Source organism: Flavimaricola marinus, assembly GCF_900184895.1.
GTDB classification, from domain to species: Bacteria; Pseudomonadota; Alphaproteobacteria; order Rhodobacterales; family Rhodobacteraceae; genus Flavimaricola; species Flavimaricola marinus.
In genome coordinates, this window is sequence record NZ_FXZK01000005.1 from 167,982 (window position 1) to 222,681 (window position 54,700).

The window sequence follows — 54,700 nt, forward strand, 5'->3', positions numbered from 1 at the left end:
TCGCTCGGGCTGGCCGACGGCCCGTCAACGGCGTCGAGCACGATCTTGGACGGGGCCCAGACGCTGATCTGACCATGTCGCATCGCCCAATCAAGCTCGGTCCGGGTGCCGACGACGATGCAACGCTTGTCGCGCCCCGCCAAGACCCACGCATTTTGTTCGATGGCAAGCAGGTCGATACGGCGCTGCGCCATGGCGATGCTGGTCTGGGGGGCCGGGCAATCGGCGGCACCGACGCACAGCACCAGAGGCACGCCATCGGCGGCAAGCTGGTCGAGACGTGTGGAAAGGTCCGGTGCCGCGATCGCGTCGTTTGAAAGATACACCACCAGTGGGTGCGGCACGCTCGCCTGAGCCGGGTTCGGCTCTGCGGCATCCCGGCTGCGGACAATCTCGACGCCCAAAGCCCCCGGACCGCGGTCCAGTTTCTCGATGCGCACAAAGGTTCGCATGGCCTGCGGGGCGGCCAGAATCCCGAGTGCGACACGTTCCGCCAGCGTTTCCAGCAGGTTCAGACGATCTTCGGCCAAGGCCGCTTCGATGGCCTCGGTCACCCTGTCATAGCTCAGGATCCGGTCCACGTCGTCGTCGACCGGAGCGGTCAGCAGCGCCACCTCGACCACCACGTTAAAGCGCAATCGTTGGATCAGACCGCGCTCTTGCTGGAATGCCCCGATGTCGGCTTCGACGATATGATCACGAAGCGATATTCGGTCGAGAGGCGTCCCCTCGCGCGAGGTGGCCGCTGCCCGTTCGCCCGGATGGGCAAAGGCGAGATGGATGTCGTCAGTCATGGCAGCCGTCCGAAATGGTCAGGGCAAAGTATCGCGCCCGCCCTATACCGCTTTGACAAAGACGGCAATCAACCGGCAGCCAGCGACCTAGTTCGACGCAGTGCGCGACCCCTGACGGTAGAACAGGTGCGACCCGATCTGAGCGGTCATCGGGAACCGACGCGCCCAGGATGGGCTCACAGCGCGTGTGTGATAGTGGGTCGCGCCATCGGTCAGGCCGCGGTCCGCGCCATCGATCAGCAAACGCGCCACTTTGCCCACACGGTTGTAGGCGGCCCGCTCGTGGATGACGTCCGAATTGCCGTCGCAGGTATAGGTGAACTGGCAAGCATAGCGACGACCGGTGCCCTGATGGACAACGCCGCAAACGCTTCCGGGATACATCCCGCTGTCCACGCGGTTCAGGATCACTTCACCAACGGCAAACAAGCCGCGAACGGATTCGCCCCGGGCTTCGAAATAGAGTGCCTCGGCGAGGCATTCCCATTCGGCGCCACCGCCAGCGACTGGCAATGAGGCGAGGAATTGGTCATCGTACTGGATTGTTCCCGGCGCAGTCGGCACATTGCGAAGCGCAGCAGGAGGAGGAGAGGTCAGTGCTGCCATCCGAGCGGATGGAACAATATTCAGAGCTTGGCGTTCTTGACCAAGAAGAGCACCCAAACGGCTTGCCAAAACTTCGTCGGCATGCGCAACATTCGTAGCGGCAGTCAGCGCAATCGCAGCTGCAGCGACAGATTTCATTAACCGGATCATTTCATCGTCCCGACGTTCCACGCAGTAAAGCCCTGCGCAGGCTCGTGGTGCCTAGGAGATTTTGTCCGATGAGTCTACCGCAGCGCCCGGACGCTAGGGCAGCCTGTGGATAAACTGCCGCAAAACGCGAAATGTCAAATCAACACATAGTATTAGCCCCCAAAGCCAATACCAAATCTACGCTTTGGAAGCGTCTCCGATCGCCAATTGGGCGGCGGAAAGCCGCGCAGCCGGAACACGGAATGGAGAGCAGGACACATAATCGAAGCCCTGTTCCCGGCAAAATTCGATCGCCGCGCGGCTCCCACCATGCTCTCCGCAGATCGACAAGGTCACATCCGGCCGCCCTGCACGCCCCCTTTGAGCGCCCATCTTGAGCAGTTCGCCTACGCCTTCGACGTCAAGCGTGTGAAACGGATCCTCGGGATACACGCCTTGTTGCACGTAGGCAGACATGAAACGTCCGGCATCGTCACGGGACAGGCCATAGGTCATCTGGGTCAGGTCGTTCGTGCCGAACGACAGGAATGATGCGTGCTGCGCAATATCCTCGGCCCGCAATGCCGCACGGGGCGTCTCGACCATCACACCCAAACGGTATTCGAAATCGACGCCGGTCTCGCCGCGCACTGCCGCCGCGACGGCATCGACCCGGACCTTCACGAGTTCGACTTCGCGCATCGCGCTGACCAGCGGGATCATGATCTCGGGAACGACGGGATCGCCCCGCCGGCTTACCGCGACGGCCGCCTGAAAGATCGCGCGAGCCTGCATCTCGTAGATTTCCGGCACGGTGATGCCAAGCCGGACACCGCGCAGCCCCAGCATGGGATTGTATTCGGCCAGGGCCTCGACCCGCGCCGTCACGTCGGAGAGCGGCAGTGCCAGCCCCTCGGCCAGATCGCGCATCCCTGCTTTGTCATGGGGCAGGAATTCGTGGAGCGGCGGATCAAAGAGCCGAATGCAAACAGGCTTCCCCGCCATGATCTCGAACAGGGCGGTGAAATCGCCGCGCTGCATCGGCATCAGACGATCGAGCACTGTGCGCCGTTCCTTGGCGCTGTCGGCAAAGATCATCTCACGCATCAGCCCGATGCGATCGCCCTCGAAGAACATGTGCTCGGTGCGGCACAATCCGATACCTTCGGCGGCAAAGGTGCGGGCGGATCGGGCGTCGGCGGGTGTATCGGCATTGGCCCGCACACCGATGTCGCGAAATTCGTCAGCCCAGCCGAGAAGGGTCTGAAACCCGACGTCGAGAGCGGCTTCGAGCATGGCCGGCTCGCCGGCAAGCACGTCGCCACTGGACCCATCGACGGTGATCACGTCGCCTTCGGCCAGCGTCCGGCCACCGGGGATCTTGATCTGCTTGCGCTTGCGGTCAATCACAAGATCATTCGCGCCCACCACGCACGGCAGACCCAAGCCCCGCCCGATCACAGCCGCATGGCTGGTGATACCGCCGCGCATGGTGACGACACCCTCGGCGGCATGCATCCCGCGGATATCTTCGGGCGTGGTCTCGCGGCGGACGAGAATACACGCCTCACCGCGCGCCGCACTCGATTGGGCGGCCTCGGCCGTCAACACGATGCGGCCCGTGGCCGCCCCCGGACTGGCCGCAATCCCTTTGACCAACCGGTCGCGGGGTGCGCCCGGGTCCACTTGCCGGTGTAGTAACTCCGACAGGGCCGAGGGCGCGACACGCATCAACGCCTCTTCGCGCGGGATGATGCCATCCTCGGCAAGCGCCACGGCAATGCGCACCGTGGCCCGCGAGGACCGCTGCACACAAACGGCATCCAGTATGCTGAGCTTGCCTTCATGCAGCGTAAATTCGATCTGCATTTCTTCACGGAGCCTGCGGCGGGACATCTCGCCGAACCGGATCAGATCGGCCCAGGCTTCGGGGCAGGATTCCTCCAGCGACGGTCCGCGCGGATCGCGTTTGAGATACATCGCCCGTTCGCCGGCGGTCAAAGCGTCGCGGCCCTGGCTCTGGCTGAGATAACGCCCCGTCACCTGCGGCTGACCGGTGAGCGCGTTCACATACTGGATCACGCCCGAGCCGCAATCGCCCGGGCCAACGCCAAGCGCCATCGCCTGTACCACGAGACCGAGCCCCGCATCGGCCGGCGCGCCCTTCGCCTCGCGCAACAGGCGGGCCGTCGTGCCGGTCCAAGCCCGCGCCATAGAGCGCAGCACTTCGGACAATTGCACCGAGACATCCTGTGGAAAGGGCTCGTCCGTCTCTGCCTCGTAGGCCTCCAACGCGGCTCTGAGCGCCGCCTTCAGCTCTGTGGCATCCGCCGTATCGGGCAAATCGAAAGCATCCGGATCGAGCCGGGCCACGTGAACGGCGTAGGACTGGACAAATCGCAAATACAGCGCCGTTGCGGGGCCTTCGCCGATCCGCTCGCACAAATCGGCGTGGCAGAGATCCGACATGCCGATATTGAGGATCGCCCCCGGCCCGCCCCAATCGGGATCTTGGCTCGACGGCCGCACCGACAAGAGCGGCATCGGGCCGAAATGACCCAGAATTTCCGCCATATCCGGCATCCGACCGCAGCCGACATTGTGGACCGCATCGAAAGACAGCGCCACAGTCACGGGAACCGGCATTTCCAGCCGGATCAGCCGTTGCAGGCATTTCGCCCGCCCGCCGTGGACACCCGCAGACATGGATGCTGTGGGTGTGATCAGAGTGACGGGTTGGATTCTGGCGTGTTGCTGCACTGCGGCACCTTTGTATTCAAGCGCAGCATACGCATAGACCCTCAATGGGTAAAGCAAAGTTGACAGGCGCTCTAGCCATCCAACTTCGTCAGGTCCGCCACGCTGAGACAGATAGTGCGAATCCGGCTGAGCAGATTGAGCCTGTTCCGACGCAGGACCGAATTCTCGGCATTGACCTGCACCGCGGTAAAGAAGGCATCAATCGGCGCCCGCAGCGCCGCCATAGCGGTCATTGCCGCGGCGAAGTCCTCTTGCTCCATCGCGGGCTTGATCGCCGCCTCGGCCGCATCGAGCGCGGTGAACAGCGCCTTTTCCTCGTCCATCTCGGCCCATTTCGGATCGGCTCCGTAAGAATATTCTACCCCGTCCTTCTCTTCGGCTTGGCTGAGGATGTTGTTGGCCCGCTTGAACCCTTGCAGCAGGTTTTCCCCGTCGTCGGTTTTCAGGAACGCCGCCAACGCCTCGGCCCGCTTCACGAGCAGCGTCAGGTCGTCATTGCCGGGCATGGCAAGGCAGGCGTCGATGACATCATGCGGGATGCCTTGGTCTTTGAGGAAGACCTTGAGGCGGTCGTGGAGGAAGGTGAGGAGATCGGGAACAAACCCAACTATGCTCGCAGCCGGTATGTCAAATAGCTCCGCTAATCGCTGAGATTGCTCCTTTTCGTCGTATCGAGATCGCATCTCACTTCGAATCGTCGAAAAGTCTGCATGGGGTACCCCGAGGATTTTCGCAGCTCTTTCTTCATCTGCTTCTATTTCGTGGCCGGCTCGACCTGCCAAGTCCCAATAATGACCAGCCTCTCCTGAGTCCAATTGCTTGAGCAAATTGAAACGCACTCTGTTGTCCAGCACCAGCCTGATCACCCCCAAACCTGCCCGCCGCAGCGCAAACGGATCCTTCGACCCCGTCGGCTTCTCGTTGATGACCCAGAACCCGGTCAGCGTGTCGATCTTGTCGGCCAGCGCCACGGCAACCGACACCGGGGCGGCGGGCACGTCGTCGGATGGGCCGAGCGGCGAGTAGTGCTCTTGGCAGGCGGCGGCGACTGCGTCGGACAGACCTGCGGCTTTGGCATAATAGCGGCCCATAAGCCCCTGAAGATCGGGGAATTCGCCGACCATCTCGGATTGCAGATCGGCCTTGGCCACCTCTGCCGCCTTCCGCGCCTCGTCCGGGTCGGCCCCGACCCGCTGGGCGATCTCGGCAGCCAGTGCCGCAATCCGGGCGATCCGGTCGGCTTGGCTTCCCAGCTTGTTGTGGAAGGTCACGTTGGCCAGCCCTTCGGCCATGCCGGTCAAGCCCTCATCAGCCACGGTGCGCAAGTCGTTCTCCCAAAAGAACTTTGCATCCGACAGACGGGCCGACAAAACCTTGCCGTTGCCCGCCAAAATGGTGGCGCCGTTGTCCGCCGTCTCGATGTTGGCCACGGTGACAAACCGCTCGATCCGGCCGGTTTTGGGGTTGCGCACCGAGAAGAATTTCTGGTGCTCTTTCATCGAGGTCTGCAAGACCTCGGGCGGGAGATCCAGAAACGCTTCGCCGATCGGCCCCATCAGCACGACGGGCCATTCGACCAACCCGGCGACCTCGGCCAGAAGCCCGCGATCCTCGACGACCTCCAGCCCTTGGGCAAAGGCTTGATTGGTGGCGTCGTGCCAGATCAACTCGGCCCGCTCCTCGGCGCGGAGCACCACAAACGCACGCTTGAGCTTGGCCTCGTAGTCCTCGAAGCCGCTTACTGCGATTTGGGCAGGCGCCATGAAGCGGTGGCCCTGCGTGGTCTTGCCTGCGGTGATGCCGTCGATCTCGAGCGGAACGACCTCGGCCCCTGCCTCGTCGGACAGGATGCACAGAATGGAATGCAGCGGACGCACCCAGCGGAGCGACCCGGCGCCCCAGCGCATGGATTTCGGCCACGGGAAGGTGCGGATCGCCTTTTCCAGCACTTCGGCGACGATCTCGGCGGCCGTGCGGCCCGGTTTCTCGATCACGGCAAAGAGGATCGTGCCCTTCTTGTCCTCGCGTTCAACCAGTTGGTCACGCGTCAAACCCGTGGAGCGCAGAAATCCTTCGATGGCCTTTTCCGGCGCGTCGGCCTTGGGGCCTTTGCGTTCCTCGCGCACGGGTTTGCTCTCGGCCAGAAGGCCGTTGACGGACAACACCAGTCGACGCGGGGTCGAAAACGCAGCCGCGCCGGCATAGGTCAGCCCGGCTTCGACCAGACCGTCAGTGACTAGACGGCGCAAATCCTCAGCCGCCTTGACCTGCATCCGGGCGGGAATTTCCTCTGAAAACAGCTCGATAAGAAGATCGGGCATTACTGGAGCCTTTCAGGTGCGGGCGGGCAGCCCTCTGGGGCCGGGTTGCCGTCAAAGACGACCTCGCCACATGAATTGATCTGGTGCCAGGCATATGCCCGACCGTTGGGCATGACGGCGACGACGCGGTCGATCCCATAAGTGATGTTCTCGGTGCCCAGAAACGCGATAGCTTCGCCGGTCTCCAGCGCCTCGCCGATCTGCTGGGCATCGAAGCAGTCGAACCAACCGGGAGCGACGAGCGGTTCGGCGGCGTCGTAGGTGACGAAAGTCTCGGTGAGCATGGCCTGGCTCAACGGCGTGTCAAAGCAGGCCCGGAACCGGACGGGCGAGCTGTCGCTATCGATTGCCTCGAAGTTTTCGAACAGGATCGGCTCAGGCGCCCTAGTAACCACGTTGACCAATTGCACATTTCCAACATCGTCAGAGGTCACCTCGGTGTAGAAGGCGTAGATCTGGAAATAGTAGAGGGCGGCGCCCGCGATCAATGCACTCATGATCATTCCCACGATGATGATGCGGCCCGTCACGCGGCCCACCCGCCGGCTTCGGTCTGCACGAAGGCATCCGCACAGGCCTTGGCCAGCGCCCGAACCCGCCCGATATAGGCCTGCCGCTCGGTCACGGAGATAACACCCCGCGCGTCGAGCAGGTTGAACAGGTGGCTGGCCTTGATGCACTGGTCATAGGCCGGGTGGGCCATGATGATGCGCTTGCCGGTCTTTGGGTCTTCTGCCGGCGCGTCGAGAAGCCGGGCGCATTCCGCCTCGGCATCCTCAAAATGCCGCAAAAGCGCCTCGGTGCTGGCCGCATCGAAGTTGTGGCGCGAGTATTCTTCCTCGGTCTGCCGGAACACGTCGCCGTATTTCAGCGGGATCGGAGATTGCGGATCGTTGAACGGCATCTCCATGACGTGATCGACGCCCAGCACATACATCGCCAGACGCTCCAACCCGTAGGTCAGCTCGCCCGAGACCGGGTGGCAGTCGTGCCCGCCGACCTGCTGGAAATAGGTGAACTGGCTCACCTCCATGCCGTCACACCAGACCTCCCAGCCAAGGCCCCAAGCGCCGAGCGTCGGGCTTTCCCAATCGTCCTCGACAAAGCGGATGTCGTGCATCGCGGCATCGATCCCGATGGCCTTGAGCGATCCGAGGTAGAGGTCTTGCAGGTCCGGCGGCGACGGTTTGATGATCACCTGATATTGGTAATAGTGCTGCAAACGGTTCGGGTTTTCACCGTAGCGCCCATCCGTCGGTCGACGCGAAGGCTGCACATAGGCCGCGGCCCAGGCCTTTGTGCCCAAGGCACGAAGCGTCGTCGCCGGGTGGAACGTCCCCGCGCCGACCTCCATGTCGTAAGGCTGAAGGACAGCGCAACCGCGAGCCGCCCAGTAGGACTGAAGCCTGAGGATGATCTCTTGAAAGCTGCGCGGCGCGTCGGACATGCGGATACCTTGGTTTGATTGCCAACGCTCCATATTGCGGGGGGCGGTCCGGGTCAATTGCGCCACGGCAAGAGGATTCCCGTCGAGCACGGAATTTTTACTGCTGCGCCAAGGTGAAATCCTGCTAAGTTCGCCGCTGATATTGATTTCTTGCGGGATGACAGCGTGGTGAGACAGGGATTGCGGCGGGCGCTTGGAGGGTTGATGCTCTCGGCGTTCTTTACGGGTGCAGGTTGGGCACAGGAAAATGGCGTTTGGGTGCAGGTCGAGGCCCAGCCCACTCTGTCTCGTGCAACGGACCGTGCGCGGGCCTATGCGAGTGAGCTGGAGAATGTGAACGGCTATGCGTTGGGCTCTGGCTGGTATGCCGTCGCGCTGGGGCCATACAGTTCCGCCGATGCCCAGACCCTGCTGACCCAGCTTCGCCGGAACCGGACGATCCCGTCTGACAGCTATATCGTGGACGGCGGTCAATTCCGCACACAGTTCTGGCCTATCGGAGTGGGCGCGGCCACCACGCCGCAGCCCCTGCCCGGCACCGCAGAGACGCCGGACGTCGACGTTTCGACCCTTGCCTCGGCAGACGAAGTTAGCACGCCGGAACAAGAGGTTGTCGTGATCGCGCAGCCGGACGAGACGGTGCGCGAGGCCCGTCAGAGCGAGGCCGAGCTCGATCGTTCTGAGAAAGAGCTCTTGCAGATCGCGCTGCAATGGGCCGGGTTCTATACCGCTGCGATTGACGGCTCCTTCGGGCGCGGGACGCGGGGGGCGATGTCGGATTGGCAAGCCGCCAACAACTTCGAGCCCACCGGCGTGCTGACGACGCTCCAGCGTCGGGTTCTCATCGACGCCTACAACGCGGTGCTGGACGGAATGGACCTTCAACTGGTGCGCGATGAGGCTACCGGCATCGAGATGCAGATCCCCACAGGCGTGGTCGCCTTTGCCGCCTATGCCCCGCCTTTCGCACGGTTCGAAGCCACCGGAGACATCGACGCCACTGTCCTTTTGATCAGCCAACCGGGCGATCAGGACAGGCTCTTTGGTCTGTATGAAATCCTGCAAACACTTGAGGTTATCCCCCCTGAAGGTCCGCGCGAGCGGCGCAATTCCAGCTTTACGCTGGAGGGGATCGACGGCGAGCGGCACAGCTTTATCACTGCCAGCCTCGAGAACGGTGAGATCAAGGGTTATGCCCTGATCTGGCCCGCCGGAGACAGCGAACGCAGGGGCCGTGTTCTGGCCGAGATGCAGGCTTCGTTCACGCGGATCGACGGGGTTCTCGACCCCGGTCTCGCCACCCCCGGTGAGGAGCAGGCGGTGGATCTGGTGTCGGGCCTTGCTGTCCGTAAGCCATTGTTATCACGGTCCGGTTTCTACATCGACGATCGTGGGACGGTGCTGACCACGCTAGAGGCCGTGTCGGGTTGCGGCGAGGTGATCATCGACGGGGCGCATGTGGCCGATGTGGTCCATACCGACGCCGATCTCGGGCTGGCGGTGCTGCGCTCTCAGGACCGCATCGCACCATTGGATGTCGCAGCCTTCCAGACCGGCGTTCCGCGTTTGCAGGCGGCTGTCGCGGTCGCGGGTTATCCCTACGGCGGGCTTCTGGCCTCGCCTGCGGTGACCTTCGGCACGTTGGCCGACATTCGTGGGCTGAACGGCGAAGAAGAGGTCAAACGCCTTGAAATCATGGCCCAAGAGGGCGATGCGGGCGGTCCGGTGCTCGACAATGGCGGCGCTGTTTTGGGGATGTTGATGCCCAAGGAGGCCCGCAGTGGGCAGGTCTTGCCGCCCGAGGTCAGCTATTCTGTCGATGCCGATGAGATCATGGCGTCGCTGGATGCGGCGGGCATCGGGTATCGCACGACCGCCTCGGTGCAGGCAACGACTCCGGAAATGCTGACCCGCGAGGCGGGTGACATCACCGTGCTGGTCAGCTGCTGGGAATAGCGTCGGTATAGCCGCAACCGCCCCAACCACGGCGAATCATAGGTTAACGCCTGCAAGAGCAGGCGAAACCGCACTCGGTCTGCCGTCGGTATCCCGTCGGTATTGCGGAGGTGTCATTTTCGCGCGCCCCCGCTTTAAGCGACCGCGCGCATCGTAAGGCCGGCGGGAACCGACCTTACCAATCCCCTACCCGATATCGGGCGTGACCCGGATCAGGGTCGGCACCTCGGCGGTGAAGGCCCGCTGCACCGCATCGGCCAGGGCGGCGAGGTCGGCGGGCTGTTCGGCGCGCGCGCCATAGGCCTCGGCCAGTTTGCAGAAATCGGGGTTGCGCTGCACCACGGCGTTGGGCGCGATCTGGGCGCGGATCATCCCGGCCTCGATCTCTCCGAGTTTGCCGTTGTCCCACAGGATGATCGGCAGCGGCAGGCCAAGCTCGACGGCGGTGCCCAATTCCTGGATCGTGTATTGAAATCCGTAGTCGCCTGCGATGGCCATCGTGGGCTGCCCCGGCCGCGCCACCGCCCCGCCGATGGCCGCAGGCAGCGCGTAGCCCAGCGTGCCGAAGCCGTAAGGGTGGTGCCAATGGCCGGGACGGTCCATCGGCCAGATCTCTTTCGCCGCGTAGGCAAACTGGGTCATGTCGGAATAGATCATCGTGTCCGCCGGGATCGCCGCACGGAGCGCGTCGGCGACCCGCCCGATCCCGGGCCGCTCGGCGTCGATCTGCGCCCGCATTCGGGCGGTGAACTGGCTGACCTCGGCGGCGGTCCAATCGGTGTTTCCCTCTGCCACGAAGGGGGCGAGGCTGGCAAAGAACAATCCGGCATCACAGGCGATGGAGACATCCTCGCCCGAGCGCCGCGCGAGAATTTCGCCGTCGATGTTGATCCGGATGTGGCGGCAGGTGGCCCCTGTCTTTGTCCGCCAGAGGTCGACTTCGGACAGGTCGGTGCCGACGGAGATCAGCAGATCGGCGGAGGCCAGAACCTCGGCGCTGTCGCCCCGTGCCAGCAGAGCGCCGAAGTGCAGCGGATCGTCATTGACGATGCCGCGTCCGGCGTAGGTCACGAAGGACGCGGCCTGCGCCTTTTTCAGCACCGGGCGGATTGCCTCGGCCGCGGCGGCGGCTCCGCCCCCAAGGATGAACACGGGCCGTCGCGCGGCACCCAGCGCCTCGGCAAAGAGCCTGAGCGCCCCCTCGACGGGGGTGTTCAGGTTGGCGGGCAGAGTCCGGTCCGCGGACCACCCCTGCGGGGCTTGGCCTTCCAGCGCCTTGATCGGCACGGTGAGGTGCTTGGGCCGCGCGCGCCCGGTCTCAAATTCGCCCAAGGCCCGGTCGATCAGGTGATAGGCCGCATCCGCCGTTCGCGCGGTCTCGGACCAGTCGCAGACGGTTCTTGCCGCCCCCTCCTGATCGCGCATCTGGTGAAGTTGCCCGCGCGTCGCGGAGGTTTCGTCGAGGCAGGACGAGATCACCAGCATCGACACGGAATCCGAATAGGCCTGCCCCATCGGGGTCATGATGTTACATAGGCCCGGCCCTGAAATCACATAGCACACCCCGGTTTTCCCGGTGGCCCGGGCATAGCCATCGGCCATGAACCCGGCCCCTTGCTCGTGCCGCGACAGGACGTGGCGCAGCCCTGCTTCTTCGATGCCGCGATACATCTCTTGGTTATGCACGCCGGGCACCCCAAAGATCACCTCGACGCCTCGGTCCTTGAGCATATGGCTGATTTGAGCGCCCAAGGGGCGGGTCTCTCGGGTCATCACGACCTCCAGAATCTTGCGGTGATCAGGACGAGGACGACCATCATTTCCAAGCGGCCCACGAACATCGAGATGCTGAGGATCCATTTGGCCGTGTCGTTCAGCCCGGCGAAATTGCCTGCCGGTCCGATTTCGGTGCCGAGGCCCGGCCCGACGTTGGCCAGAGCCGTCGCCGCCCCGGACACGCTGGTGATGAAATCGAGTCCGGTGAGGCTGAGCAGCACCGACACGATCCCCACCGAGACGATGAACACCACGAAGAAGGCCATCACGGAATTCATGACGTCGCCGCTGACCACCCGGCCCTCATATCGCGGCTGAAAGATCCCCGACGGCGAGTGCAACTGCCGCACCTGCGCCCCAATGGAGGCGAAGAGGATCTGGTAGCGGAACACCTTGACCGAGCAGGCGGTAGAGCCCGCACAGCCCCCGATCAGCCCGATGAAGAAGAACATCGCCACGCAGAACGGCCCCCAGAGCATGTAGTCGGCGCTGGCATAGCCCGTCCCCGACATGATCGAGACGACGTTGAACAGCGCCTCGCGGAAGGCGATTTCGGAGAAGCCGTGGATCGTGTTGGCCAGCGAGAACGAGATCGCCAGCACGCAGACCACGATGGTCATGGCAAAGGCCCGCACCTGCGCGTCCCGCAGCAGCGGCATGTGGCTCCCCCCCAGCATCTGCACGTAGCGCACGAAGGGAAGCGCCGCGAGGAACATGAACAGTGTTCCCACATAGTGCGCCCCGGCCCCGTAGGCCCCGAAGGAGGCGTCGGAGTTGGCGAACCCGCCCGTCGAGATCGTCGTCATCGCGTGGACCGATGCGTCGAAGGGCGTCATCCCGGTGGCCGTGTAGGCCAGTGCGCAGCAGACCGTCAGCGTCACGTAGATCACCGAGATCCGCGAGGCGATCTCGGCCGCCCGTGGCAGGATCTTTCCCATCGTCTCAAAGGCTTCGGATCGGAATACCTGCATCCCGCCGACCTTGAGTTCGGGCAGGAACACCATCGCCATGACGATGATGCCGATCCCGCCCAGCCATTGCAGGATCCCCCGCCAGAGCAGCATGCCCTGCGGCAGGTCGTCCAGCCCCGTCAGCACCGTCGCCCCGGTGGTGGTGATCCCCGACATCGCCTCGAAGAAGGCGTCGGTCAGGTTGGAGTCGGTCGCCCCGAGGATAAACGGCAGCGCCCCGAAGGCCGGCAGCGCGATCCAGACCGAGGAGGTGAGCAGGAAGGTCTGCTTGAGCGTCAGCCCCGATTGCACGCCGTTGGCACAAGCCATCGCGATCAGCGTGCCGGTCATGATGGTGATTGCGGCGCTTTCCAGAAACGCGGGCCAATGCCCGTTGCCGGCGGCCAGATCGGCCACAAGTGGCCCCAGCATGGTCAGACCGAGGGTCGCCACCAAGAGGCCGATCACATATCCCACGGGTCGCACGTCCAGCATGGGCCGAGCGTTGGCTTGCCCCGCAGCCCAAGTCAAGGCCCGTTATGGCCCTCTTGGCGCATCTTTGCGCTTCGGGCACGCCAAGACACGAAAGCTCCGTCTTCGCGCCACAATCGGGGCAGATTGTGTCACTATCAGAAACAGCAACCTGACGTGGGACCTATCGTTTCGAGGGGCGCAAGATGAGCCATCCCTATGTGGGAATGCCGCCTGAGGCATTCTGGAAAACCGCTGTCGCAGAGACCGACAGAGAGGCCTTTCCCGGCCTCTATCGCCCTGCGTTTGCCATTACCCATGACACCACCGTCGCCACCGCGGGCAGCTGCTTTGCCCAGCATATCGGCCGCTACCTGCGGATCGCCGGATGCACCGTTCTGGATGCGGAGCCGCCGCCGCGCTCGATGCCCGAGCCTGTGGCGCAACGCTATGGATATTCTCTGTTCTCAGGCCGTTACGGTAATGTCTATACCGCCCGCCAGATGCGCCAGCTGCTTGAAGAGGTCGCGGACGGCAGCGCCGAGCACCGATTTGTGTGGGAAAACGACGGCCGCTATCGCGACGCCTTTCGCCCGACCGTCGAACCCGAGGGCCTCGACAGTGCGGAGGAGGTGATCCTGCACCGCAACTACCATCTCGAGCGCACCAGCCGGATGCTGCAACAGGCGGATGTGTTCGTCTTTACCCTCGGCCTGACCGAAGCCTGGGAAGACCGCGAGACCGGCCGCGTCTTTCCGATCTGCCCCGGAGTGGCCGGCGGCACCTTCGACCCTGATCAGCATGTGTTCCGCAATTTCACCCATGCCGAAATTCTGGCCGATCTCTATGCGATTCAAGCGCAGTTGCGCCGCTTCAACCCCGAGATGAAGCTGCTTGTGACCGTCTCTCCGGTGCCCCTGACGGCGACGGCGACCGGTCAGCATGTGCTGGAGGCGACGAGCTGGTCGAAGGCGACGCTTCGTGCCGCAGCCGGCGAATTCGTGGCCCAAAGCAAGGATGCCGCCTATTTTCCGTCCTACGAGATCGTCACCCATCCGGCCTCTGGCGGACCGTGGTTCGAGCCCAATCTGCGCAGCGTCAAGATCGAGGCCGTGGAAAAGGTCATGGCGATCTTCCTCGAGGCGCATGGCCTGCTGGACGGCGCCCCGGCCGAACCCAGCCAGAGCACCGAGCAGAACGAGGACGACAGCGACAGCGAGGACGATCTGATCTGTGACGATTTGCTGTTGCAGGCCTTTGCCGGATGACCACGCGCCTTTGCCTGATCGGGAATTCGCATCTGGTCGCATTGCAGGAGGCATTGGCGGCAAGGCCGGACCATTGGCCGCTTGATTGCACCTTCGTGCCGTTTCGCGGCACCGCGGCCCGCGACACCGAAATCGTGAACGGCATTCTGCGCCCCACCAGCGACGAAGCCCGCGCCCAGATGCGCCAGCGCACTGGAGCCGAGGAGGTCGATCTGACCGTCTATGACGCGATTGCCGTGGTCGGGTTCGGCCTCAAGCAGCAACACGCCCAAACGGTCTGGAAAGACGCCCGCTGGCCCGGACTGCCGTCGTTGGAGCGCCAGGACGATCTTGCCTCCATGCGCCCGACGATGATCTCGCGCCGCGCCGCCGAGGCGGGGTTGAGCGGCTATTTGCAGAGCCTCACCGGATTTGACGTGGCTGCCCGGGTCGCCGCCGCGATGGACTGCCCCGTCTATGTCATCGGCCAGCCCCGGCTGCACGCCCGCGCCTGCCATCATCCGATGGGCCAGTTCTTTGGCCTGTCGCGCGCGATCAAGATGGGCGACGCCGCCGAGATCTCGGACCTGTACGAGACCGCGAGTGCCGCGGCCGCCGGGTCCACGGGGGTCAGCGTGCTGCCGCAACCGCGCGAAACCATCGTCGATCATATCCTGACCGATCCGCCCTATATGGCGGGCTCTGCCCGGATCCGTGGCGAGCACGGCGAGACCGAGCGCGACGACTTCAAGCATCCCAATGCAGCCTATGGCGCGTTGATGCTGGATCAACTGGCCAGCGTGGTGGCCCGATGAGCCTGCGCGTCTGCTTTTTCGGCAATTCCCATATCGCCGCCCTGCGCGAAGCATGGCGCGACGATGCCGCCCGCTGGCCCGGTCTGGAGCCGAGCTTTGTCGGGGCGCACAAGGACCTGCTTCTGAAGACCGTGCATCGCAATGGCCGCCTCGTGCCGTCGGGCAATGCGACGGCGGATGCGTTTCGCCGCCTCGGCGGGGTAGAGGACGTGGATCTGGGCGCGTTCGACGCCTTTGTCGTGACCGGCTGCCTGATCTCCGTGGCGACCGCCGCCAATACCTACCGCGATTGCCGCTGGGTCGGATTGCCGTCGCTGGAGGCCAAACACGATCTGGCCGCTGGCCCGGAGCGTTTGCTGTCCTATGCCGCCGCCCGTGCCTCGATGCAGGCGGCGATGGCCACCCGGCTGGGCCCGAAGTTCGTCACCCATCTGCGTGCCATGACCGACAAGCCGATCCTGCTGACCAGCCAACCCCGTGTGAGCGCCGCGATCAAGGCCAAGCGCCGGTCCGTGACCCGTGCCCACCATACCGCCCTGTCCAATGGCGATGCCGAAGGGTTGAGCGCGATTTTCGAGGATGCCGCCGCCCGCGTGATCGCGGAGTGCGGCGCCCGCTTCGTGCCCCAGCCCGCGCCCACGATCGAGGATCACATTCTGACCGCCCTGCCCTATATGAATGGCGCCAAACGCCTTACCGCGCGGGGCAATCTGCCGCAGCCCAAGGACGACATCATGCATGCCAACGCCGCCTATGGGGCGCTGGTCATCGATCAGGTGGTCTCCACCCTGGGCGATAAGGGCAGCGCCTAGTGGGCGCGTCTTGGGGCTCTGCCCCAAACCCCGGGATATTTTTGACCCAAAGAAGGTGCCGGGGTGCGCGGTTTAGCCGACGTGGTAGAGCGAGTTGAACAGCCGGGGATCGAGGCTTTCTGCGGCGAAGGTCGGCCCTTCGGTCAGCAGGCTGACCGCGTCGTGGCTGTGCAGGCTTTCCTGATGGCTGGCCAGCACCCGGAAATCGCCGATCCGGGGGTCTTTTTGCAATTGCTCGCAGAAAAGTCGCGCCGCGTCTTCGACGAAGATCGGGTTGGCGGCGTTGAGTTCGGCAAAGGCTTGTTCGTCCTCGCGCTTGACCATCACCTGCGTTTCCGTCGGCACGGCCGCACGCGCCATGTCGATCACGTCTTCGAACCAGAGGCAGGGCGCGGTGTCGTCGAGCACCATGGAGAGCCGCGCCACCGACCGCTGCGAGTGCGGCGTGGCCAGTTGCCCCCGGAATTGCCGGGCGTGTTCGCTGAGTTCCAGCGAGCAGGGGCAGGTCGAGGAATAGACGTAGTCGAGATGCACGATCTTTTTGCGCACGCCGTCCCGTTCGATCAGCTCCAGCGCGATATCGTAATATTGGAAGCCTGACAGGCCGGAGCGCAGAGACGCGACCTTCATCGGGAAGGAGAACCGCATTTGAATCCGCGCATCGAAGCTTTCCAGATCGGCCTTGTAGGCGTCGAGCGCCCGTTCGATCACCGCGAAGCTGAAAGTCTCTTCGGCGTGTTTGTAGAAGGACCGCATGATCCGGGACATGTTGATGCCCTTCTTTTCCGCCTCGAGGCTGACCGTTCCGGTCACCGAGGTTTCGAGAGTCAGATCGCCGTTGTCGCGGGTATGGAACCTTATCGGCAGTCGGAAGTTACTTATACCTACGTGCTGGATTTGTTGACGGGCGCCTTTGATCAAGCTGGACGGCCCGTTCTGCAAATCGGGCATGGAGGCTTTGTAGGCCTCGTCGACGGTGAAGTCTTCGGGGTAGGCGCGGGCCATGGCAGGGTAGTTGGACACGTCCTGACCGGGGATCAGCCGCGAGACGACGGGGTCGAGCGTCGCTACCTCTTCCGGTGTGACGTCGATGGCCCAGCGCCGCAGAAGCGCGAGTGCCGCTTCGGCCTCGGCCCGTGTCGGGTCGCGGTCCATGTCGGGTGAATGGATGTTCATCAATCGGCCCCCTCCGGTCGGTCGTGTGATCCGATATATGGGCCGATGTTACACCATTTCCAATCGCGGCGCGATTTTAGTTGGTTTTGCGGCCTGGTATCACGGCGCCGTGACTGGTGGAGCCGTGACCGTCAGACCTCGACGTCCCTGGTCACCGGCAACACCCTTGGGCGCTGCCGGCAGTTCGCTCGTCCGGCCTCAGAGTGTGCCGATGGCCGAGGTGAGGTCGCCTATCAGGTCTTCGGTGCCTTCGAGACCGACCGACAGCCGGATCAGCCCGGGCGTGATCCCAAGCGCCGCCTTCTGCTCGTCGGGCAGCCGTTGGTGCGTGGTGGTCGCAGGGTGCGTCGCGATGGATTTTGCGTCGCCCAGGTTGTTGGAAATGATGATGATTTCCAGCGCGTTGAGCAGCTTGAAGGCGCGCTCCTGCGAGCCTGCGTCAAAGGCCAGAACGGTGCCGCCCTGCCCGTTCATCTGTGCCATTGCCAGCGCGTGCTGCTTGTGACCGGCCAATCCGGGGTAGATCACGTTGCTGAGGGCGGATTGCGTGCTGAGCGCCTCGGCGATGAGCTTGGCGGAGGTGGTTTGCGCCCGCACCCGAAGCTCCATCGTCTCCAACCCTTTGAGCATCAGCCACGCGTTGAAGGGAGAAAGTGCGGCGCCGGTGTGCTTGAGGTAGGGCTCCACCGTTTTGCGAATGAACTCTTGCGTGCCGAGAATCACGCCGCCCAGCGCCCGGCCCTGACCGTCGATATGCTTGGTGGCGGAGTAGACCACCACGTCGGCCCCTTGCGCTATGGCGTCGGACCAGACCGGCGTGGCAAAGACGTTGTCGACGATCACCGTGGCACCGACCGCGTGGGCCAGGGCGGAGACGGCGCGGATGTCGATGATTTCGAGCGTCGGGTTCGACATGCTTTCGAAGAACACCGCCTTGGTGTCGGGCCGGATCGCGGCCTCCCACTGGCCAAGATCGGTGCCGTCGACGAAGGTCACCTCGACGCCGAAGCGGGTCAGCACCTCTTCGAGGATATAGAGACACGATCCGAACAGCGCCCGCGACGAGACGACGTGATCGCCCGCCTTGAGCATCGAGGTCAGCGCCCCGTTGACCGCCGCCATGCCGGAGGCGGTGGCGAAGGCGTCTTCGGCCCCTTCGAGGGCGGCGATCCGTTCTTCGAACATGGCCACGGTCGGGTTGCCGTAGCGGGCATAGATGAATTCGTCGTCGCCGGCCTTGAGGAACCGCGCTTCGGCGGCCTCGGCGGTGTCGTAGACGAAGCCCTGCGTCATGAAGATCGCCTCGGAGACTTCGTTATACTGGCTGCGACGTGTGCCGCCGTGGACTGCGCGGGTGCGTTTCGATGTGCTCGTCATGTCTTTGTCCTCTGGCGGGTGGGGGCCTCCCGCCAATAAAAAACCCCGACACCGGAAAGGTATCGGGGCTTGCGCACCCTAGACCCTCTTTAGCGGCTTTGGTTCGGGCGTCTCATAAAGACACCGCTGGTGGCCCGCAATCCGGAAACAAATCGCCACGCGCCGCTTGGATAGACCCGGCGTGCCGTTGCGTCAAGACCGCCCCGGCCCTGACACCCTCTTTGCCCACCGTCACGCAGCTGTCACCCCACGTTCATCCCGGCGTTGCATCCATGTTCTATCGCACCCCCGAGATATGGCAGGTCTGGCATGAGTGTTTTGGCAGTATCGCAGAGCGCCCTGCCCTCGTCAGAGGCGCTGGCAGCGATGCTGGACCGCCTGCCCGAAGCCGCCCCGGTCGTCGTCCTCATTCACGGCTATCGCTATGCCCCCGGTGTGCCCGGCCATGATCCGCACGACTTGATCCTGTCGCCGGATGTCCGCGATCCGAGGCGCCGGATCATCAGCTGGCCCCGCCATTTGCGCCTGTTGGGCGACGACACTCTCGCGGTGGCCTTTGGCTGGAACGCGCGGGGCGGCATATGGGGCGCCTATCGCCGGGCGGGCGTGGCGGGACGCGATCTGGCGGAGGTGATCGCCCGCATCAAGGCCGTCGCGCCGGATCGTCCGATCCATGTCCTTGCCCATTCGCTGGGCGCACGGGTGGCGTTGGCCACCCTGCCCCATTGTCCACGAGGTTCGGTGCAGCGGGTCATCCTGATTGCCGGTGCCGCCTTCCGCGCCGAGGCGGCGGCGGTGATGGCCTCAGACACAGGTGCGCGACCCGAAGTCCTGCATGTGCGCGGCCCCGAGAACACCTTTTTCGAGGCGCTGTTGCGCGCGGCCTTTCCCTGGGCCGGCCCGAGCCTCGGCGCGGGATTGCCGGGGGTCGCCGGTTGGGTCGATCTGGCGCTGGACAGGCCGGGCGTGCTGCCGAGCCTGGCCCGGTTGGGCCACCGCATCGCACCGCATCGTGCCCGGATATGCCATTGGTCGGGCTATACCAGACCGGGCATATTCGGGCTGTATCGCGCGGTCTTGTCGGGGCGGGTGCCGATGGCCGCGCTGGCCCGTGCGGGCGTGCCGCCTGCAGCGCCCCGTCCGATCCGGCCTCGCAGACGGGCAGGTCAGACCGTCCGCTGATCGCCCGCTGATCCCCAGTTGGTCGGATTCTTTTGACAATCGACGTGTGTGATATGACATTCCGGTCATGTCCGACGTCTTTACCCCGAATGTCTTGATCGTGCTGGCAGGCCTGTCTTTCGTGTCAGGCTATCTGGTGATCGATCAGAGGGTGCTGCGGGTGCTGCTGCTGATCGGGTCGGCGCTGTATATCGGCTATTACGCGACCGTGGCCGATGGCCCTCTTTGGGCGGCGATCTATACCAGTCTGATCATGGTGGCGGCCAATCTCATCGGGCTGTCGATCCTGTTGTTGCAGGGGGTCCGCTGGATCATTCCGCCGGAATATCGGGCGCTGTATGCGCAGTTTGCCCATCTGCAACCGGGCGATTTTCGCAGCGTGGTGCGCACCGCCCGCCGCGTCACCCTGCGCCGCGACACGCAGTTGACGATCGAAGGCCAGCCGGTGACCGAGGTTTATCTGGTGCTGAGCGGTCGCACCCGCGTCAGCAAGGGCGCCGAGGAGTTCGAGCTTCCGGCGGGCGTGTTCGTCGGCGAGGTGGCCTATCTGCTGGAGACCCCCGCCTCGGCCAGCACGGTGATCGAGGCAGGCGGCGAAGTGCTTGTCTGGCCCATCGACGTGCTCCGCGACCGATCCGCCCGCAAGCCCCGGTTCAAACTGGCGCTGGAGGCGATGATTTCACGGGATCTGGCCCGCAAGGTGGCGCTGGCCGTGGCCCCGGCCCATCTGCGACAGCGCCTCTAGGCCTCTTCTTTCGGCTCTTCGATCAGGTATTTCTGAAGGGCCACGATCTGGACCCACAGAAACAGGAACAGCGCCGCCGGGAAGGCGAAGGTTTCGAGCTTGACCCAGAGGTCGGTCGATTGCGTCCGCCAGATCACCTCGTTGGCGATGGCAAGCCCTGCAAACATCATGGTCAGCCGCCGGGTCAGGATCATCCAGCCCTCCGGCTCCATCGGGAGCAATTCGCCCATGATCCATTGCAGGTAGCTGCGCCCCTGCAACAGCCCGATCCCGAGGATCGCCGCAAAGCAGCCATAGACGATGGTGGTCTTCATCTTGAAGAACCGCTCGTCGTTGAACCATGCCGTCAGCCCGCCGAAGAAGATCACCATGAAGGCGGTGAAGATCTGCATCCGGCTGAGCTTGCCGGTCATCGCCCAGAGAATCCCCATGGCGATCAGAAGGATCGGCACAAAGATCAGCGTGGCCACGATAAATCCGGAATATTCCGTCTCGCCCCAGAGAAAGGTTTCGTCCCGTATCCGCAGATAGAGAAGAAAGAAAACAAGCGTCGGCCCCAGTTCGAGGACCTGCTTGACGAAGGGATTGATGCTGCGCTCTGCCATGCGGCGGTTTTAGGGGGGATGTCGGTCGGTGGAAATAGCCAATTTCAACGCCTCGATCCCGCGACGGCCGGCCATATAAGACTTTTCTTATGAACCACCCCGCCCTATCATAAGGAATGCCTTATGAGAATCAGTTCGCGGCCTTGTCCCACCCCCTGCGCCAGCAGATCCTGAACCGGTTGGAGACACATCCCGCCTCGGTGCGTGAACTGACCGATCAGCTGGCGGCTTCGCAGCCGGTAGTGTCGCAGCACCTCAAGGTCTTGCGCGAGGCCGGTCTGATCAGCGCCACCCCTGCGGGCATGAAGCGGATCTATCGCATCGAACCAGGGCAGCTGGCCGAACTGCGCAGCTATCTGGAGCGTCACTGGCTGAACGCGCTTACCGATCTGGCCCCCGAGGACAGTGCCGTTGATGGTGCCGATGATTGAGCCCATCGAGATCACGACGGTGCTGAACACCACGCCGGAGGCGGCCTTTCGCGCCTTTACCGCCAATGTGGCCGCGTGGTGGCCGGTGGCCACCCACTCCATCGCGGGCGGGCGCGTCTCGATCGAGCCCGGCGTCGGCGGCAGGATCATGGAAACCCCGGAGACCGGACCGCCCAATATTTGGGGCAGGATCACAGAGTGGACCGAATTCAGCCGCATCCGCTTTACGTGGTATGTTGGCGAAGGGCCGGACAACGGCACCGATGTTTTGATCGAGTTTCTGCCGACGGATGACGGGCGGATCGGCGTGACCCTGATCCATTCCGGCTGGGAACATCTTGCCCCCACCGCGCTGACCCGGCACGGCAACTACACCGCCGGTTGGACCAAGATCCTGTCGCACAGCTATGCCGCCTATGTCGCCCGCACCTGCCCCCCTGTTCTGCCTCACCCCTAGGAGCCTATGTCATGTCCGAACTTGTTATCCTTGGCCTGCCACCGAGCAGCTATGTCCGCACCGCCCTGATGGTTTGCGAGAACAAGGGCGTGAACGTCCGGCTCCAGATGGTGAACTTTCGCGACCCGGACTACCGCCAGCACCATCCCTTTGCCCGGATGCCGGTGCTGCAACATGGCGACGTGACGCTTTATGAGGCGCTGGCGATCGCGGTCTATATCGACGAGGCGTTCGAGGGGCCGTCCCTGCAGCCGACCACCCCCGTGGACCGTGCCCGGATGATGCAGTGGATCAGCGTGATCAACGAATATGTCTATGAAAGCGTCGTTCGCTCCTGTGTCTCGGAGCGGGTGATCAAGCCGATGCGCAGCCTCGCCCCGGACGAGGCGGTGATCGAGGCCGCCCTGCCCGAGATCGTCCGCTGTCTGGACGTGCTGGCCGATGCTCTGGCCGAGGGGCCCTATCTCTGCGGCGAACAACTGACCCTGGCCGATCTGTTTCTGGCCCCGATCATGGCCTATTTCTCGATCACGCCCGAAGGCCGGACGATGCTGCCGGACCGCCCCGCCCTAGGGGCGTGGATGAGCCGGATGGAGGACACTCCGAATTATTTCAAAGTGAATTTCATGAGCACCGACTGAGCTGGCACGGACTGGACCCGGGCTGCCTAGCCGAATTCGACGATCACCGCGCCGAGCGCGATCAGGCTCATCAGGATCAGCCTGCGCGGACCGACCTTTTCGCCGAGGATGAACCAGCCGATCAGCGCGGCAAAGACGGTCGAGGTTTCGCGCAGCACCGCCGCCTCCCCGACCTTGTCGAGGAAGGTGGCGAGCATGACCCCGCCAAAACTGACCCATGCAATGACCCCGCCGATCAGCCCGCGCAGCAGCAGCGGCCACGGTCGCGGGGGATTGGCCATGCGTCGATACCGCCAATAGGCGATCCCCGGGAAGTCCAACGCGGTCACGAAGAAGAACCATGCCAGAAAGGTGAACGGATTCGGCGATTGCCGGATCCCCCAGGCGTCGTAGGTGGTGTAGAGCGCCACCATCAGCCCGCCCGCCACCGCCCAAGCCAGCCCGATCCTGAGCGCCCGGGGGTCGATGGTTTCTTCGGTCAGGTTCCGCAGCGCGAGGAGCAGGATCGCGCCCGACAGCACCGCCACCCCGAGCCATTGTGTTGCGGTGAAATGTTCGTGAAAGATCACGCTGGCCGCGGCCACGGTGACCACCGGCCCTGTCCCCCTCACGACCGGGTAGACCACCGTGTAGGCCGCCCGCTCGTAGGCCAGCGCCATGGTGAGCTTGTAGCCGAAATGGATGACGAGCGCGCCGAGCAGGATCAGTGCGGTCTGCCCGCTGGGCCACGGCACAAGGAACAGCGCGACCGGAGCCGAGATCAGCACCAGCGAGAAATCGATCGACCCGCGCGTCAACCACGGATCGTGTGCCCCCTTTTGCAGAGCGCCGAAAACCGCATGCGCCAGCGCCGAGACCAGCGCGAAGATCGTCGCATAGAACGCCCCTTCCGGGGTGCCAGCGATGCTGTTGAGCCAGTCGCTCATGCCTGTGCCGATCTAGTGATCGGCAAGGGTGGAGGGGCGCTGCCCCGCGCCTGCGGCGCCCCCGCCGTATTTGGAGCCAAAAGAAGCCTGCGTCATGCGTCGAGGCCGACGAGCGCGTTGGCGAAGTCCTGCGGATCGAAGGGGGCGAGGTCGTCGATTTGCTCTCCGACGCCGATGGCGTGGATCGGCAGACCGAACTTGTCGGCCAGCGCCACCAGAACGCCGCCTTTCGCGGTGCCGTCGAGCTTCGTCATCACAAGCCCGGAGACATCCGCGATCTTGCGGAAGATGTCGACTTGCAGCAGGGCGTTCTGCCCGGTGGTGGCGTCGAGCACGAGAAGGGTGTTGTGCGGGGCGTCGGGGTCTTTCTTGCGGATCACCCGGACGATCTTGGCCAGTTCCTCCATCAGATCCTGCCGGTTTTGCAGCCGCCCCGCCGTGTCGATCAGCAAGAGGTCCGCGCCGTCGGCCTGAGCCTTGGTCATGGCGTCGAAGGCGAGGCTGGCGGGATCGGACCCTTCGGGCGCCGTCAGCACGGGCACGCCGGCCCTGTCGCCCCAGACCTGCAGCTGTTCGACTGCTGCCGCCCGGAAGGTATCGCCCGCCGCGATGACAACCGATTTGCCGGCGGCCCGGAACTGGCTGGCGAGCTTGCCGATTGTCGTCGTCTTGCCGGAGCCGTTGACGCCGACCACCAGCACCACCTGCGGGCTTTTGGGATAGAGCGGCATCGGTTTGGCGACCGGCTCCATGATCCGGGTGATCTCTTTGGCCATAAGCGCCTTGATTTCCGGGACCGAGAGCCGCTTGCCGAAGTTCCCTTCGGCCATGTTGGCCGTGACCCGGAGCGCTGTGTCCACGCCCATGTCCGCGCCGATGAGCAGCTCCTCGAGCTGTTCGAGCATCGCGTCGTCGAGCGTCCGCCGCGGGATATCGGAGGCGCTGCGCCCCAGAAGCCGCCCCATGAGACCGGGCCGGGCGGGCTCGGGAGCCGGTGCGGCTGGCTCAGGGATCGGTGCGAGGGTCGGTTCGGGGGTCGGCTCGGGGGTCGGCTCGGGCGCTGGCTTGGCCGCGGGCGCAGGCGCCGGTGCAGGGTCCGGCTTGGCGGCTGGCGTCGGAGTGGGTTCGGGTGCGGGCTCTGGCTCGGGTTCCGGTTCTGGTTTTGGAGCCGGTTCCGGGGCCGGTTCTGCCACGGGGTCCGGGGCGGGCCGTGGCGCGGGCTCCGGGGCCGGTGCAGGCTCGGGTGCCGCCTCGACGGCGGGCTCAGAAGGTGCCGTTTGTGCGGCATCTTCGGCGGGCGCCGCGTCGGTAGAGACGTCTTCGGGCGCGGCCTCTTCGACAATCGCCTCGAGCCCTTCGTCCAGTTTGGACGACGACCTGAACATCCGATCCTTCATTTTCTTGAAAAAGGACATTGCCCCCCCGTTTTCCGGCCCAATGTGACAGCTAACGACCTAAACCCGGTTGCGACAATTTGAAAGGGCATGTTGCTCTGCGCCCTTCTGACGCCATAGTTTTTGGGCTAGAGTGACCCGTTCCCGAACCGCAGCCGAGCGCCATGCCCCGCCAGATGATCCTGTTTGCCATCGCGACCCTGTTGCCCGTGCCGATGATCGCGGCGGCGGCCATATTGGGTGGCGGATGGGTGCTGCTGGCACTGGCCTATCTGACGCTATTCACGGCGACGCTGGACGAGGTGGTCCGCCGCGTCGTGCCGGCCACGGAGGGGGTCGAATTCCCGGCGGCGGCCGGCTTGTCGATCACCTTGGCCGGGCTGCATTTCGCGTTGATGGCGCTGGTCGTGTCCGTGATCGCGCTGAGCGACGGATTGGGCAGTTGGGAGAAGGCGGGGCTCTTCGCCGCCGCCGGGCTGTTCTTTGGTCAGGTCAGCAATTCCAATGCCCACGAGTTGATCCACGCCCGCGACCGCCTGCGCCATCGATTGGGCATGTGGGTCTATATTTCAATGCTTTACGGCCACCACACATCGGCCCACCCGCTCGTGCACCATGTCCGTGTGGCGACACGCGCGGACCCCGCGACCTCGCGCCGGGGGGAGAGCTTTTACCGCTATGTCGGTCGTGCGTGGCGGGGCGGATTTCGGCAAGGGCTGGCCGCCGAGACCGCCCGGATCGAGCGGGCCCGACTGCCGCGATGGCGGCATCCCTACGCCCTGTATGTCGGCGGCGCTCTGGCGATCGGCCTCGCCGTCCTGTGGCTGACCGGGCTCAAGGGGCTGCTGGTGTGGATCGGCCTTGCGGGCTATGCGCAGGCGCAGCTGTTGATGTCGGACTACGTGCAGCATTACGGGCTGATCCGCGCCACGGACGCCAAGGGAAAGCCGGTGCCGACCGGACCCGCCCATAGCTGGAACAGCCCGCATCTGTGGTCTTCTGCCTTGATGCTGAACGCGCCACGACATTCGGATCATCACGCCAGCCCGGCCCGGCCCTATCCCGCGCTGCGACTGGACGACGATCTGCCGATGCTGCCGCGCAGCCTGCCGGTCATGTCCTGTCTGGCGCTGCATCCAAGGCGGTGGCGCAAGGTGATGGACCCGTTGGCCGACGCGTGGAGCGGTCGCACCTAGATGCCGCCCTCGCACTTGTGGCGCGGGTCGGGATGTGAGTTTTCTGGCCAAGATGAAGTCAGAGCAGCGTGCCCTGCTCGGGGGGCGGTGTCTTTGGCTTTTTCGGTGACTTTGGTCCGAGGCTCAGACGACCATCCTTGAATTCGATCTCGAGCGATTGCGCGGCGCCGGCGGCGACCTTGTCGGTGACGACCTGACCATCGCCCCGCACGATGGCATAGCCGCGCGCGAGAGTTGCCTTGTAGCCCAAGGTGCTGCGCAACCTGTCGAGGCTGATCAGCCTGTCGCGTTGCCGTTCGATCCGGGTGAGCACGAGGGCTGGCTGGAGCCGGCTCGCCCGTTGGGTGAAGGTTTCCGACCGGTCTCTCAGCGTGCGGGTGAGTGCGGGGGTAAGCCGTGCGGCAAGGCTGTCCGCCCGCCGTCGTTCATCGGCCACCGAGCGCCGGAGCGCGCCGGGACGCAGCGAGAGATCCGCCAGCCTGAGCGCCTTTTTCGCCGTCGCTTCGCGCAGCGCGGATTTGAGCTGTTCGCCAAGGAAATCAAGCCGTTGCCGCGCCGGGGCCAAGAGCCCGTCGGGCTGAGGCAGGGCGCGGGAGAGATCGCTGAGCCGTTGCCGCCGCTGCCGCACCCCCTGCTCGAGCCCGCGGTGAAGCCGCGCGCCGAGACTGTCGGTGGTGGCCAGCAGTTCAAGTCGCACGGGCACCGCTAATTCGGCGGCCGCCGTCGGCGTGGGCGCGCGCTGATCGGAGGCATAGTCGATCAGGGTCGTATCCGTCTCGTGCCCGACGGCCGAGATCAGGGGGATCGCGCTCGCGGCGGCGGCCCGGACGACGATCTCCTCGTTGAAGCCCCAGAGGTCTTCGATAGAGCCCCCCCCACGGGCGACGATGATCAGGTCGGGTCGCGGCAGAGCACCGCCGGGGGTCATCGCGTTGAAGCCTTTGATCGCATTGGCAACTTCGGCAGCGCATTTCGCCCCCTGCACGGCGACCGGCCAGACCAGCACCTTGCGCGGGAACCGATCCCGCAACCGGTGCAGAATATCGCGAATCACGGCGCCGGACGGGGATGTGACCACGCCGATCACTTCGGGCAGGAACGGCAGCGGGCGCTTGCGATCAGCGTCGAATAATCCCTCGGCGGCGAGCGCCTTGCGCCGTTTTTCGAGCATCGCCATCAGCGCCCCGGCCCCCGCGGGCTGGATATCCTCGATGACCATCTGATAGCGCGATTGGCCGGGGAAAGTGGTCAGCCGGCCGGTGGCGATGACCTCCATCCCCTCCTCCGGGCGGTGCGTCAGCTTCGCCGCCTGCCCCTTCCAGATCACCGAGGCGAGCACCGCGCGGTCGTCCTTGAGATCAAGGTAGAGATGCCCCGAGGACGGCCTCGACACCCGCCCCACCTCGCCGCGCACCCGGACGTGGCTGAACTCGCCCTCGATGGTCCGCTTTACCGCGCCCGAGATCTCGGAGACGCTGAATTCGGGTGCGTTTCCGGGGCCGGTGTCTGGGGTGTCCTCGAACAGGTCCATGTTGCGTCCTTGTGCCTTGGCTGCGCGGACTTTAGAACGCCGCTGAGCAAAGGCCAAGCAAGGGGGCGGCATGAATATCCTGATCTTGGGGAGCGGTGGACGCGAACACGCATTGGCGTGGGCCGTGATGCAAAACCCGAAGTGTGACCGGCTGATCGTGGCGCCGGGCAATGCCGGCATCGCAGAGATCGCCGACTGCGCCGCTCTCGACATCCTGGACGGAGACGCGGTGGTCGGGTTCGCCTCGGAAAACGCCATCGATCTGGTAATCGTGGGGCCGGAAGCACCGCTGGAGGCCGGCGTTTCCGATGCATGTCGAGCAGCAGGGCTTGTGGTTTTCGGACCTTCTGCGGCTGCGGCGCAACTTGAAACGTCGAAAACCTTCACAAAAACGATCTGCGATGCGGCCAACGCACCGACAGCGGCTTGGGCGCGGTTTACCGAAGCAGGCCCTGCCCATGACTACGTGACGGCGCAAGGCGCCCCGATCGTCATCAAGGCCGACGGTCTTGCGGCGGGCAAGGGCGTCATCGTCGCGATGGAAGAGGCCGAGGCCCACGCCGCGATCGACGACATGCTAGGCGGCGCGTTTGGCGCCGCGGGCGCGTCGGTGGTGATCGAAGAGTTTATGGACGGCGAAGAGGCCTCCTTCTTTGTGCTGGTGGACGGCGAGACGGTGCTTCCCATCGGCACGGCGCAAGACCATAAACGCGCCTTCGACGGCGACGAAGGGCCGAATACGGGCGGCATGGGCGCCTATTCGCCCGCCCCCTGCATGACGGACGCGATCACGCAAATGGCGCTCGACCAGATCATCCGGCCGACCATGGCCGAGATGGCAAGGCAGGGAATGCCCTATCAGGGCGTGCTCTTTGCGGGGCTGATGATCCAGAACGGGCAGCCACGGCTGGTCGAATACAACTGCCGGTTCGGCGATCCGGAATGTCAGACCCTGATGATGCGCCTGGGGGCCCAGGCGCTGGACCTGATCCACGGCTGCGCCGAGGGTCGCCTGGAAGAAATGGCCGTCCATTGGGCCGACGACCACGCCGTCAGCGTGGTGATGGCCGCGAACGGATATCCCGGCGCTTACGAAAAAGGCAGCATCATCAAGGGGCTGAAGGCGCTGCCCGAGACATCGACCGAGATCGTGTTCCACGCAGGCACGACCGAGGTCGACGGCGAGATCACCGCGACAGGCGGCCGGGTTCTGGGCGTGACCGCGCGGGGGGCGACCCTGCAAGAGGCACATGACAAGGCCTACGCCATGGTCGATGCCATCGACTGGCCCGAAGGGTTCTGCCGCCGGGACATCGGCTGGCGGGCGCTCTAGGCGGCACCCGCCGATCCAGAGGATCGGTGGACATAAACGCAAAAGCCGCGCCCGAAGGCGCGGCTTTTTCAATTTGGTAACAGCTGCGGATCAGGCGGCGGCGCGGCCGACCAGAACCGAATCGATTTCCTGAGCAGCGGCCCCTTCGTCGTTGCCTGCGACGGCAGCAATCTCGCGGGTCAGGCGCTCGAGGGCGGCTTCGTAAAGCTGACGCTCGGAATAGCTCTGTTCGCGCTGATCGTCGGCGCGGTGCAGGTCGCGCACGACCTCTGCAATGGCAATCAGATCGCCCGAGTTGATCTTCTGCTCATATTCCTGCGCGCGGCGCGACCACATGGCCTTCTTGACCTTGGCCTTGCCCCGGAGGGTCTTCATCGCATGCGCCACCACGTCCGGAGACGACAAGGACCGCATTCCGACTTCGGTCGCCTTATGCGTCGGCACCCGCAGGGTCATCTTGTCTTTCTCGAACGAGATCACGAACAGCTCGAGGTTCATGCCCGCAACTTCCTGCTCTTCGACATTGACGATCTTGCCAACGCCGTGGGCCGGATACACAACGAAATCGTTGGGGCGAAACTCGTGCTTTTTGGTTTTGCTCATAGTGTCATCCTATATAGCGTGAACCTGATACATCGGCGGAACTGGCCACAAAAAACCCGGCGGAGCCAATGGGGTCCGTCAGGCGCAGCGTGGCAGTCTGATTTACGTAGCAGGCAGAAACATTAGCCCAACCATACCACAAAAAACGCCCCAATAAAAGCATGGCGCGTGGGGTCGGCATAAGAAAGCAGCGTTAACAGACTGTTACCAAACCAGCTCTGGTCATTTGGCGGGCCGAATGCCCGCCGCAGACCGAATCGCTCAGCCGCCTTCGCCGGGGGCCTCGGAGAACAGGTCGATCTTGCCGGACTTGCCGTCCATTTCCTCTGCGTTGGGCAACGGGTCTTTCTTGGTGATGATCACCGGCCACATTTCGGAGTACTTGCGGTTGAACTCGACCCACTTCTCCATGTCCGGCTCGGTATCCGGGCGGATCGCGTCCGCCGGGCATTCCGGTTCGCAGACGCCGCAGTCGATGCACTCGTCGGGATGAATCACCAACATGTTCTCGCCTTCGTAGAAACAGTCCACCGGACAGACTTCGACGCAGTCGGTGTATTTGCAGGCGATACAGTTGTCGTTGACGATATAGGTCATGGGCCGGTCCGATTGTGATCTCGCAGCGTAGCTAATGCAGCCGCCCAGATCATTCAAGCGCAGATGGGTCGTTCTGACGCCGCACCGCGTCGGCGCGCCTGCGATCGCGCCCGGTGGGCCGCCCGCCGCCGTCGTATTTCGGGTTGGCCGCTTGCTTCGCCGGTGCGGGATCCGACATGTCGTCGTAGAGCCCCTGCGCCTCGGGCGCCGGCCCCCTGCGAGTGCCGCAGCCGAGGATTCGCACCACCCGAATGCGTTCGTCCTTGGGGAAGGTCAGCACATCGCCGGCCCCGACTGCCCGCGCGGGCTTGCTGACCGGCGTGCCGTTCACCCGCACCTTGGAGGCGGAGACGATCCCCGCCGCCAGGCTGCGCGTCTTGAAGAACCGTGCCTGCCAGAGCCATTTGTCCAGCCGGATGGTTTCGCGGACCGCTTCGGTCATACGACTTTGGTCATGCGAAGCGGCCGATCACTTCGGTTTGAACCCTGACAGGGCTGCTGCAAACGGGTTGTCCGGATCGATCTGCTTTTCGCGCCGCGGCTTGGCCTCGAAACTCTGCGGCTTGTTCGACGACTTCTCGCCGCGCGGTTTGCCCTTGCCTTTGCCCTTGGGCCGGTCGCCCTTGCCCCGGTTGTCGGCATTGCCCTGCGGCTTGCCCCGGCGCTGGCCCGCGTTCTGTTCGCGCCGTTGCCCGCGCCCGCCCCATGTGAAGGTGTAGAACACCTCCATCTCGGCAGCGGCCTCGGGCGCGGTCGAATAGAGCTCTGCCGGTTCGGCCGGAGCGTCGGGCATCTCGCGCAACGCTTCCGGCGTTTCGGGCGCCGCGTCCATGGTTTCCGGGGCCAGGGCAGGCTCGTCGGTCAGCGCGACCTCGGCCACCAGTTCCGGCGGCGCGTCGACGGGCGTCTCCTGCGGCGTCGGGATCGGCGTTTCGTCGGGGCCGCCCGGCGGCACTTCGGCGGGCGGAATGGCCGGAGCCTCGGCGGGCGCGTCGCCCGGCACTTCGGTTGGCGGCGTCGGCGCGTCGTTCCCCGTTGGGGCCGGCGCGGCAGGAGCCGCCTTCACCTTGGGCCGTTCGCCCTTTTCGGCCTTGTAGCCCAGCCCTTCCATGAGGTGCGAGAATTGCTCCAGCGTCATCCCGGTGATCGACAGCATGTCCGGCGTGGCCTCGAAACCGCCCCGGCTGTCCTTGTCGCGCAGCATGTCGGCCAGCCGCTCCAGCATGTCGATGCGGATCGCCCGCTCGCCTGCGGCCCGGTAGCCGGCCATCGCGAAATAGCCCTGCGGCGCGCCTTTGGCGGCCTGCACCGTCACCACGCCGGGGGGCGGGCTTTCGGGGAATTCGTCTAGGCCCCCAGCCAGCGACCAAAGCACAAGCCGCAACCGCGTTGGCGCGGGTTTCAGCAGGGGCTGCATAAAGATCGTGAACTGGCCAAAGCGGATGCCGTGCTTGCGCAGCTGCCCACGCGCCTCCTGATCGAGCGCCTTGACGTCTTCGGCCACGTCACCGCGTGGGATGATCCCGAAGTTCTCGACCAGCCGGAAAGCAAAGCCCTTGGCCAGCCCGGTCAGCGTCTCGTCCGATTGCAGCGCCAGAAGCGGCTCCATCGCAGCGGCGATCTTGCGGTCGATGAAATGCTGCAGGCGGCGCTGCACTTTGGCGATCACATCGGGACCGGCCTCGTCGTCGACGAAGGCGGCGACCTGCGGCTTGAGCGGATCGGCGCCGGCGACGAGCTTGCCCACCGCGTGATCGCCCCACATCAGGCCGCCTTGCTCGGTGAAATCGATCTCGGTGTCCGGCGAATTATAGAACCGGTCGGCCAGCAAGTGGAACTGCGGCGCCAGCGCCTGAGAGGTGGCCTGACGCAAGGTCTTGGCCTCGTCCGGGCTGCCTGTCTTGTCCGCCCGGAAGCGGAATCCCTCAAGACGCCCAAGGAATTCACCCTCTACCGTCACTTCGCCCTTGTCGTTTACCTCGGCCACGAGGATCTCCTTCTGCTTGAGCCGCCGAGCCAGAACACTGGTCCGCCGGTCCACAAATCTTTGGGTTAGAGCGCCATGAAGCGCATCTGACAGGCGATCTTCTACAGCCCGCGTCGCCTCGCGCCAATGGCTTTCGTCGTTGGTCCAGCCCTTTCGTTGCGCGACATAGGTCCATGTGCGGATATATGCCAATCGCTTCGACAGGGTGTCGATGTCACCGTCCGTGCGGTCGATCCGGGCCAGTTGGGTGGCCAGATAGCTGTCCGGCACCTTGTCGGATTGATGCAGATAGCCATAGATCTGGGTCAGCAGGACGGCATGTTCCGCCCGGCTTATACCACGGAAGTCCGGGATTCGGCAGACATCCCACAACAGCCGGACCGACGGCCCGTCGCTGGCCCGCGCCAGCACCTCGGCATTCTCCGACAGCGCCTTGAGGGCGGCCAGATCGTCGCTTTCGCGCACCCTTGTGAGCCAATCGTTGGTGGTCCGCTCCTCCAGCGTCTGGATCAGGCGGGCCGGTGAGCCGAACTGGAGACGGCTGTTGCGCCACATCAGCCGGGCGACTGGTCGAAACTGGTGGTTCTCTATGGCTTCGATCGTGTCGTCATCGAGCGGGGGCGCCTCACCGGTGACCCCAAACGTGCCAGAGGTGAGGTGCCGCCCGGCTCGCCCTGCGATCTGCGCCAGTTCGTCGGCGGCCAGATGCCGCATCCGGTGCCCGTCGAATTTGATCAGGCTGGAAAACGCCACGTGCTTGATATCGAGGTTCAGCCCCATACCGATGGCGTCCGTCGCCACGAGGTAATCGACCTCGCCGCTTTGATACATCTCGACCTGGGCGTTCCGCGTCCGCGGGCTGAGCGCCCCCATCACCACCGCCGCCCCGCCCTTTTGCCGGCGCAGCAGCTCGGCGATGGCATAGACGCTATCCACCGAAAACCCGACGATCGCCGCCCGTTCCGGCATCCGGCTGATCTTTTTCGACCCGGAATAGCTCAGCGTCGAGAACCGCTCGCGATGCATGAACTGCACCTTGTCGACCAGCGCCGCGATGGCGGGCTTCATCGTGGCCGAGCCGAGGAACAGCGTCTCGAACTGCCCCCGCGCGTGAAGCAGCCTGTCGGTGAACACATGACCCCGCTCGGGATCGGCGCAAAGCTGGATTTCGTCGACGGCGAGGAAATCGCAGCCCATCCCTTCCGGCATCGCCTCGACGGTGCAGACCCAATACTGGGCGCGTGGCGGAACGATTCGCTCCTCTCCCGTGACCAGAGCCACGACGGACGGCCCCCGCAGCTTGACGATCTTGTCATAGACCTCGCGCGCCAGCAGCCGCAGCGGCAGGCCGATCACGCCGGTCCGATAGCCCAGCATCCGTTCGATGGCGTAATGGGTCTTGCCGGTGTTTGTCGGGCCAAGAACGGCCGTGATCCGGGTGTCTTGCATTCAGGGCGTTCCCGGTTTGCCGGGGTCAGAGCGTCAGAGCGCCTGACCTTGGAGCATCATTTCGAGCCGTGCGATCGCAGCGGCGGTGTCTTCGTCCGCAGGATAGACCTCTTGCACGGCGAGGAACACCTCCAGCGCGTCTTCCTTGCGGTCCAGCTCCTCAAGCAACACGCCAAACCCCCGTAACGCCACGAAATTATCCGGGTTCAGCGTCAGAGCCTGCCGCAGATCCTCCAGCGCCGGGCCGATCAATCCCGATTGATAATAGGCCGCCGCGCGCCGCGAATAGGCTTCGGCAAAGTCCGGGGCATGGTCGATGGCTGCGGTGAAATGCTCGGCCGCCGTCACAGGCTCCCCCGCTTCCAGCGCGTCCTGGCCCCGCCGTAACAGCAGGTCCATCGCGGCCGAGCCGCTCTTGGACCACTCGTTCTGAAGCTCCGCTACAAGCCGTTCGGCCTGTATCCCTTCGGCCTGAGACAGCTGTGCCAACAGGTCGTCGACCCGCGCCTGATCGGCGGCGGCTGGTATGGAAAACCACACTGACGCCGTCAGTGCCGCCACGATACATTTGATCTGATGTGTGATGAACGCCATATCCCCTAATGTAGCGAGTAGCGCGTCTCTGACCAGAGGGCGATTATCACAACATACGGAGAGGACGACGAATGAGCGATGTAGTGACCGAGGCCGTCGCGGCCCTGAACGCGAAAATGGCTGGCAACGGCTTTGACCGAACCGCCAAGTTCGTGATCGAGGGCGAAGGCGCCATCATGATCGACGAGGCAGGCGCCCGTGCCGCTGACGACCCGGCCGACGTGACACTGACCGCCGATACCGAAACGTTCAAAGCCATTCTGGATGGCGAATTGAACCCCACCTCCGCCTTCATGACCGGCAAGCTGACGGTCGATGGCGATATGGGCGCCGCGATGGCGCTCTCTGGTGTGCTGGCCTGAGGATTGCCCAAATGACCGAATCGGCCCCTTATTTTGCTGACTTGACCGATGCGCCGCAGGACGGCCGAGCCGTCTGGCTGACCGCCGACGACGGTGTCCGGATCAGGGTTGGCCAATGGGGGGCCGATGCCCCGAACGGCACCGTTCTGATGTTTCCGGGCCGCTCGGAATATGTCGAGAAATACGGCCATCTGGCCAAGGCCATGCGCGAGCGCGGCTATGCCACCGTGTCGATCGACTGGCGCGGTCAAGGGCTGGCCGACAGGCTGCAGCCCAACCCGCTCCTTGGCCATGTCGATCACTTTTCCGACTATCAGCGCGATGTCGCCGCCGTGATGGCGCATGTCCGCGCCGCCGGCCTGCCCGAGCCCTATTACCTTCTCGCCCATTCGATGGGAGGCGCCATCGGCCTGCGCGCGATCTACAACGGGCTCCCGGTCGAGGCCTGTGCCTTTACCGCCCCGATGTGGGGCATTCAGATGTCGCCCGCGTTGCGCCCCGTCGCCTGGACCCTGTCTTCGGTGAGCAAACCGCTGCGCTTCAGCCATGTCTTTGCGCCGGGCCGGGTGCCGGAACCCTATGTCCTGCAGTCGGGATTCGAGAACAACACCCTGACCAGCGATCCCGAGATGTTCCGGCAGATGCAGGATCACCTGCATGCGCAACCGGCGCTCGGCCTCGGCGGGCCATCGCTGAACTGGCTGAACGAGGCGCTGATCGAGACCCGCGCCCTCGCGGCCCGCCCATCGCCCGATCTGGCCTGCCTGACGTTCCTCGGCTCCAAGGAGGCCATCGTCGACGTCGCCCGCATTCGCGACCGGATGACTCGCTGGCCGGGCGGGGAGTTGATCATGTTCGAGGGTGCGCAGCACGAAGTGCTGATCGAAACGCCCGAGGTGCGGACGGCGATCTTCGACGCACTCGCCAAGCTGTTCGTCCCCGCCCCCTGCCAGTCGATGGCGGGCTAGGGCGCGATCGACCGGATCCCGCGCGCGACCTCGGCCGCGCCGGACCGGATCCAGCTGTGCTCGGAGGCGACGACGAACATCGTCATCCCGTGCGGCGCCCATTCGGCGGCCGTCGCGGCATCTGAGACCCAGGTCACATAAGTCTTGCCATGTTGCCGCGCGGCGGCGCCGATGGCGGCGAGAGCACGGGTCAGCGCCTCTGATCCGACGACGGTCTCGCCATAGCTCACCGACAAATCCCCCGGCCCCGCAAACAGCGCGTCGATCCCCGGCACTGCGGCGATCTCGGCCACTGCATCCACGCCGGCTGGCTCTTCGATCTGGGCGATCACGATGGTCTGCACATCCTTGGCCAAGACCTCGCCCATCGGCCGGGTGGCATAGCCCGCCCAACGGGTCGATCCGGCAAAGCCGCGCCCGCCGGGGCCGAAACGGGCGGCGCGAGCCACCGCTTCGGCCTTCGCCACGCTGTCGACATGGGGCACCACGACCCCAACCGCGCCGCAATCGAGCGCCGCCAGTATCGCCTCCGGAGCGCCCGACGGCACCCGGATAAACATCGGCATGTCCAAGGCGCATGCCATCGCCAGACAGGCATCCATTTCGTTCCGGCCAAAAGGCGAATGCTCGGCATCCAGACACAGGAAATCGAGGCCCGACTGCGCCAGAACCTCGATCACCCGGATGTCGGGTGTCTTGACAAAGGTGCCAGACAGCATCTCTCCCGCCGTCATCCGGCTCTTGAACCCGGCAATCCGCATTTTCCGTCCTCCGCTTTGCCACAAGCGACCACAGCAGGCCGATTGGCACAAGGCCCCCCTTCATCTTGGCAAGAAAACTCACTGGCACTACCGCGCCGACACGCTACCCTTTGGTCATGAGCGCCGTGCTGACCTTCACGCCCGAGGGCATCTACTGCCCCGCAGGCGATTTCCACATCGATCCGTGGCGACCGGTGCCGCGGGCGTTGATCACCCACGGCCACGCCGACCATGCCCGGTCGGGGATGGGTCATTACCTCAGCACCGACATCGCAGCCCCTGTCCTCCGTCACCGCCTCGGCGATATCCCGATCGACACCATCCGCTACGGCGAGAGCCGCCAGATCGGCGGTGCGCAGGTGTCGTTTCATCCGGCGGGCCATGTTCCGGGCTCTGCCCAGATCCGGGTCGAGGTGGCGGGCGAGGTCTGGGTCGTCTCGGGGGATTACAAGACCGTGGCCGACGGTCTGTCCGACCCGTTCGAGCCGGTCCGCTGTCATGCCTTCATCACCGAATGCACCTTTGGCCTGCCGGTGTTCAACTGGACCGGCCAGCAGGATCTGACCGCCCAGATCAACGGCTGGTGGGCAGACAACGCCGAAGCGGGCCGGGTGTCGATGCTCGGCGCCTACAGCCTGGGCAAGGCGCAGCGCCTGATGCACCTGCTGGATCCCTCCATCGGCCCGATCCTGACCCACGGCGCGGTCGAAGGCACCAATGCGGTGCTCCGCGCCCAAGGCATCGCCCTGCCCGACACCACGCTCGTCACCCCCGATCTGGACAAGGCCGCCAAGGACCGCGCCATCGTCATCGCCCCGCCTTCCGCTTTGTCAGGAACGTGGGCGCAGCGTTTCGGCGCCTCGCGCTCCTCCGCCTTCGCCTCCGGCTGGATGGCCCTGCGCGGGGTGCGCAGGCGGCGGGCGGCGGATCGGGGTTTTGTCGTGTCCGACCATGCCGACTGGGCGGGTCTGAACGAGGCGATAAAGGCCACCGGGGCCGAAAAGATCTTCGTCACTCACGGCTATACCTCGGTTTTCCGGCGCTGGCTGGAGGAGCAGGGCTATGACGCCCACATCGTCTCGACCGAATACGAAGGCGAGGGCCTCGACACGCCGGACACAGAGGCAGAGACCCCATGAAACGCTTTGCCCAGCTTTTCACGGCGGTGGATCAAACCACCTCGACGACCCGGAAGGTCGCCGCCCTGTGCGACTATTTCACCGACTCCCCTCCACAAGACCGGCTCTGGACCATCGCCCTGTTCTCCGGCCGCCGCCCGAAACGGCTGATCACCACCACGACCCTGCGCGAATGGGCGGCCGAACGGGCGGGCATCCCGTTGTGGCTGTTCGAGGAAAGCTATCCCGTGGTCGGCGATCTGGCCGAGACGATCTCGCTCGTCCTGCCCCCGGCACAGAACGAGACCGATCGCAGCCTGAGCGACTGGATCGGCACCCTGAAAACGCTTTCGGCCCAGGATGACGCGGCACGCAAGGCCGGGGTCCTGGCGGCTTGGGACAGCCTGCCCGGCATCGAGCGGTTCCTGTTCATCAAGCTGCTCACCGGCGGGTTCCGCATCGGCGTCAGCCAAAAGCTGATGACCCGCGCCCTGGCCCAATCCACAGGCATCGAAGAGGCGGAGCTGACCCATCGGCTGATGGGAAACTGGACCCCGGATACCGTGAGTTGGGAGAGCCTGATCGAAGCGCCCGATCCCACGGCCGCGCTGTCACGGCCCTATCCGTTCTACCTTGCCTATGCCTTGGAGGACCCTTCGCAGATCACCAGCGAGGACTGGCAGGCCGAGCGCAAATGGGACGGCATCCGGGGGCAGCTGATCTGCCGGGCCGGCGAACATCATCTCTGGAGCCGGGGCGAAGAGTTGATGACCGACCGCTTTCCCGAATTGGCCACGCTCAAGGACTACCTGCCCGACGGCACCGTCATCGACGGTGAGGTGCTGGCGTTTGCAGAAGGCCGGCCCCTGCCTTTTGCCGCGCTGCAAAAGCGGATCGGTCGGAAGACCGTACCGAAAAAGCTGCTGAGCGAGGCGCCGGTCGTGCTGATGGCCTATGATCTTCTTGAACATGGCGGAGAGGACATCCGCGCCCTGCCCCTGCGCGAGCGCCGCGCCGCGCTCGGCGCTCTGATCCGGGACCTGCCCGACGGCCTGCCGCTGCACTTGTCGGAAACCGTCCCGTTCGACGGCCCCGAACACCTCGCCGCGGAACGGCTGGCCAGCCGGGACCTCGGGGCCGAGGGGCTGATGCTCAAGCGGCTGGACAGCCCCTACCTCGCCGGCCGCAAGAAGGGCGACTGGTGGAAATGGAAGGTCGACCCGCTGACCATCGACGCGGTGATGATCTATGCCCAGTCAGGCTCCGGCAGGCGGGCCAACCTGTTCACCGATTTCACCTTCGCGGTCTGGGACGGCCCACACGAAGACCGAACGCTGGTGCCCTTTACCAAGGCCTATTCGGGGCTCACCGACGCCGAGTTCCGCTCGATCACCGCATGGGTGCGCAAGAACACGACCCAGCGCTTTGGCCCGGTGCGTCAGGTCACGCCGCACCACGTCTTCGAGATCGCCTTCGAGGGCATTCAGGCCAGCCCCCGGCACAAATCCGGCGTGGCGCTGCGGTTTCCCCGGATGAGCCGCTGGCGGCAGGACAAGCCGCTGTCAGAGGCCAACACCCTCGACGACCTGAAAGACATGCTCGATCAATTCGGCTGAGCCCGGGTTTCATCTTGGCCCAAAAACTCCCGCCGGAGGCTCCCGCACTTTCCACCGCGCTCGACGCAGCCTATGAAGGGGGAAATCGTTACCAGGAGCCCCGCATGCTGAGCCAGAACCGCACCTTCGATGCCAACACCGCTGGTGGATCGCCGTTTGGCGATTTGCCGGAATGGGACCTCTCTGATCTCTATCCCGGCCAGGACAGCCCCGAGATCAAACGGGACATGGACTGGCTCGAAACCGCCTGCGCCGATTTCGCAGACGCGTTCGAAGGCAAGCTGGCGGATCTGGATGCGGCGGGCCTGCTCGACGCGGTGCTGCGCTATGAAAAGATCGACATCGTCGCCGGGCGCATCATGTCCTATGCGGGCCTGAGCTATTACCAGATGACCACCGATGCCGAACGCGCCAAGTTCATGGCCGATTGTCAGGACCGGATCACCGCCTACACCACGCCGCTGGTGTTCTGGGGTCTGGAGTTCAACCGCCTCGACGAGGAACATCTCGATTGGGTTCTGGCCGAGAGTGCCGATCTGGCCCGCTACAAGCCGGTGTTCGACCGGATGCGCGCGATGAAGCCCTATCAGCTGTCGGACGAGTTGGAGAAATTCCTTCACGATCAATCGACCGTCGGGGCCGCCGCGTGGAATCGCCTGTTCGACGAAACCATCGCGGGCCTCACCTTCACTGTCGACGGTGAAGAGCTGAACATCGAAGGCACTCTCGACCTGCTGACAGATGCCGACCGGTCGCGCCGCGAGGCCGGAGCGAAGGCGCTGGCCGAGGTCTTTGGCCAGCACGTCAAGACCTTCTCGCGTATTCACAACACGCTCGCCAAGGAGAAGGAGATCGAGGACCGCTGGCGCGGCATGCCGACCCCGCAGACCGGGCGCCACCTGTCCAACCACGTCGAACCCGAGGTCGTCGAGGCCCTGCGCAACGCCGTCGTCGAGGCCTATCCTCGCCTGAGTCATCGCTATTACAAGCTCAAGGCCAAGTGGCTCGGCCTCGACCGCATGGAGGTCTGGGATCGCAACGCGCCGCTGCCGATGGAGACGACGCGCGTCGTCGGCTGGGAAGAGGCCGAGCGCACCGTGATGGAGGCCTATGCCGCATTTGATCCGCGCATGGCCGATCTGGCCAAGCCGTTCTTCGACAAGGGCTGGATCGATGCCGGGGTCAAGCCGGGCAAGGCGCCGGGCGCGTTCGCCCATCCGACCGTCACCGAAGTGCACCCCTACGTGATGCTCAACTACCTTGGCAAACCGCGCGACGTGATGACGCTGGCGCACGAGTTGGGCCACGGCGTCCATCAGGTGCTGGCCGCCGGACAGGGCGAATTGCTGTCCTCGACACCGCTGACCCTAGCCGAGACGGCCTCGGTCTTTGGCGAAATGCTGACCTTCAAGAAGCTGCTCGGTGCGGCCAAGACCAAAGAAGAGCGCAAGACCCTTCTGGCCGGCAAGGTCGAGGACATGATCAACACGGTCGTCCGCCAGATCGCCTTCTACGACTTCGAATGCAAGCTGCACGCCGCCCGCAGCCAGGGTGAACTCACCCCCGACGACATCAACGCCCTGTGGATGTCGGTTCAGGCGGAATCACTCGGCGACGTCTTCGACTTCATGCCCAGCTACGAGACCTTCTGGGCCTATATCCCGCACTTCGTCCATTCGCCGTTCTATGTCTATGCCTATGCCTTCGGCGACGGCCTCGTGAACGCGCTTTATGCCGTCTACGAGGAGAGCGGCGAGAGCTTCAAGGACAAGTATTTCGATATGCTCAAGGCCGGCGGGTCCAAGCACCACAAGGAACTGCTGGCCCCCTTCGGGCTGGATGCGTCCGATCCGGATTTCTGGGCCAAGGGATTGGGCATGATCGAGGGGATGATCGACGAGCTGGAGGCGATGGAGGACTAGACCGAGCCGCGCGTCCCCGGTTTCCGCGTTGCAGCTCCCGTCACGACGACCACCCCCTGCCGACAAGAAGGGCCGCGTCTTCCGAGACGCGGCCCTTTGTCATTAACGACCTTGCTGTGGCTCAGTTGCCTTCGACTGCGCCTTCCACAGCGCCTTCCACGGCGGCCGGTGCGTCTTGGACGGCCTCACCGGCGCCCTCGATGGTGACCGTCACGTCGTCGGCGCCGGGTGCGGACCCGCCGGCGAAGACGAAGTAGGCCAACAGAGCGACAACGACGACAAGCGCGCCGACGATGACGCCCATACCAGCGCCGCCGCCCGTTGTGGTGGTTGTGGTGACATGTTCGCTACGATCTGGATTGGTCATGTCTGCGTTCCTTTGCCATGATTCTATATGGAAAGAACACCCAGCCCTGACGTTTGGTTCCCCGGACAGAGCCGCATGACCCGACGACGGACGCCGAAAATCGCCGGTGCAGCCATAGCTGTGAAGACGGTTTCAGACGCGAGACGACGGTCTGCCGCCGATCCAAAATCTCGCTTCTTGCGCGGAACAGCTAGACTTCTGAAAGCGAAACGATCGACGGGAGATAGAGGCCCCAAAGCCCCCGGCAGGAGGATGTGGGCATTGTGATGCCGGTCACGACCGACGCTGCGAACCGCTCAATCCAGCTCTGTCCACGGCCACGGCTTGACCTCGGAGGCGGCTGTCTGAAACCGGGCGGCTTTGGCGATCCAGATGCCGAGGGACGTCCCGAACTCCGCCAGATTCTCGTTGGGCTTGCGATTGTTGATCAGCATGATCACGAACTGGATGATCGTCAGCACTCCGAGCACGGTTTGAGCAAATGAAATCATGATCGCGATCAGGATCATGTGGATCAACCGCATCAGCAGATTCTCGGGCTCGACCTCGGGTTGTTCGCCGGTCATCCGGCCCATGGCTTTGTCGTCGTCCTGCATCAGTCCGCTCCTTCGTAGGCGGCCTTGAGAGCCGCGATGTCGATTTTCGCCATGCCCATCATGGCCTCGGTCGCGCGGCGGGCGCCGTCGGGGTCCGGCCCGCCGATATAGCCCGGCAGGGCCCGCGGCACGACCTGCCACGAGACGCCGAACCGGTCCACGCACCATGCACAGCGGCTCTCCTCTCCGCCGTCGGTCAGCGCCGCCCAGAGCCGGTCCGTCTCCTCCTGATCTTCGGTGAAGACCTGAATCGACGCGGCGGGGCTGAGTTTATAGGTCGGCCCGCCGTTCAGGAATGTGTAGGGCGCGCCGGCCAGAGACAGGTCGACGATCAGCGCTTTGCCGCCGGGGCCGGGCACGATGTTGGTGATCTCGCTGTCGGGGATCAGGCCGACATAGAACGCGGCGGCCTCTTCGCCGTTGCCGTCGAACCAGAGGCAGGTCTGGACCTTAGCCATCGCGGCCACCTGCATCAAAAACCATGTCGATCATCTTCTGCGTGCCTTTGGAGAATTCCAGAGGGCACGGATAGTCGGCGCCCTCGCGCACGGTCCGCCCGAAATTCTCGACCTGAAGCACGTATTGGTTGATGCCGGGGTAGCGCTCGACCGTGACGGTCTTGTCGCCGGTCTCAAGCTCCAGCCGCGGCATGTCGTGGACATTGGCGTTGAACGGGCAGGTCAGACGCAGGATGCCGGTCTGGCCGGTGAAGGTAATCTCCTGGCGCGCAAACATCCGCATCGAGACGAGGCCGGTGTAGTCGAAGCTGGGGAAATCGGCGGCGACCTGAGCCACCACGTCGACGCCGTTCTCGTATTCGATCTTGGCATAGGGAATGGCGGTCGGATCTTCGCCCGTCACGAACCGCGCCGCGCCAAAGGCATAGACCCCGATGTCGGGCAGGCCGCCGCCGCCGGTTTCGGGCCGGTTGCGGATGTTGTCCGTGGCGGTGCGGTTGTCATAGCTGAAGTGGCAATCGACGTGCATCAGTGGCCCGATGGCCCCGCCCTGCACCAATTCGCGGGCCCGCACGAACTGCGGATGATGCACGATCATATAGGCCTCGGCAGCGAGCAGTCCGCTGGCGTCGCGGGCGGCGATCACGTCGTCGAACTCCTGCGCCGTCATCGCAAGGGGCTTTTCGCAGAGCACGTGTTTGCCGGCCTTCAGCGCCTTGAGCGTCCATTCCACGTGCAGGTGGTTGGGCAGCGGCACATAGACCGCGTCGATATCCGGGTCGGCGAGCAGCGCGTCGTAGCTGTCATGCACCTTGAGATTTGGCGCAAAGGACTGGAAGGCAGCGGCCTTGTCGGGTGAGCTGGTCGCCAGAGCGGCGAAATCGGCACCCCGCGCGGCGTGAATTGCCGGGGCCATGTGTTCCAATGCGAAATTAGCTGCGCCCAAGACGCCCCATTTGACGGTCTGTGACATGTCTGCCCCCTGATTTTCTGACTGCCCTCTGTGTAGGCCCGTTCCTGAGCGGCGTCAAAATGTTCCCCGCTGCGGCGGAGATACGCACGAAAAACCCCGCCGGAGGGAGAACCGGCGGGGTGGTAGGAAACATATCCGAGGGGAGGCGGATCAGGCTGTTTCCAACATGCCTTTTTCGCGGGCGAGTTCCTGCATCCGCTTTTGCAGCTTTTCGAAGGCGCGCACCTCGATCTGGCGGATGCGTTCGCGGCTGACGTCGTATTGTGCAGACAGATCTTCGAGCGTGACGACCTGATCTTGCAGGCGGCGCTGCACGAGGATGTCCTTTTCGCGATCGTTGAGCACATCCATGGCAGCGGCCAGCATCTCGCGGCGGGCATCCATTTCGTCGCGCTCTTCGTAATCGGTCGCCTGATCGGCGTCTTCGTCCTCGAGCCAGTCCTGCCACTGGGTCGCGCTTTCACCTTCGGTGCCGACCATGGCGTTGAGCGATGCGTCGCCGCCGGAGAGGCGCCGGTTCATGCTCACCACTTCGGCTTCGGTCACCCCCAGATCATGCGCGATCTGGGCGACGTTGTCGGGGTGCAGGTCGCCCTCTTCGAGCGCGCCGATCCGGGCCTTGGCCTTGCGCAGATTGAAGAAGAGCTTCTTTTGCGCCGACGTCGTGCCGAGCTTTACCAGCGACCACGACCGCAGGATATATTCCTGGATAGAGGCGCGGATCCACCACATCGCGTAGGTCGCCAGACGGAAGCCTTTTTCGGGGTCGAACCGTTTGACCGCCTGCATCAGGCCCACGTTCGCCTCCGAGATCACCTCGGCCTGCGGCAGGCCGTAGCCGCGATAGCCCATGGCGATCTTGGCGGCCAGTCGCAGGTGCGACGTCACCATCCGGTGCGCGGCCTCGGTGTCCTCATGGTCCACCCAGCGCTTGGCCAGCATGTATTCCTCTTCCGGCTCCAGCAGCGGGAATTTCCGGATTTCCTGGAGGTAGCGGTTCATTCCCTGTTCCGGCGACGGGGCCGGGAGGTTAGTATACGTCGTCATGTGTCCCCCTCCTTATATGTTTAAGGGCTTAACATGGATATGTGTATCGGGGTTATCCACGTCAAGAGATGTGCTGTTATTCTCTGAAGACCAAGTTAAACCTCTCCCCCGGAATGAGAAGAGTGGTTTCAGTGCATTCACGCACAATAGACTGGCTGAAACACAACTAATGTCGCAAAATTGTGATCAGGTCTTCCATATCTTGCGGTAGCGGTGCCGCAAACTGCAACATCTCGTTCGACACTGGATGGACGAACCCGAGGGTCGCGGCGTGCAGCGCCTGTCGGGGAAAGGCCGCGGCGGCGGCGGCGCCGTCTTCTCCGACCGCCTTGGGCGACAGTTTGCGCTTGCCGCCGTAGGTCGGATCTCCGATCAGCCCATGCCCGCAATGGGCCATATGCACCCGGATCTGGTGGGTCCGTCCGGTTTCCAGCCAGCATTCGATGAGCGCCGCGACGGCGGGTGTGCCCAGCGGCTCGATGATCCGCGCCCGCGTGACCGCGTGCCGCCCGCCTTCGAACAGAACCGCTTGCCGCTGCCTGTCGGTCTTGTGTCGCGCAAGGTGGGTCTGGATCTTGAGGATGTTGGCCGCCTCGAAGCTCGTGCCCTTGATCCCCCGAAGGCGCGGATCGTTGGCATCGGGCACCCCGTTGCAGACGGCCAGATAGCGACGCTCGACCGTGTGTGCCGCGAATTGATCGGCCAGAGAGTGATGCGCCCGGTCGGTCTTGGCCACGACGAGCAGGCCGGAGGTGTCCTTGTCGATCCGGTGCACGATGCCGGGCCGCTTCTCGCCGCCGACCCCGGACAGCCCCTCGCCGCAGTGATGGATCAGCGCGTTGACCAGCGTGCCGCCCGGCGTTCCCGGAGCGGGGTGAACGACCATCCCTGCCGGTTTGTTGATGACGATCAGGTCGTCGTCTTCGAACACCACGTCGAGCGGAATGTCTTCGGCCCCGATATGGCTTTCGACGGCGTCGAGCACGGTGATCTCGACGGCGGCATCTTCATGGACCTTGGCCTTGCCATCGGTGACGACGACGCCGTCGACCTTGACCGCGCCTTCGGCCAAGAGCCGGGTCAACCGCGACCGGCTGAGCGAGGCGTCCTCGGGCACATCCCGCGCGAGCGCCTTGTCCAGGCGGGCGGGCGGATTGTCTTGGATCACGAACTGGACGACGCGGGTTGGCATGGGGTGGCTCCTTTGGACCGTCCTCTAGCGGGGATCGTCGCCAGCGGCAACGTCAACGCGCTGCGGCCCCGGCCCGGAGGCCTCCGGCCCGCCGGAGCACCGCCATCCTTTGAGCCGTCGTCGCCCCTCGGTCAGCCGCCGTAGCCGAGTTGCCTTGGCAAGAACAACACGATCTCCGGCACGAGGATCAGCAGCAGAAGGGCCGCGATCAGCACCGCCAGAAACGCCCAGATCTCGCCGATGATCTCGCGCAGCGGAATGCCGGTCACGGCGTTGATGACGAACAGCAGGATGCCGTAGGGCGGCGTGATCAGGCCGATCATGCAGTTGATCACGGCCACCACCCCGAAATGGATCAGGTCGATCCCGAGCTCCCGGCAAGTGGGAATGAAAAGCGGCAGGATCACGAGAATGATCGTGGTGGCATCGAGCACGCAGCCAAGGACAAGCAACAGCAGGTTCACGCAGAGCAGGAACACCAGCGGATGCACGTCCAGCCCGACCAGCGATTGCGCGACCATGCCGGGGATGTTCTCGGAGGCCACGATATAGTTGAGGATCAGCGCCCCGCCGATCACGAGGCCCACCGCCGCCGAGGACCGGGCGCTGTCCACTAGGATGCCGTAGAGCGCCTTGAACGACAGCGCCCGATAGAACAAGGCCGCCAGCAGCAGGGCATAGGCCGCGGCGACGGCGGCGGCTTCGGTCGGGGTCGTGACCCCTCCGTAGATGCCATAGAGCAGGATCGCGGGCATCAAGAGTGCCGGAAAGGCATTGGCCGTCTGGCGCGGCAGGTCGCGCAATGGCACCGGCTCTTCGACGGCAAAGCCGCGCTTGGCTGACAAATAGGTGTTCATCGCCATCAACACCGCGCCCATCACCAGCCCCGGCAGGATGCCGCCAAGGAACAGGTAGCCGATCGAGGTGTTCGAGACCAAGGCATAGAGCACCATCGGGATCGACGGCGGGATCACCGGACCGATGGTGGCGCTGGCGGCAGTGATGGCGGCGGCATAGCCTCGGGGGTAGCGGCCCTCCTTGCTCATCATCTCGATGATGATCTTGCCGATGCCTGCCGCGTCGGCCACGGCAGAGCCGGACATGCCCGAAAAGATCAGCGATGCCACCACGTTCACGTGGCCCAGACCGCCCTTGAAGCGGCCGACGGCGGCCACGCAAAACTGCAAAAGCCGCTCGGAAATGGTGCCGGCGTTCATGATATTGGCGGCCACGATGAACAGCGGCACGGCGAGCAGGACGAAACTGTTGAACAAGCCTTGCAGAATCTGCTCGCCGACGAGGGCGATATCCTGACCGGCGGCCTGCAGATAGACCAACGCGCCCAGAATGATCGCGTAGCCGATCGGCATTCCGATCCCGGCCAGCCCGAACAGGGTGATCAGGCAAAGCGCAAGTTCGAGGCTCATGACCCGTCCTCGCCGGGAAGAGTATGGGCGTCATCGGGGGGGCCGTTGCGCAGGATGGCGACGAACAGCCAAGCATAGCGCAGGGCCACGGCGATCAAGAACAGGCCGTAGATCGAAAAGATCGTGCGCATCGGTATCTTGAGCGTGGCGCTTTTCTTGATCCTCAGAAAATCGATGTAGTCCCACGTCGGCCAGAACGAGACCGCCATGCCCACCGCAATCGCCGCGGCGGACACCAGCGCAAGGATTTGACGCGGCCTGCGCGGCATCGCCAGATAGAGGATGTCAAAGCTGACATGATCGCGTTCGCGAACGATGAAGGCATTGCCCCAGAACACGATCCAGACCCAGAGCGTCAGACACAGCTCCAGAGTCCAGCCGAAGGGCTGTTGCAGGACGTAGCGCGAAAAGATTTGCAGAATGAAGGTCAGAAACATCGCCGCCAACAGGGCGGCGGCGACGAATTCCGTCCCGCGAGTGAACCATTTGGTCACAAAGTGCATGGCCTGGCCCCCTCGCGGTCAGTCGTGGTTTGGCCGGGATCAGTTGCCCAGCGCGTTGATCTGGTCGAGCACGCCTTCGGGCCAGGTCTCTGCGAATTCGCTTTCCAGATACATCGACTGCACCTGATTGCGGAACGCCGCCAGATCGGGCTCGTAGACCTCCAGCCCCTGCTCTTGCAGGAAGGACACCAGCTCGGCCTCCTTGGCCAGTTGGTTCTGGCGACCGTATTCCGCAGCCTCGTCGGCGGCGGCCTGAACGGCGGCCTGCTGTTCGGCGGTCATGCTGTCAAAAGCCTCCTTCGAGATCGCCAGATAGTTGAGATCGACCAGATGCGACGTCAGGACGATCTGGTTGGTCACCTCGTAGAACTTGGCATCGACCACGGTGGGAAGCGGGTTGTCCTGCCCATCGACGGCCCCGGTCGACAGGGCGGTGTAGACCTCAGTAAAGGCCATAGGTGTCGGCGATGCGCCCAAAGCGCGGCCGAGGAATTGCCAAGCGTCCGTGCCCGGCATCCGCAGGTTCACCCCATCCAGATCGGCGGGTGTCATCACCGTCAATTCGTCCTTGGTCTGGCGCAGATTCACCTGACGACGGCCCAGATACATGACGGTGAGCAGCTTGACCCCCAACTCATCCTCGACGCGCTGCTTGAACGGGTCCATCAGCGGATCGTTGAACACCGCGACCTGATGCGCGGCGTCCTGATGGACGTAGCCCGCGGTAAAGATCGAGAATTCGGGGAAGAACACGGCGAGTTCCTGCGCCGAGGTGATCGACATCTCGAGGTTGCCGCGTGCGATGGCCTCCAGCTCGGTGCCCTGGGCAAAGAGCGTGGCGTTCCAGCTTGGCTCAAAGCTGGCAAAATCCGCGACCGCGGGGCCGAACTTCTCCAGAAGCGCCACGGCGCGTTGATCGGTTTCGGAACTTGGCGCGGACAGGCGCAGCTGGATCAGGTCCTGAGCCATTGCGGCGGTGCCCATGGCGCCGGCGAATACGGCTGCGGTGCCGGCGGCCAGAACGGCCCGGCGAGCAAGTTTGATTGACATATGGTCTCCTCCCATGTCGTTTTTGAACCCCGTCTCCAGCGGGGCCTTGACGGAATACTGCACTGGAAATGCCAACCGCACAATCGGCCAAGTGGTGGGGTGGCCCGGCGCACAACGGCCTTGCGCCAATGTGGCGGAGTGCTAACGTCGCGGCTGACCCGAGGGTCTGACCGTTTATCAAAGGCCCCTATCGCGTGTCCGATTGCTCCCCATTCCGCTCTCGTCGCCCTTCGGGGGTGAGGATGCGCACAGCGCGTCAAGCTCTGTCATGAGCTACCGTCTGGGCATTGCCGGGGCGGGGCTGATCGGACACCGCCATGCCGAAGCCGTGGCACAGGCCCGTGGCGCGACGCTGGTGGGGATCGCGGACCCGGCCCCCGCAGCAAAGGACGTGGCCGCCGGGCACGATTGCCCGCACTTTGCGACCTTGGGCGACATGATCGCATCGGCCCCCCCCGACGGCATCATTCTGGCCACCCCGAACGACCAGCACCTGCCCGGTGCCATGGCCTGCATCGCCGCCGGCATTCCCGCCCTGATCGAAAAGCCGCTTTCCACCGATCTCGAGAGCGCGCGTGACATCGTCGCCGCCGGGGAATCGGCCGGAGTGCCGCTGATGACGGGCCACCACAGGCGGCATAATCCATTGATCAAAAAGGCCAAGTCGGCGATCGACGCCGGGGCGATCGGCCGGATCACCGCCGTGCAGGGCACCACGTGGCTCCACAAGCCCGACGCGTATTTCGAGGCCGAATGGCGCACCAAGCCCGGCGCCGGTCCGGTCTATCTCAACCTCAGTCACGACATCGACTTGATGCGCCACCTCTGCGGCGAAGTGGTCAGCGTGCATGCGATGGACTCGAACGTCGCCCGCGGTTTCGAGGTCGAGGATACCGCCGTGATCCTGCTGCGGTTTGCCAATGGCGCGCTCGGCACGCTCAGCGTATCCGACACGATCCCGGCGCCATGGAGCTGGGAACTGACCGCCCGCGAGAACCCGGCCTATCCGGCCACGTCGCAGGCCTGCTACCTGATCGGCGGTGACAAGGGGTCCCTGTCCCTGCCCGATCTGACGCTCTGGTCGCATCCCGGAAAGCCCGGCTGGTGGGAACCGATCTCGGCTACGAAACTGATCCATGGCTTTGACGACCCGCTTGTGCAACAGATCGAGCAATTCGTCGCTGTCATCGCGGGCCGGGAAACGCCGCTCGTTTCGGCCCGCGACGGCCTGAACACCCAAGCCGTGATCGAAGCCGTCAAGACGTCGGCCCGAACCGGGCATACTGTCCCATTGTGATGCGCCAGAAGGAGCAAGCCTGTGCGAAACCCCAAGAATGCCTTCAAAGCCGCGTTACAGGCCGGCACCCAGCAGATCGGGATCTGGAACACCATCGACGGCAAGACCGTGGTCGAGCAGCTGGCCAGTTGCGGCTTTGACTGGATGCTGGTGGATACCGAGCATTCTCCGATCTCCGTGACCGACGTGATGTCGGCGTTGCAAGCGATTGCGGCCTACCCCGACACCAGCGCCGTGGTGCGGGCGGCCGGCAACGACACCGTGGAAATCAAGCGGCTGCTGGATATCGGCGTGCAAAGCCTGATGATCCCCTATGTGCAAACCGCCGACGAGGCCCGCGCCGCTGTCAGCGCCATGCGCTATGGCCCGCACGGCGTGCGCGGTTTTGCGGGGATGACCCGGGCGACGCGGTTCGCCAAGGTCGAGAATTACGTGCAGACGGTCGAGGACGAATTGTGTCTGATCGTGCAGGTCGAAACGATCTCGGCCATCGGGCAACTCGAAGAGATCGCCTCGGTCGAGGGGGTCGACGCGGTGTTCATCGGACCGGCCGATCTGGCGGCCAGCATGGGCCATCCGGGCAATACCGGCCACCCCGAGGTCGTCGCGGTGATCAAGGACGCCATCGCGCGCCTCAAGGCAATGGGCAAACCGGCAGGCATTCTGTCGCTCGATACCGCGTTCAACAGGCAGTGCATCGAATGGGGCACGACCTTCACCGCCGTCGGTGTCGACCTGTGCCTGCTCGACGACGCGGTTCGGGCCTTGGCCACGAGCTTCGGCAAGTAGGCTCGCGTGAATGCTCCGATTGCAGGAGATCGGCGCGTCGCGACTGCAGGGAGAGAGTGGTACCACCTCCCCGGCTTGAACGGGGGACCTCCTGATCCACAATCAGGCGCTCTAACCAACTGAGCTAAGGCGGCACTGGGGCGGATTTAGCGCCCGGTTCGCGCGAATGCAAGGGCAGAGAGCACGATCGCGACGCTGTTTTCAGAGCAATCTGCACCGTGGCAGCGGGCAAAGCGGCACCGGGCCCGGTTCGCAGCCCCTTGCCATTGGCGCCGCTCGGACGCTATTTCACAGGCTGGAACCCAAGGGGGCAAGTATCATGGGCATCGACACCGAACGCGATATTGAAGCAAACCTGCAGATCGGGCCAACCGATCACGGCATGGTTCGTCTGTTCGTCGAAGGCAACGGAATCGAGGTTCCAATGGATTTCGATCCGGAGGAGGCCGAGGAAATCGCCGAAGAGATTCGCGCAGCGGCCGCCGTGGCGCGCAAGTTCAAGGGCCGTAAAGGCTGACACCCGGATCACGCGCGCCGTGCCAGCGGATCGCCGCATGGCGCGCGAATTTCTGCACCATCACCTTGCGACGGGCAGCGGCCAGCTTTGTTTCGGGGGCCATGCGCACGATCTCGGCGTCATAGCTGTCGGCGAGGATGAGCCCCGTCTCATCGGGCAAGAGCTCGGTCGGAAAATCCGCATCCACCGCCCAGAAGAACCGATCGCACCATTCCAGATAGCCCTGCCATTTCTGGTCCGACTGGAAATCGGCCCGGCTGGATTTGCACTCGATCACCCAGACCTCGCCCTTCGGGCCCAGCGCCATCACGTCGACCCGCAGGCCCGAGGTCGGCACCAGTTCCTCGACGCTCACGAAATCATGGGTCAGCAGATGACGACACACTCCACGCGCCAGAAGCTGGCCGGGTCGGAGCGTCGGAGGGAGAGTCGTGTCGGGCATTCCCGAAACATGAACAATTCGTGAACACCTGTCAATAATGCGGCAATCTGTGGCATTTGAGGCTGAAATTGGGCGCGTGACCTAGCGTTACTTTCGCAAATGCCCCACCTCGGCCACGTTCCAGCCGCATCGGACTTTTATCACTTTCTTAACGGCCCAAGACGCCAACCGTTCGAAATGCACCGGAAGGACCTACCAAATGATGACGCTCACCGCCCTTCTCAACGACATCAGCTTCTTTGAAGTTTGCGCAAGCCTGTTGGTTGTCGGCTGCGTCGAGCAGATCTTCGTGCGCCTGCCGGAAGACATGGTCGGCCCTGGCGGGTGGCTCCTCGACACCGGTGCACCGCGTTAATTCAAACGCCCCTTGCAAGACGACCGGGCCCGCCCTACCTGTTGAGGCGGCGGGCTTCTGCGCTATTCGTGAAATGGCGTCTCATTCCAGTGGCCTTAAGCAAATCCGAGGGAGCTGGCTCTGTTCTGGTCCTGGCCATTTTAACTGGCGCCCACCTGTATATACAGGTCCTCGGGAATAACACGTCCACGGTTGCCGCGGTTCCCGCCACTTTTACCGCATTTTGAGAGCATCGCCCCACTCGGGGCCATCGGCGCATCGAGCGGAAGGCGCAAACAAGTCCACCCGGCCAAGAGCCGAGCGGCACGTCACAGACATCGGATGAATTCAGGGACGGCGATTCTCGTCGCGACGCACGGGGATCGGACGAAGCTCGTACTGGCGAAAGCCGCCACCCGGACCATCGTCATCCTCGTCGTCGGTGCCGTCCATCGCGGACAGGCCGTATTGCACCGCAGAAAACACGATGCCGTTCGCGGCCCAGAGCAGAATCACTGTCAGCACCGTTCTGTCAGCCTGCAGGATAACATCCCACAGATGCGCGACGTTGAACCAGATGCCCAAGGCCACCATCAGCCCTGCCAGAGCAAAACCGACCACGGCGGACCAGAAATAGCGGCGGATTGATGACGACATTGTGACGGACTCCTCGTCTATAACAGTATCGCTTAAATTCTTAATGACAAGTAACGCGCGGCTAAAAGGCTTCGGGACGAGCCTCCCGAGCCATATGATCCAGCACCGCGTTCACGAATTTCGGCTCTTTTCCCTCGGGAAAAAAGGCGGTTGCGATCTGGACGAACTCCACAATCACAACCTTGGGAGGTGTGTCCCCCTGCACCAGTTCGGCCCCGGCGGCGCGGAACAACGCCCGCAGAGTCGGGTCGATCCGCGCGATCGGCCATTTGGCCACCAGCGCACGATCTGTCATCTGGTCGATCTGGGCCTGATAGTTGACCGCGTCGTGCATCAGTTTGCGAAAGGTATCGACGTCGCCTTCGGCCATCTCGTCGCCTTCGTAGACCGCCCCGAAGCGGTGATCCTCGAATTCGCGAATCACGGGTTCGACCATTTGCCCCGCCGCTTCCATCTGGAACAGCGCCTGCACCGCGTAGAACCGGGCCGCAGACTTCATCTTGCGGCGCTCGTTATTCGAAACGGTCATACGGTCTCACCACCTTTGGCCAAGAGTTCGCGGGTAAAGCCCATGCCTTTTTCCGCCCGCCCCCATTTGCGCGAAAGCGCGATCAGGTGCAATGCCGCCGCAGCGGCACCACCGCCTTTGTTCTGCTGTTTCGGGTCGGCGCGGACGGCGGCCTGTTCATAGGTCTCTACGGTGAGGATGCCGTTGCCGATGCACAGCCCCTGAAGGCCCAAGAGTTGCAGCGCCCGCGACGAATCGTTGCAGACGGTGTCGTAGTGGGTCGTCTCGCCCCGGATCACGCAGCCAAGCGCCACGTAGCCGTCGAAATTGCTCATCCGTTCGGCGATGCCGATGGTGGTCGGGATCTCCAGCGCACCGGGCACATGGGCGATCTCATGGGTCGCTCCGGCGGCCTCGATTTCTGCCACGGCGCCCGCGATCTGGTGATCGGAGATGTCCTTGTAATAGGGCGAGGCCACGATCAGCAGCTTGGTGGGCCTGTCCAGTTCGGGCAGCGGCATGATGTAGTGTGACGGGCCAGCCATGTTATCCGATCTCCGAGATTTTGCGGGTGCCGGTGATCTCGAGCCCGTAGGCCTCCAGTCCGACGACCTTGGGTTGTGGGGAATTGGTCAGCAGCACGATCTGGTGCAGCCCCAGCGACGACAGGATCTGCGCCCCGACCCCGTATTGCCGGAGCGTCTGTGGCGAGACCTCTTCGTCGGCGACGATCTTCATCTGCAAATCGCGCAGCAGCACGAGGGCGCCCCGGCCCTCTGCCGCGATCAACTTCATGGCATCGCTGAATTCGGCGGCACGCCCGGCAGGACCGGTGCCGACGACGTCGAGCAGCGGATCGAGCGCGTGCATGCGGACGAGCACCGGCTCGGGCGTGCTGATATCGCCCTTGATCAGGGCGATATGCTCGGCCCCCTGGGTCTCGTCGCTGAAGACGCGCATCTGCCATTCGCCCCCGAACTCGGAGGTGATCGTCTGGGTGGTCTTGGATTTGACCAGATTGTCGTGCCGCCGCCGATAGGCGATCAGATCGCTGATCGTGCCGATCTTGAGCCCGTGCAGTTGCGCGAAGCTGACCAGATCGGGCAGGCGCGACATGGAGCCGTCTTCGTTCATGATCTCGCAGATCACGCCGGAGGGGTTCAGCCCGGCCAGACGCGCGATGTCGGTGGCCGCCTCGGTATGACCGGCCCGGACCAGCACGCCGCCGTCGCGGGCGCGCAGCGGAAAGACGTGGCCCGGCGTGGCGATGTCGGCGGCGCCCTTGGAGGCGTCGATGGCGACGGACACGGTCCGCGCCCGGTCATGGGCCGAGATGCCGGTCGAGACCCCCTCGCGCGCCTCGATCGAGATCGTGAAAGCGGTTTCATGGCGCGAGGAATTCTGGCTCGCCATCAGCGGCAGTCCCAGCGCGTCGATCCGCTCGGACGGCAGGGTCAGGCAGATCAGGCCGCGGCCGTGCTTGGCCAT

Annotated in this window: 54 protein-coding genes and 1 tRNA gene (2 of these 55 only partly in view); 20 read left to right on the forward strand and 35 right to left on the reverse strand. The window is 64.2% G+C overall.

The window, feature by feature from the left end; translation table 11 throughout:
- The 6 genes from LOM8899_RS13950 to LOM8899_RS13975 all read right to left on the reverse strand — a co-directional run.
- Positions 1–794 carry the 5' portion of a dihydroneopterin aldolase gene (locus tag LOM8899_RS13950; protein WP_093992836.1) on the reverse strand. Its footprint begins 112 nt before the window's first position, so only the first 794 of its 906 coding nucleotides appear in the window; it begins with the start codon at positions 792–794; its stop codon lies off the left edge, out of view.
- An 87-nt stretch (positions 795–881) separates the two neighbouring features.
- Positions 882–1,538, reverse strand: a complete 657-nt coding sequence (locus LOM8899_RS13955) for a cell wall hydrolase (RefSeq protein WP_245820540.1) — start codon at positions 1,536–1,538, stop codon at positions 882–884.
- Positions 1,539–1,727: 189 nt separating this feature from the next.
- Positions 1,728–4,235: a putative PEP-binding protein gene (locus LOM8899_RS13960; RefSeq protein ID WP_093992837.1), complete on the reverse strand. Its 2,508-nt coding sequence runs from the start codon at positions 4,233–4,235 to the stop codon at positions 1,728–1,730.
- A 125-nt stretch (positions 4,236–4,360) separates the two neighbouring features.
- A complete protein-coding gene (gene glyS / locus LOM8899_RS13965) occupies positions 4,361–6,610 on the reverse strand; it encodes a glycine--tRNA ligase subunit beta (RefSeq protein ID WP_093992838.1) in 2,250 nt (749 codons plus the stop codon).
- Entirely contained in the window at positions 6,610–7,107 is a 498-nt protein-coding gene (locus LOM8899_RS13970) for a DUF6446 family protein (RefSeq protein ID WP_245820541.1), read from the reverse strand. The genes glyS and LOM8899_RS13970 overlap by 1 nt, the downstream gene beginning before the upstream one ends.
- Before the next feature lie 29 nt (positions 7,108–7,136).
- Positions 7,137–8,057 carry a glycine--tRNA ligase subunit alpha gene (locus LOM8899_RS13975; RefSeq protein ID WP_093993011.1) on the reverse strand — a complete coding sequence of 307 codons (921 nt, stop codon included), beginning with the start codon at positions 8,055–8,057 and terminating at the stop codon, positions 7,137–7,139.
- A gap of 168 nt (positions 8,058–8,225) precedes the next feature.
- On the opposite strand from LOM8899_RS13975, the gene LOM8899_RS13980 reads away from it, so the two are divergent.
- Positions 8,226–10,013 (forward strand): trypsin-like peptidase domain-containing protein, encoded by a 1,788-nt coding sequence (locus LOM8899_RS13980; protein WP_306456535.1) that lies wholly within the window; start codon positions 8,226–8,228, stop codon positions 10,011–10,013.
- A gap of 186 nt (positions 10,014–10,199) precedes the next feature.
- Here the strand turns inward: LOM8899_RS13980 and LOM8899_RS13985 are convergent, their stop codons facing one another.
- Both LOM8899_RS13985 and LOM8899_RS13990 read right to left on the reverse strand, forming a co-directional pair.
- Entirely contained in the window at positions 10,200–11,786 is a 1,587-nt protein-coding gene (locus tag LOM8899_RS13985; RefSeq protein ID WP_093992840.1) for a thiamine pyrophosphate-binding protein, read from the reverse strand.
- Positions 11,786–13,234: a TrkH family potassium uptake protein gene (locus tag LOM8899_RS13990; protein WP_093992841.1), complete on the reverse strand. Its 1,449-nt coding sequence runs from the start codon at positions 13,232–13,234 to the stop codon at positions 11,786–11,788. The genes LOM8899_RS13985 and LOM8899_RS13990 overlap by 1 nt, the downstream gene beginning before the upstream one ends.
- Before the next feature lie 182 nt (positions 13,235–13,416).
- Between LOM8899_RS13990 and LOM8899_RS13995 the strand changes: the two genes are divergently transcribed.
- The 3 genes from LOM8899_RS13995 to LOM8899_RS14005 are packed head-to-tail and all read left to right on the forward strand — an operon-like array spanning position 13,417 to position 16,084.
- The gene (locus LOM8899_RS13995) at positions 13,417–14,478 is read left to right on the forward strand and encodes a GSCFA domain-containing protein (RefSeq protein ID WP_093992842.1); all 1,062 of its coding nucleotides are present in this window, start codon (positions 13,417–13,419) and stop codon (positions 14,476–14,478) included.
- Positions 14,475–15,272, forward strand: a complete 798-nt coding sequence (locus LOM8899_RS14000; protein ID WP_093992843.1) for a hypothetical protein — start codon at positions 14,475–14,477, stop codon at positions 15,270–15,272. The genes LOM8899_RS13995 and LOM8899_RS14000 overlap by 4 nt, the downstream gene beginning before the upstream one ends.
- On the forward strand, positions 15,269–16,084 hold the full coding sequence (locus tag LOM8899_RS14005) for a hypothetical protein (protein WP_093992844.1): 816 nt from the start codon (positions 15,269–15,271) through the stop codon (positions 16,082–16,084). Before LOM8899_RS14000 ends, LOM8899_RS14005 begins: the two co-directional genes overlap by 4 nt.
- Positions 16,085–16,156: 72 nt before the next feature.
- On the opposite strand, the gene folE2 is transcribed toward LOM8899_RS14005, so the two are convergent.
- Together folE2 and metZ are read right to left on the reverse strand one after the other, a co-directional pair.
- Positions 16,157–17,260: a GTP cyclohydrolase FolE2 gene (folE2, locus tag LOM8899_RS14010; protein ID WP_093992845.1), complete on the reverse strand. Its 1,104-nt coding sequence runs from the start codon at positions 17,258–17,260 to the stop codon at positions 16,157–16,159.
- A 198-nt stretch (positions 17,261–17,458) separates the two neighbouring features.
- Entirely contained in the window at positions 17,459–18,637 is a 1,179-nt protein-coding gene (gene metZ, locus LOM8899_RS14015) for an O-succinylhomoserine sulfhydrylase (protein ID WP_093992846.1), read from the reverse strand.
- A gap of 309 nt (positions 18,638–18,946) precedes the next feature.
- Here metZ and LOM8899_RS14020 point away from each other — a divergent pair, with 309 nt between their 5' ends.
- Entirely contained in the window at positions 18,947–19,819 is an 873-nt protein-coding gene (locus LOM8899_RS14020) for a serine aminopeptidase domain-containing protein (protein ID WP_093992847.1), read from the forward strand.
- A gap of 67 nt (positions 19,820–19,886) precedes the next feature.
- Entirely contained in the window at positions 19,887–20,564 is a 678-nt protein-coding gene (locus LOM8899_RS14025; RefSeq protein ID WP_093992848.1) for a Crp/Fnr family transcriptional regulator, read from the forward strand.
- Here the strand turns inward: LOM8899_RS14025 and LOM8899_RS14030 are convergent.
- Positions 20,561–21,169, reverse strand: coding sequence for an inner membrane-spanning protein YciB (locus tag LOM8899_RS14030; RefSeq protein WP_093992849.1), 609 nt, complete (start codon positions 21,167–21,169; stop codon positions 20,561–20,563). The two genes, LOM8899_RS14025 and LOM8899_RS14030, sit on opposite strands and share 4 nt — an antisense overlap.
- A 116-nt stretch (positions 21,170–21,285) precedes the next feature.
- Here LOM8899_RS14030 and LOM8899_RS14035 point away from each other — a divergent pair, with 116 nt between their 5' ends.
- From LOM8899_RS14035 to LOM8899_RS14045, 3 genes are read left to right on the forward strand one after another with little or no spacing between them, the layout of a single operon-like run.
- Positions 21,286–21,600, forward strand: a complete 315-nt coding sequence (locus tag LOM8899_RS14035) for an ArsR/SmtB family transcription factor (RefSeq protein ID WP_093992850.1) — start codon at positions 21,286–21,288, stop codon at positions 21,598–21,600.
- Positions 21,584–22,057 carry an SRPBCC domain-containing protein gene (locus LOM8899_RS14040; RefSeq protein ID WP_093992851.1) on the forward strand — a complete coding sequence of 158 codons (474 nt, stop codon included), beginning with the start codon at positions 21,584–21,586 and terminating at the stop codon, positions 22,055–22,057. The genes LOM8899_RS14035 and LOM8899_RS14040 overlap by 17 nt, the downstream gene beginning before the upstream one ends.
- A gap of 11 nt (positions 22,058–22,068) precedes the next feature.
- Positions 22,069–22,698 carry a glutathione S-transferase family protein gene (locus LOM8899_RS14045; RefSeq protein ID WP_093992852.1) on the forward strand — a complete coding sequence of 210 codons (630 nt, stop codon included), beginning with the start codon at positions 22,069–22,071 and terminating at the stop codon, positions 22,696–22,698.
- A 26-nt stretch (positions 22,699–22,724) separates the two neighbouring features.
- Here LOM8899_RS14045 and LOM8899_RS14050 read toward each other — a convergent pair whose 3' ends face one another.
- Positions 22,725–23,624, reverse strand: a complete 900-nt coding sequence (locus tag LOM8899_RS14050; protein ID WP_093992853.1) for an EamA family transporter — start codon at positions 23,622–23,624, stop codon at positions 22,725–22,727.
- Between the two features lie 92 nt (positions 23,625–23,716).
- Positions 23,717–25,039: a signal recognition particle-docking protein FtsY gene (ftsY, locus tag LOM8899_RS14055; RefSeq protein WP_093992854.1), complete on the reverse strand. Its 1,323-nt coding sequence runs from the start codon at positions 25,037–25,039 to the stop codon at positions 23,717–23,719.
- Positions 25,040–25,182: 143 nt separating this feature from the next.
- On the opposite strand from ftsY, the gene LOM8899_RS14060 reads away from it, so the two are divergent.
- Positions 25,183–26,214, forward strand: a complete 1,032-nt coding sequence (locus LOM8899_RS14060; protein WP_093992855.1) for an alkane 1-monooxygenase — start codon at positions 25,183–25,185, stop codon at positions 26,212–26,214.
- A 58-nt stretch (positions 26,215–26,272) separates the two neighbouring features.
- Here the strand turns inward: LOM8899_RS14060 and xseA are convergent, their stop codons facing one another.
- Positions 26,273–27,745 carry an exodeoxyribonuclease VII large subunit gene (gene xseA, locus LOM8899_RS14065; protein ID WP_093992856.1) on the reverse strand — a complete coding sequence of 491 codons (1,473 nt, stop codon included), beginning with the start codon at positions 27,743–27,745 and terminating at the stop codon, positions 26,273–26,275.
- Positions 27,746–27,815: 70 nt separating this feature from the next.
- On the opposite strand from xseA, the gene purD reads away from it, so the two are divergent.
- Positions 27,816–29,078 (forward strand): phosphoribosylamine--glycine ligase, encoded by a 1,263-nt coding sequence (gene purD, locus LOM8899_RS14070; protein ID WP_093992857.1) that lies wholly within the window; start codon positions 27,816–27,818, stop codon positions 29,076–29,078.
- 90 nt (positions 29,079–29,168) lie between these two features.
- Here the strand turns inward: purD and LOM8899_RS14075 are convergent, their stop codons facing one another.
- The 5 genes from LOM8899_RS14075 to LOM8899_RS14095 form a co-directional block, all read right to left on the reverse strand.
- Positions 29,169–29,681, reverse strand: a complete 513-nt coding sequence (locus tag LOM8899_RS14075) for a CarD family transcriptional regulator (RefSeq protein ID WP_093992858.1) — start codon at positions 29,679–29,681, stop codon at positions 29,169–29,171.
- Positions 29,682–29,942: 261 nt separating this feature from the next.
- Positions 29,943–30,278 carry a ferredoxin FdxA gene (fdxA, locus tag LOM8899_RS14080; protein WP_093992859.1) on the reverse strand — a complete coding sequence of 112 codons (336 nt, stop codon included), beginning with the start codon at positions 30,276–30,278 and terminating at the stop codon, positions 29,943–29,945.
- Positions 30,279–30,327: 49 nt separating this feature from the next.
- The gene (locus LOM8899_RS14085; RefSeq protein ID WP_093992860.1) at positions 30,328–30,720 is read right to left on the reverse strand and encodes an RNA-binding S4 domain-containing protein; all 393 of its coding nucleotides are present in this window, start codon (positions 30,718–30,720) and stop codon (positions 30,328–30,330) included.
- Positions 30,721–30,747: 27 nt separating this feature from the next.
- On the reverse strand, positions 30,748–33,714 hold the full coding sequence (locus LOM8899_RS14090; RefSeq protein ID WP_093992861.1) for a helicase-related protein: 2,967 nt from the start codon (positions 33,712–33,714) through the stop codon (positions 30,748–30,750).
- Between the two features lie 33 nt (positions 33,715–33,747).
- The gene (locus LOM8899_RS14095; protein ID WP_093992862.1) at positions 33,748–34,308 is read right to left on the reverse strand and encodes a tetratricopeptide repeat protein; all 561 of its coding nucleotides are present in this window, start codon (positions 34,306–34,308) and stop codon (positions 33,748–33,750) included.
- Between the two features lie 71 nt (positions 34,309–34,379).
- On the opposite strand from LOM8899_RS14095, the gene LOM8899_RS14100 reads away from it, so the two are divergent.
- Together LOM8899_RS14100 and LOM8899_RS14105 are read left to right on the forward strand one after the other, a co-directional pair.
- The gene (locus LOM8899_RS14100; protein ID WP_093992863.1) at positions 34,380–34,670 is read left to right on the forward strand and encodes an SCP2 sterol-binding domain-containing protein; all 291 of its coding nucleotides are present in this window, start codon (positions 34,380–34,382) and stop codon (positions 34,668–34,670) included.
- A gap of 11 nt (positions 34,671–34,681) precedes the next feature.
- Entirely contained in the window at positions 34,682–35,638 is a 957-nt protein-coding gene (locus tag LOM8899_RS14105; RefSeq protein WP_093992864.1) for an alpha/beta hydrolase, read from the forward strand.
- On the opposite strand, the gene LOM8899_RS14110 is transcribed toward LOM8899_RS14105, so the two are convergent.
- Positions 35,635–36,399 (reverse strand): HpcH/HpaI aldolase family protein, encoded by a 765-nt coding sequence (locus LOM8899_RS14110; protein ID WP_093992865.1) that lies wholly within the window; start codon positions 36,397–36,399, stop codon positions 35,635–35,637. The two genes, LOM8899_RS14105 and LOM8899_RS14110, sit on opposite strands and share 4 nt — an antisense overlap.
- 116 nt (positions 36,400–36,515) lie before the next feature.
- On the opposite strand from LOM8899_RS14110, the gene LOM8899_RS14115 reads away from it, so the two are divergent.
- From LOM8899_RS14115 to LOM8899_RS14125, 3 genes are all read left to right on the forward strand, one after another.
- Positions 36,516–37,538 (forward strand): ligase-associated DNA damage response exonuclease, encoded by a 1,023-nt coding sequence (locus LOM8899_RS14115; RefSeq protein ID WP_093992866.1) that lies wholly within the window; start codon positions 36,516–36,518, stop codon positions 37,536–37,538.
- Entirely contained in the window at positions 37,535–39,133 is a 1,599-nt protein-coding gene (locus LOM8899_RS14120; protein ID WP_093992867.1) for an ATP-dependent DNA ligase, read from the forward strand. Before LOM8899_RS14115 ends, LOM8899_RS14120 begins: the two co-directional genes overlap by 4 nt.
- A gap of 104 nt (positions 39,134–39,237) precedes the next feature.
- Positions 39,238–41,055 (forward strand): M3 family oligoendopeptidase, encoded by a 1,818-nt coding sequence (locus LOM8899_RS14125; protein WP_093992868.1) that lies wholly within the window; start codon positions 39,238–39,240, stop codon positions 41,053–41,055.
- A gap of 121 nt (positions 41,056–41,176) precedes the next feature.
- Here LOM8899_RS14125 and LOM8899_RS14130 read toward each other — a convergent pair whose 3' ends face one another.
- From LOM8899_RS14130 to dctP, 9 genes are all read right to left on the reverse strand, one after another.
- Positions 41,177–41,422: a hypothetical protein gene (locus tag LOM8899_RS14130; protein WP_093992869.1), complete on the reverse strand. Its 246-nt coding sequence runs from the start codon at positions 41,420–41,422 to the stop codon at positions 41,177–41,179.
- Positions 41,423–41,718: 296 nt separating this feature from the next.
- On the reverse strand, positions 41,719–42,018 hold the full coding sequence (locus LOM8899_RS14135; RefSeq protein ID WP_093992870.1) for a DUF4389 domain-containing protein: 300 nt from the start codon (positions 42,016–42,018) through the stop codon (positions 41,719–41,721).
- Positions 42,018–42,476 (reverse strand): VOC family protein, encoded by a 459-nt coding sequence (locus tag LOM8899_RS14140; RefSeq protein ID WP_093993013.1) that lies wholly within the window; start codon positions 42,474–42,476, stop codon positions 42,018–42,020. The genes LOM8899_RS14135 and LOM8899_RS14140 overlap by 1 nt, the downstream gene beginning before the upstream one ends.
- Positions 42,469–43,449 (reverse strand): Gfo/Idh/MocA family protein, encoded by a 981-nt coding sequence (locus tag LOM8899_RS14145; RefSeq protein ID WP_093992871.1) that lies wholly within the window; start codon positions 43,447–43,449, stop codon positions 42,469–42,471. Before LOM8899_RS14145 ends, LOM8899_RS14140 begins: the two co-directional genes overlap by 8 nt.
- Positions 43,450–43,599: 150 nt before the next feature.
- Positions 43,600–44,496, reverse strand: a complete 897-nt coding sequence (gene rpoH / locus LOM8899_RS14150; protein WP_093992872.1) for an RNA polymerase sigma factor RpoH — start codon at positions 44,494–44,496, stop codon at positions 43,600–43,602.
- A gap of 166 nt (positions 44,497–44,662) precedes the next feature.
- On the reverse strand, positions 44,663–45,688 hold the full coding sequence (locus LOM8899_RS14155; RefSeq protein WP_093992873.1) for an RluA family pseudouridine synthase: 1,026 nt from the start codon (positions 45,686–45,688) through the stop codon (positions 44,663–44,665).
- Positions 45,689–45,819: 131 nt separating this feature from the next.
- Entirely contained in the window at positions 45,820–47,115 is a 1,296-nt protein-coding gene (locus LOM8899_RS14160) for a TRAP transporter large permease (protein WP_093992874.1), read from the reverse strand.
- The gene (locus LOM8899_RS14165) at positions 47,112–47,618 is read right to left on the reverse strand and encodes a TRAP transporter small permease (RefSeq protein WP_093992875.1); all 507 of its coding nucleotides are present in this window, start codon (positions 47,616–47,618) and stop codon (positions 47,112–47,114) included. The genes LOM8899_RS14160 and LOM8899_RS14165 overlap by 4 nt, the downstream gene beginning before the upstream one ends.
- Positions 47,619–47,657: 39 nt before the next feature.
- A complete protein-coding gene (gene dctP, locus LOM8899_RS14170) occupies positions 47,658–48,668 on the reverse strand; it encodes a TRAP transporter substrate-binding protein DctP (RefSeq protein WP_093993014.1) in 1,011 nt (336 codons plus the stop codon).
- A gap of 268 nt (positions 48,669–48,936) precedes the next feature.
- Between dctP and LOM8899_RS14175 the strand changes: the two genes are divergently transcribed.
- Together LOM8899_RS14175 and LOM8899_RS14180 are read left to right on the forward strand one after the other, a co-directional pair.
- The gene (locus tag LOM8899_RS14175) at positions 48,937–49,965 is read left to right on the forward strand and encodes a Gfo/Idh/MocA family protein (RefSeq protein WP_093992876.1); all 1,029 of its coding nucleotides are present in this window, start codon (positions 48,937–48,939) and stop codon (positions 49,963–49,965) included.
- 21 nt (positions 49,966–49,986) lie between these two features.
- On the forward strand, positions 49,987–50,754 hold the full coding sequence (locus tag LOM8899_RS14180) for an HpcH/HpaI aldolase family protein (RefSeq protein ID WP_093992877.1): 768 nt from the start codon (positions 49,987–49,989) through the stop codon (positions 50,752–50,754).
- A 57-nt stretch (positions 50,755–50,811) separates the two neighbouring features.
- Here the strand turns inward: LOM8899_RS14180 and LOM8899_RS14185 are convergent.
- A tRNA-His gene (locus LOM8899_RS14185) sits at positions 50,812–50,888 on the reverse strand.
- A 185-nt stretch (positions 50,889–51,073) separates the two neighbouring features.
- Between LOM8899_RS14185 and LOM8899_RS14190 the strand changes: the two genes are divergently transcribed.
- Positions 51,074–51,271 (forward strand): DUF6324 family protein, encoded by a 198-nt coding sequence (locus LOM8899_RS14190; RefSeq protein WP_093992878.1) that lies wholly within the window; start codon positions 51,074–51,076, stop codon positions 51,269–51,271.
- On the opposite strand, the gene LOM8899_RS14195 is transcribed toward LOM8899_RS14190, so the two are convergent.
- A complete protein-coding gene (locus LOM8899_RS14195; RefSeq protein WP_093992879.1) occupies positions 51,252–51,713 on the reverse strand; it encodes an MmcB family DNA repair protein in 462 nt (153 codons plus the stop codon). The two genes, LOM8899_RS14190 and LOM8899_RS14195, sit on opposite strands and share 20 nt — an antisense overlap.
- Positions 51,714–51,912: 199 nt before the next feature.
- On the opposite strand from LOM8899_RS14195, the gene LOM8899_RS23430 reads away from it, so the two are divergent.
- Positions 51,913–52,068, forward strand: a complete 156-nt coding sequence (locus LOM8899_RS23430) for a hypothetical protein (RefSeq protein ID WP_168770550.1) — start codon at positions 51,913–51,915, stop codon at positions 52,066–52,068.
- A gap of 327 nt (positions 52,069–52,395) precedes the next feature.
- Here LOM8899_RS23430 and LOM8899_RS14200 read toward each other — a convergent pair whose 3' ends face one another.
- The 4 genes from LOM8899_RS14200 to ribB form a co-directional block, all read right to left on the reverse strand.
- Positions 52,396–52,704 (reverse strand): DUF2157 domain-containing protein, encoded by a 309-nt coding sequence (locus LOM8899_RS14200; protein ID WP_093992880.1) that lies wholly within the window; start codon positions 52,702–52,704, stop codon positions 52,396–52,398.
- Positions 52,705–52,765: 61 nt separating this feature from the next.
- A complete protein-coding gene (gene nusB, locus LOM8899_RS14205) occupies positions 52,766–53,233 on the reverse strand; it encodes a transcription antitermination factor NusB (protein WP_093992881.1) in 468 nt (155 codons plus the stop codon).
- On the reverse strand, positions 53,230–53,757 hold the full coding sequence (locus tag LOM8899_RS14210) for a 6,7-dimethyl-8-ribityllumazine synthase (protein WP_093992882.1): 528 nt from the start codon (positions 53,755–53,757) through the stop codon (positions 53,230–53,232). Before LOM8899_RS14210 ends, nusB begins: the two co-directional genes overlap by 4 nt.
- A gap of 1 nt (position 53,758) precedes the next feature.
- On the reverse strand, positions 53,759–54,700 hold the 3' portion of the coding sequence (ribB, locus tag LOM8899_RS14215) for a 3,4-dihydroxy-2-butanone-4-phosphate synthase (protein ID WP_093992883.1). The gene runs 189 nt beyond the window's last position; the window shows 942 of its 1,131 coding nt (coding positions 190–1,131); its start codon lies beyond the right edge, outside the window; its stop codon occupies positions 53,759–53,761.

What these genes read in the sequence shown, in the direction of transcription:
- LOM8899_RS13955 (WP_245820540.1), bottom strand. Translation starts at nt 1,538, where the DNA reads ATGAAATCTGTCGCTGCAGCTGCGATTGCGCTGACTGCCGCTACGAAT.
- LOM8899_RS13960 (WP_093992837.1), bottom strand. Translation starts at nt 4,235, where the DNA reads ATGTCTGCGGGTGTCCACGGCGGGCGGGCGAAATGCCTGCAACGGCTG.
- glyS (WP_093992838.1), bottom strand. Translation starts at nt 6,610, where the DNA reads ATGCCCGATCTTCTTATCGAGCTGTTTTCAGAGGAAATTCCCGCCCGG.
- LOM8899_RS13970 (WP_245820541.1), bottom strand. Translation starts at nt 7,107, where the DNA reads ATGAGTGCATTGATCGCGGGCGCCGCCCTCTACTATTTCCAGATCTAC.
- LOM8899_RS13975 (WP_093993011.1), bottom strand. Translation starts at nt 8,057, where the DNA reads ATGTCCGACGCGCCGCGCAGCTTTCAAGAGATCATCCTCAGGCTTCAG.
- LOM8899_RS13985 (WP_093992840.1), bottom strand. Translation starts at nt 11,786, where the DNA reads ATGACCCGAGAGACCCGCCCCTTGGGCGCTCAAATCAGCCATATGCTC.
- LOM8899_RS13990 (WP_093992841.1), bottom strand. Translation starts at nt 13,234, where the DNA reads ATGCTGGACGTGCGACCCGTGGGATATGTGATCGGCCTCTTGGTGGCG.
- LOM8899_RS13995 (WP_093992842.1), top strand. Translation starts at nt 13,417, where the DNA reads ATGAGCCATCCCTATGTGGGAATGCCGCCTGAGGCATTCTGGAAAACC.
- LOM8899_RS14000 (WP_093992843.1), top strand. Translation starts at nt 14,475, where the DNA reads ATGACCACGCGCCTTTGCCTGATCGGGAATTCGCATCTGGTCGCATTG.
- LOM8899_RS14005 (WP_093992844.1), top strand. Translation starts at nt 15,269, where the DNA reads ATGAGCCTGCGCGTCTGCTTTTTCGGCAATTCCCATATCGCCGCCCTG.
- folE2 (WP_093992845.1), bottom strand. Translation starts at nt 17,260, where the DNA reads ATGAACATCCATTCACCCGACATGGACCGCGACCCGACACGGGCCGAG.
- metZ (WP_093992846.1), bottom strand. Translation starts at nt 18,637, where the DNA reads ATGACGAGCACATCGAAACGCACCCGCGCAGTCCACGGCGGCACACGT.
- LOM8899_RS14020 (WP_093992847.1), top strand. Translation starts at nt 18,947, where the DNA reads ATGAGTGTTTTGGCAGTATCGCAGAGCGCCCTGCCCTCGTCAGAGGCG.
- LOM8899_RS14025 (WP_093992848.1), top strand. Translation starts at nt 19,887, where the DNA reads ATGTCCGACGTCTTTACCCCGAATGTCTTGATCGTGCTGGCAGGCCTG.
- LOM8899_RS14030 (WP_093992849.1), bottom strand. Translation starts at nt 21,169, where the DNA reads ATGGCAGAGCGCAGCATCAATCCCTTCGTCAAGCAGGTCCTCGAACTG.
- LOM8899_RS14035 (WP_093992850.1), top strand. Translation starts at nt 21,286, where the DNA reads ATGCCTTATGAGAATCAGTTCGCGGCCTTGTCCCACCCCCTGCGCCAG.
- LOM8899_RS14040 (WP_093992851.1), top strand. Translation starts at nt 21,584, where the DNA reads ATGGTGCCGATGATTGAGCCCATCGAGATCACGACGGTGCTGAACACC.
- LOM8899_RS14045 (WP_093992852.1), top strand. Translation starts at nt 22,069, where the DNA reads ATGTCCGAACTTGTTATCCTTGGCCTGCCACCGAGCAGCTATGTCCGC.
- LOM8899_RS14050 (WP_093992853.1), bottom strand. Translation starts at nt 23,624, where the DNA reads ATGAGCGACTGGCTCAACAGCATCGCTGGCACCCCGGAAGGGGCGTTC.
- ftsY (WP_093992854.1), bottom strand. Translation starts at nt 25,039, where the DNA reads ATGTCCTTTTTCAAGAAAATGAAGGATCGGATGTTCAGGTCGTCGTCC.
- LOM8899_RS14060 (WP_093992855.1), top strand. Translation starts at nt 25,183, where the DNA reads ATGCCCCGCCAGATGATCCTGTTTGCCATCGCGACCCTGTTGCCCGTG.
- xseA (WP_093992856.1), bottom strand. Translation starts at nt 27,745, where the DNA reads ATGGACCTGTTCGAGGACACCCCAGACACCGGCCCCGGAAACGCACCC.
- purD (WP_093992857.1), top strand. Translation starts at nt 27,816, where the DNA reads ATGAATATCCTGATCTTGGGGAGCGGTGGACGCGAACACGCATTGGCG.
- LOM8899_RS14075 (WP_093992858.1), bottom strand. Translation starts at nt 29,681, where the DNA reads ATGAGCAAAACCAAAAAGCACGAGTTTCGCCCCAACGATTTCGTTGTG.
- fdxA (WP_093992859.1), bottom strand. Translation starts at nt 30,278, where the DNA reads ATGACCTATATCGTCAACGACAACTGTATCGCCTGCAAATACACCGAC.
- LOM8899_RS14085 (WP_093992860.1), bottom strand. Translation starts at nt 30,720, where the DNA reads ATGACCGAAGCGGTCCGCGAAACCATCCGGCTGGACAAATGGCTCTGG.
- LOM8899_RS14090 (WP_093992861.1), bottom strand. Translation starts at nt 33,714, where the DNA reads ATGCAAGACACCCGGATCACGGCCGTTCTTGGCCCGACAAACACCGGC.
- LOM8899_RS14095 (WP_093992862.1), bottom strand. Translation starts at nt 34,308, where the DNA reads ATGGCGTTCATCACACATCAGATCAAATGTATCGTGGCGGCACTGACG.
- LOM8899_RS14100 (WP_093992863.1), top strand. Translation starts at nt 34,380, where the DNA reads ATGAGCGATGTAGTGACCGAGGCCGTCGCGGCCCTGAACGCGAAAATG.
- LOM8899_RS14105 (WP_093992864.1), top strand. Translation starts at nt 34,682, where the DNA reads ATGACCGAATCGGCCCCTTATTTTGCTGACTTGACCGATGCGCCGCAG.
- LOM8899_RS14110 (WP_093992865.1), bottom strand. Translation starts at nt 36,399, where the DNA reads ATGCGGATTGCCGGGTTCAAGAGCCGGATGACGGCGGGAGAGATGCTG.
- LOM8899_RS14115 (WP_093992866.1), top strand. Translation starts at nt 36,516, where the DNA reads ATGAGCGCCGTGCTGACCTTCACGCCCGAGGGCATCTACTGCCCCGCA.
- LOM8899_RS14120 (WP_093992867.1), top strand. Translation starts at nt 37,535, where the DNA reads ATGAAACGCTTTGCCCAGCTTTTCACGGCGGTGGATCAAACCACCTCG.
- LOM8899_RS14125 (WP_093992868.1), top strand. Translation starts at nt 39,238, where the DNA reads ATGCTGAGCCAGAACCGCACCTTCGATGCCAACACCGCTGGTGGATCG.
- LOM8899_RS14130 (WP_093992869.1), bottom strand. Translation starts at nt 41,422, where the DNA reads ATGACCAATCCAGATCGTAGCGAACATGTCACCACAACCACCACAACG.
- LOM8899_RS14135 (WP_093992870.1), bottom strand. Translation starts at nt 42,018, where the DNA reads ATGCAGGACGACGACAAAGCCATGGGCCGGATGACCGGCGAACAACCC.
- LOM8899_RS14140 (WP_093993013.1), bottom strand. Translation starts at nt 42,476, where the DNA reads ATGGCTAAGGTCCAGACCTGCCTCTGGTTCGACGGCAACGGCGAAGAG.
- LOM8899_RS14145 (WP_093992871.1), bottom strand. Translation starts at nt 43,449, where the DNA reads ATGTCACAGACCGTCAAATGGGGCGTCTTGGGCGCAGCTAATTTCGCA.
- rpoH (WP_093992872.1), bottom strand. Translation starts at nt 44,496, where the DNA reads ATGACGACGTATACTAACCTCCCGGCCCCGTCGCCGGAACAGGGAATG.
- LOM8899_RS14155 (WP_093992873.1), bottom strand. Translation starts at nt 45,688, where the DNA reads ATGCCAACCCGCGTCGTCCAGTTCGTGATCCAAGACAATCCGCCCGCC.
- LOM8899_RS14160 (WP_093992874.1), bottom strand. Translation starts at nt 47,115, where the DNA reads ATGAGCCTCGAACTTGCGCTTTGCCTGATCACCCTGTTCGGGCTGGCC.
- LOM8899_RS14165 (WP_093992875.1), bottom strand. Translation starts at nt 47,618, where the DNA reads ATGCACTTTGTGACCAAATGGTTCACTCGCGGGACGGAATTCGTCGCC.
- dctP (WP_093993014.1), bottom strand. Translation starts at nt 48,668, where the DNA reads ATGTCAATCAAACTTGCTCGCCGGGCCGTTCTGGCCGCCGGCACCGCA.
- LOM8899_RS14175 (WP_093992876.1), top strand. Translation starts at nt 48,937, where the DNA reads ATGAGCTACCGTCTGGGCATTGCCGGGGCGGGGCTGATCGGACACCGC.
- LOM8899_RS14190 (WP_093992878.1), top strand. Translation starts at nt 51,074, where the DNA reads ATGGGCATCGACACCGAACGCGATATTGAAGCAAACCTGCAGATCGGG.
- LOM8899_RS14195 (WP_093992879.1), bottom strand. Translation starts at nt 51,713, where the DNA reads ATGCCCGACACGACTCTCCCTCCGACGCTCCGACCCGGCCAGCTTCTG.
- LOM8899_RS23430 (WP_168770550.1), top strand. Translation starts at nt 51,913, where the DNA reads ATGATGACGCTCACCGCCCTTCTCAACGACATCAGCTTCTTTGAAGTT.
- LOM8899_RS14200 (WP_093992880.1), bottom strand. Translation starts at nt 52,704, where the DNA reads ATGTCGTCATCAATCCGCCGCTATTTCTGGTCCGCCGTGGTCGGTTTT.
- nusB (WP_093992881.1), bottom strand. Translation starts at nt 53,233, where the DNA reads ATGACCGTTTCGAATAACGAGCGCCGCAAGATGAAGTCTGCGGCCCGG.
- LOM8899_RS14210 (WP_093992882.1), bottom strand. Translation starts at nt 53,757, where the DNA reads ATGGCTGGCCCGTCACACTACATCATGCCGCTGCCCGAACTGGACAGG.